This window comes from Pseudomonas sp. VA159-2 (assembly GCF_024126635.1).
Classification (GTDB): Bacteria; Pseudomonadota; Gammaproteobacteria; order Pseudomonadales; family Pseudomonadaceae; genus Aquipseudomonas; species Aquipseudomonas muyukensis.
The window spans coordinates 172,587-226,891 of sequence record NZ_JAMYBV010000001.1 but is presented as its reverse complement, the minus strand read 5'-3'; the positions used below and the strand labels follow the sequence as shown (position 1 = coordinate 226,891).

54 protein-coding genes and 2 tRNA genes (2 of these 56 cut by a window edge) are annotated in these 54,305 nt (G+C 65.9%); 29 read left to right on the top strand and 27 right to left on the bottom strand.

Annotation, left to right across the window (positions count from 1 at the left end; all coding sequences use genetic code 11):
* Positions 1-79: the 3' portion of a DUF6482 family protein gene (locus NJG22_RS00990; RefSeq protein ID WP_253091820.1), read on the top strand. 227 nt of this gene lie to the left of the window's left edge; the window shows 79 of its 306 coding nt (coding positions 228-306); its start codon lies off the left edge, out of view; its stop codon occupies positions 77-79.
* 86 nt (positions 80-165) lie between these two features.
* Complete coding sequence (locus tag NJG22_RS00985; RefSeq protein ID WP_253091818.1) at positions 166-783, top strand: FKBP-type peptidyl-prolyl cis-trans isomerase; 618 nt, start codon at positions 166-168, stop codon at positions 781-783.
* A 76-nt stretch (positions 784-859) separates the two neighbouring features.
* On the opposite strand, the gene NJG22_RS00980 is transcribed toward NJG22_RS00985, so the two are convergent.
* The 3 genes from NJG22_RS00980 to NJG22_RS00970 form a co-directional block, all read right to left on the bottom strand.
* The gene (locus tag NJG22_RS00980; protein ID WP_038707330.1) at positions 860-1,105 is read right to left on the bottom strand and encodes a hypothetical protein; all 246 of its coding nucleotides are present in this window, start codon (positions 1,103-1,105) and stop codon (positions 860-862) included.
* Positions 1,106-1,256: 151 nt separating this feature from the next.
* Positions 1,257-1,598, bottom strand: coding sequence for a zinc ribbon domain-containing protein YjdM (locus NJG22_RS00975; protein WP_134693613.1), 342 nt, complete (start codon positions 1,596-1,598; stop codon positions 1,257-1,259).
* Positions 1,599-1,783: 185 nt separating this feature from the next.
* Positions 1,784-2,752 carry a polyprenyl synthetase family protein gene (locus NJG22_RS00970; RefSeq protein ID WP_217850312.1) on the bottom strand — a complete coding sequence of 323 codons (969 nt, stop codon included), beginning with the start codon at positions 2,750-2,752 and terminating at the stop codon, positions 1,784-1,786.
* Between the two features lie 245 nt (positions 2,753-2,997).
* On the opposite strand from NJG22_RS00970, the gene rplU reads away from it, so the two are divergent.
* The 5 genes from rplU (at position 2,998) to NJG22_RS00945 (ending at position 6,867) form a co-directional block, all read left to right on the top strand.
* On the top strand, positions 2,998-3,312 hold the full coding sequence (gene rplU / locus NJG22_RS00965; RefSeq protein ID WP_003247466.1) for a 50S ribosomal protein L21: 315 nt from the start codon (positions 2,998-3,000) through the stop codon (positions 3,310-3,312).
* Between the two features lie 37 nt (positions 3,313-3,349).
* The gene (gene rpmA, locus NJG22_RS00960) at positions 3,350-3,607 is read left to right on the top strand and encodes a 50S ribosomal protein L27 (RefSeq protein ID WP_003247464.1); all 258 of its coding nucleotides are present in this window, start codon (positions 3,350-3,352) and stop codon (positions 3,605-3,607) included.
* Between the two features lie 188 nt (positions 3,608-3,795).
* On the top strand, positions 3,796-5,019 hold the full coding sequence (gene cgtA, locus NJG22_RS00955) for an Obg family GTPase CgtA (RefSeq protein WP_253091816.1): 1,224 nt from the start codon (positions 3,796-3,798) through the stop codon (positions 5,017-5,019).
* A gap of 262 nt (positions 5,020-5,281) precedes the next feature.
* A complete protein-coding gene (gene proB, locus NJG22_RS00950) occupies positions 5,282-6,400 on the top strand; it encodes a glutamate 5-kinase (protein WP_253091814.1) in 1,119 nt (372 codons plus the stop codon).
* A gap of 5 nt (positions 6,401-6,405) precedes the next feature.
* A complete protein-coding gene (locus NJG22_RS00945) occupies positions 6,406-6,867 on the top strand; it encodes a CreA family protein (protein ID WP_253091812.1) in 462 nt (153 codons plus the stop codon).
* Between the two features lie 135 nt (positions 6,868-7,002).
* On the opposite strand, the gene mksF is transcribed toward NJG22_RS00945, so the two are convergent.
* From mksF to mksB, 3 genes are read right to left on the bottom strand one after another with little or no spacing between them, the layout of a single operon-like run.
* Positions 7,003-9,834 carry an Mks condensin complex protein MksF gene (gene mksF, locus NJG22_RS00940; protein WP_253091810.1) on the bottom strand — a complete coding sequence of 944 codons (2,832 nt, stop codon included), beginning with the start codon at positions 9,832-9,834 and terminating at the stop codon, positions 7,003-7,005.
* Positions 9,831-10,538, bottom strand: a complete 708-nt coding sequence (gene mksE, locus NJG22_RS00935; RefSeq protein ID WP_217850305.1) for an Mks condensin complex protein MksE — start codon at positions 10,536-10,538, stop codon at positions 9,831-9,833. The genes mksF and mksE overlap by 4 nt, the downstream gene beginning before the upstream one ends.
* A complete protein-coding gene (mksB, locus tag NJG22_RS00930) occupies positions 10,528-11,817 on the bottom strand; it encodes an Mks condensin complex protein MksB (protein ID WP_217850297.1) in 1,290 nt (429 codons plus the stop codon). The genes mksE and mksB overlap by 11 nt, the downstream gene beginning before the upstream one ends.
* 233 nt (positions 11,818-12,050) lie before the next feature.
* On the opposite strand from mksB, the gene NJG22_RS00925 reads away from it, so the two are divergent.
* The gene (locus NJG22_RS00925) at positions 12,051-12,842 is read left to right on the top strand and encodes an energy transducer TonB (protein WP_253091808.1); all 792 of its coding nucleotides are present in this window, start codon (positions 12,051-12,053) and stop codon (positions 12,840-12,842) included.
* Entirely contained in the window at positions 12,839-13,294 is a 456-nt protein-coding gene (gene rimI / locus NJG22_RS00920; RefSeq protein ID WP_253091806.1) for a ribosomal protein S18-alanine N-acetyltransferase, read from the top strand. The genes NJG22_RS00925 and rimI overlap by 4 nt, the downstream gene beginning before the upstream one ends.
* A 216-nt stretch (positions 13,295-13,510) precedes the next feature.
* Here rimI and NJG22_RS00915 read toward each other — a convergent pair whose 3' ends face one another.
* Positions 13,511-14,674, bottom strand: coding sequence for a hypothetical protein (locus NJG22_RS00915; protein WP_253091804.1), 1,164 nt, complete (start codon positions 14,672-14,674; stop codon positions 13,511-13,513).
* A 67-nt stretch (positions 14,675-14,741) separates the two neighbouring features.
* Between NJG22_RS00915 and NJG22_RS00910 the strand changes: the two genes are divergently transcribed.
* Complete coding sequence (locus NJG22_RS00910) at positions 14,742-15,326, top strand: D-Ala-D-Ala carboxypeptidase family metallohydrolase (protein ID WP_253091802.1); 585 nt, start codon at positions 14,742-14,744, stop codon at positions 15,324-15,326.
* Here NJG22_RS00910 and NJG22_RS00905 read toward each other — a convergent pair.
* Complete coding sequence (locus NJG22_RS00905; RefSeq protein WP_253091800.1) at positions 15,266-16,171, bottom strand: LysR substrate-binding domain-containing protein; 906 nt, start codon at positions 16,169-16,171, stop codon at positions 15,266-15,268. The two genes, NJG22_RS00910 and NJG22_RS00905, sit on opposite strands and share 61 nt — an antisense overlap.
* 134 nt (positions 16,172-16,305) lie before the next feature.
* Here NJG22_RS00905 and NJG22_RS00900 point away from each other — a divergent pair, with 134 nt between their 5' ends.
* Entirely contained in the window at positions 16,306-16,920 is a 615-nt protein-coding gene (locus NJG22_RS00900; protein WP_253091798.1) for a LysE family transporter, read from the top strand.
* 54 nt (positions 16,921-16,974) lie between these two features.
* Here NJG22_RS00900 and NJG22_RS00895 read toward each other — a convergent pair.
* Both NJG22_RS00895 and NJG22_RS00890 read right to left on the bottom strand, forming a co-directional pair.
* A tRNA-Met gene (locus tag NJG22_RS00895) sits at positions 16,975-17,051 on the bottom strand.
* A 97-nt stretch (positions 17,052-17,148) separates the two neighbouring features.
* On the bottom strand, positions 17,149-18,081 hold the full coding sequence (locus NJG22_RS00890; RefSeq protein WP_253091796.1) for a FecR domain-containing protein: 933 nt from the start codon (positions 18,079-18,081) through the stop codon (positions 17,149-17,151).
* 244 nt (positions 18,082-18,325) lie between these two features.
* On the opposite strand from NJG22_RS00890, the gene NJG22_RS00885 reads away from it, so the two are divergent.
* From NJG22_RS00885 to NJG22_RS00865, 5 genes are all read left to right on the top strand, one after another.
* Positions 18,326-19,531: an MFS transporter gene (locus NJG22_RS00885; protein WP_253091794.1), complete on the top strand. Its 1,206-nt coding sequence runs from the start codon at positions 18,326-18,328 to the stop codon at positions 19,529-19,531.
* 398 nt (positions 19,532-19,929) lie between these two features.
* The gene (locus NJG22_RS00880) at positions 19,930-21,087 is read left to right on the top strand and encodes an MFS transporter (protein WP_217850282.1); all 1,158 of its coding nucleotides are present in this window, start codon (positions 19,930-19,932) and stop codon (positions 21,085-21,087) included.
* Between the two features lie 85 nt (positions 21,088-21,172).
* Positions 21,173-21,799 carry a DNA-3-methyladenine glycosylase gene (locus NJG22_RS00875; protein WP_253091792.1) on the top strand — a complete coding sequence of 209 codons (627 nt, stop codon included), beginning with the start codon at positions 21,173-21,175 and terminating at the stop codon, positions 21,797-21,799.
* A 185-nt stretch (positions 21,800-21,984) separates the two neighbouring features.
* Positions 21,985-23,040 carry a bifunctional DNA-binding transcriptional regulator/O6-methylguanine-DNA methyltransferase Ada gene (gene ada, locus NJG22_RS00870; protein ID WP_253091790.1) on the top strand — a complete coding sequence of 352 codons (1,056 nt, stop codon included), beginning with the start codon at positions 21,985-21,987 and terminating at the stop codon, positions 23,038-23,040.
* A gap of 54 nt (positions 23,041-23,094) precedes the next feature.
* Complete coding sequence (locus NJG22_RS00865; protein WP_253091788.1) at positions 23,095-25,497, top strand: DUF3772 domain-containing protein; 2,403 nt, start codon at positions 23,095-23,097, stop codon at positions 25,495-25,497.
* A gap of 211 nt (positions 25,498-25,708) precedes the next feature.
* Here the strand turns inward: NJG22_RS00865 and NJG22_RS00860 are convergent, their stop codons facing one another.
* The gene (locus NJG22_RS00860) at positions 25,709-27,139 is read right to left on the bottom strand and encodes an aldehyde dehydrogenase family protein (RefSeq protein ID WP_253091786.1); all 1,431 of its coding nucleotides are present in this window, start codon (positions 27,137-27,139) and stop codon (positions 25,709-25,711) included.
* Between the two features lie 401 nt (positions 27,140-27,540).
* Here NJG22_RS00860 and NJG22_RS00855 point away from each other — a divergent pair, with 401 nt between their 5' ends.
* From NJG22_RS00855 to NJG22_RS00830, 6 genes are read left to right on the top strand one after another with little or no spacing between them, the layout of a single operon-like run.
* A complete protein-coding gene (locus NJG22_RS00855) occupies positions 27,541-28,230 on the top strand; it encodes a hydrolase (protein WP_253091784.1) in 690 nt (229 codons plus the stop codon).
* 34 nt (positions 28,231-28,264) lie between these two features.
* Positions 28,265-28,885, top strand: coding sequence for an isochorismate family cysteine hydrolase YcaC (gene ycaC, locus NJG22_RS00850; protein ID WP_253091782.1), 621 nt, complete (start codon positions 28,265-28,267; stop codon positions 28,883-28,885).
* Positions 28,886-28,943: 58 nt separating this feature from the next.
* Positions 28,944-31,100, top strand: a complete 2,157-nt coding sequence (locus NJG22_RS00845; RefSeq protein WP_253091781.1) for an FUSC family protein — start codon at positions 28,944-28,946, stop codon at positions 31,098-31,100.
* The gene (locus NJG22_RS00840) at positions 31,090-31,296 is read left to right on the top strand and encodes a DUF1656 domain-containing protein (RefSeq protein WP_253091778.1); all 207 of its coding nucleotides are present in this window, start codon (positions 31,090-31,092) and stop codon (positions 31,294-31,296) included. The genes NJG22_RS00845 and NJG22_RS00840 overlap by 11 nt, the downstream gene beginning before the upstream one ends.
* Before the next feature lie 9 nt (positions 31,297-31,305).
* Positions 31,306-32,244: an HlyD family secretion protein gene (locus NJG22_RS00835; protein WP_253092066.1), complete on the top strand. Its 939-nt coding sequence runs from the start codon at positions 31,306-31,308 to the stop codon at positions 32,242-32,244.
* Positions 32,245-32,282: 38 nt separating this feature from the next.
* Positions 32,283-33,209, top strand: coding sequence for a LysR substrate-binding domain-containing protein (locus NJG22_RS00830; protein WP_253092064.1), 927 nt, complete (start codon positions 32,283-32,285; stop codon positions 33,207-33,209).
* A 46-nt stretch (positions 33,210-33,255) separates the two neighbouring features.
* Here the strand turns inward: NJG22_RS00830 and NJG22_RS24535 are convergent, their stop codons facing one another.
* The 9 genes from NJG22_RS24535 to NJG22_RS00790 form a co-directional block, all read right to left on the bottom strand.
* Positions 33,256-33,384 carry a hypothetical protein gene (locus NJG22_RS24535; protein WP_290444478.1) on the bottom strand — a complete coding sequence of 43 codons (129 nt, stop codon included), beginning with the start codon at positions 33,382-33,384 and terminating at the stop codon, positions 33,256-33,258.
* Positions 33,385-33,653: 269 nt separating this feature from the next.
* Positions 33,654-34,754, bottom strand: coding sequence for a redox-regulated ATPase YchF (ychF, locus tag NJG22_RS00825; protein ID WP_134694008.1), 1,101 nt, complete (start codon positions 34,752-34,754; stop codon positions 33,654-33,656).
* A 22-nt stretch (positions 34,755-34,776) separates the two neighbouring features.
* Entirely contained in the window at positions 34,777-35,361 is a 585-nt protein-coding gene (pth, locus tag NJG22_RS00820) for an aminoacyl-tRNA hydrolase (protein ID WP_134694009.1), read from the bottom strand.
* Between the two features lie 79 nt (positions 35,362-35,440).
* Complete coding sequence (locus NJG22_RS00815) at positions 35,441-36,037, bottom strand: 50S ribosomal protein L25/general stress protein Ctc (protein WP_253091776.1); 597 nt, start codon at positions 36,035-36,037, stop codon at positions 35,441-35,443.
* Between the two features lie 121 nt (positions 36,038-36,158).
* Entirely contained in the window at positions 36,159-37,100 is a 942-nt protein-coding gene (locus NJG22_RS00810) for a ribose-phosphate pyrophosphokinase (RefSeq protein ID WP_016391678.1), read from the bottom strand.
* A 45-nt stretch (positions 37,101-37,145) separates the two neighbouring features.
* Positions 37,146-37,220 (bottom strand) — tRNA-Gln (locus NJG22_RS00805).
* 20 nt (positions 37,221-37,240) lie between these two features.
* The gene (gene ispE / locus NJG22_RS00800; RefSeq protein ID WP_253091774.1) at positions 37,241-38,101 is read right to left on the bottom strand and encodes a 4-(cytidine 5'-diphospho)-2-C-methyl-D-erythritol kinase; all 861 of its coding nucleotides are present in this window, start codon (positions 38,099-38,101) and stop codon (positions 37,241-37,243) included.
* Between the two features lie 4 nt (positions 38,102-38,105).
* Positions 38,106-38,723, bottom strand: a complete 618-nt coding sequence (gene lolB / locus NJG22_RS00795; RefSeq protein ID WP_253091772.1) for a lipoprotein insertase outer membrane protein LolB — start codon at positions 38,721-38,723, stop codon at positions 38,106-38,108.
* Positions 38,724-38,726: 3 nt separating this feature from the next.
* Positions 38,727-40,448, bottom strand: a complete 1,722-nt coding sequence (locus NJG22_RS00790; protein WP_253091770.1) for a tetratricopeptide repeat protein — start codon at positions 40,446-40,448, stop codon at positions 38,727-38,729.
* A 469-nt stretch (positions 40,449-40,917) separates the two neighbouring features.
* Between NJG22_RS00790 and hemA the strand changes: the two genes are divergently transcribed.
* From hemA to murI, 5 genes are read left to right on the top strand one after another with little or no spacing between them, the layout of a single operon-like run.
* Complete coding sequence (gene hemA / locus NJG22_RS00785; protein ID WP_134690091.1) at positions 40,918-42,195, top strand: glutamyl-tRNA reductase; 1,278 nt, start codon at positions 40,918-40,920, stop codon at positions 42,193-42,195.
* Positions 42,192-43,274: a peptide chain release factor 1 gene (gene prfA, locus NJG22_RS00780; protein ID WP_253091768.1), complete on the top strand. Its 1,083-nt coding sequence runs from the start codon at positions 42,192-42,194 to the stop codon at positions 43,272-43,274. The genes hemA and prfA overlap by 4 nt, the downstream gene beginning before the upstream one ends.
* Before the next feature lies 1 nt (position 43,275).
* Positions 43,276-44,106: a peptide chain release factor N(5)-glutamine methyltransferase gene (gene prmC, locus NJG22_RS00775; protein WP_253091766.1), complete on the top strand. Its 831-nt coding sequence runs from the start codon at positions 43,276-43,278 to the stop codon at positions 44,104-44,106.
* On the top strand, positions 44,100-44,855 hold the full coding sequence (locus NJG22_RS00770; protein WP_253091764.1) for a molybdopterin-synthase adenylyltransferase MoeB: 756 nt from the start codon (positions 44,100-44,102) through the stop codon (positions 44,853-44,855). Before prmC ends, NJG22_RS00770 begins: the two co-directional genes overlap by 7 nt.
* Complete coding sequence (murI, locus tag NJG22_RS00765) at positions 44,848-45,645, top strand: glutamate racemase (protein WP_253091762.1); 798 nt, start codon at positions 44,848-44,850, stop codon at positions 45,643-45,645. Before NJG22_RS00770 ends, murI begins: the two co-directional genes overlap by 8 nt.
* 133 nt (positions 45,646-45,778) lie before the next feature.
* Here murI and NJG22_RS00760 read toward each other — a convergent pair whose 3' ends face one another.
* The 5 genes from NJG22_RS00760 to NJG22_RS00740 all read right to left on the bottom strand — a co-directional run bounded on the left by NJG22_RS00760 (position 45,779) and on the right by NJG22_RS00740 (position 50,854).
* Positions 45,779-46,471: an SDR family oxidoreductase gene (locus NJG22_RS00760; RefSeq protein ID WP_253091760.1), complete on the bottom strand. Its 693-nt coding sequence runs from the start codon at positions 46,469-46,471 to the stop codon at positions 45,779-45,781.
* Entirely contained in the window at positions 46,468-47,910 is a 1,443-nt protein-coding gene (gene phrB / locus NJG22_RS00755) for a deoxyribodipyrimidine photo-lyase (protein WP_253091758.1), read from the bottom strand. The genes NJG22_RS00760 and phrB overlap by 4 nt, the downstream gene beginning before the upstream one ends.
* 22 nt (positions 47,911-47,932) lie before the next feature.
* Positions 47,933-48,802, bottom strand: a complete 870-nt coding sequence (locus tag NJG22_RS00750) for a MerR family transcriptional regulator (protein ID WP_253091757.1) — start codon at positions 48,800-48,802, stop codon at positions 47,933-47,935.
* Complete coding sequence (locus NJG22_RS00745) at positions 48,792-49,760, bottom strand: DUF523 and DUF1722 domain-containing protein (protein WP_253091755.1); 969 nt, start codon at positions 49,758-49,760, stop codon at positions 48,792-48,794. Before NJG22_RS00745 ends, NJG22_RS00750 begins: the two co-directional genes overlap by 11 nt.
* Before the next feature lie 107 nt (positions 49,761-49,867).
* Positions 49,868-50,854, bottom strand: a complete 987-nt coding sequence (locus NJG22_RS00740) for an NAD(P)/FAD-dependent oxidoreductase (RefSeq protein WP_253091753.1) — start codon at positions 50,852-50,854, stop codon at positions 49,868-49,870.
* A gap of 188 nt (positions 50,855-51,042) precedes the next feature.
* On the opposite strand from NJG22_RS00740, the gene NJG22_RS00735 reads away from it, so the two are divergent.
* On the top strand, positions 51,043-51,948 hold the full coding sequence (locus tag NJG22_RS00735; RefSeq protein WP_253091751.1) for a TIGR01777 family oxidoreductase: 906 nt from the start codon (positions 51,043-51,045) through the stop codon (positions 51,946-51,948).
* A gap of 13 nt (positions 51,949-51,961) precedes the next feature.
* The gene (gene hemH, locus NJG22_RS00730) at positions 51,962-52,975 is read left to right on the top strand and encodes a ferrochelatase (RefSeq protein WP_253091749.1); all 1,014 of its coding nucleotides are present in this window, start codon (positions 51,962-51,964) and stop codon (positions 52,973-52,975) included.
* A gap of 52 nt (positions 52,976-53,027) precedes the next feature.
* Here hemH and NJG22_RS00725 read toward each other — a convergent pair whose 3' ends face one another.
* Positions 53,028-54,302, bottom strand: coding sequence for a uracil-xanthine permease family protein (locus tag NJG22_RS00725; protein ID WP_253091748.1), 1,275 nt, complete (start codon positions 54,300-54,302; stop codon positions 53,028-53,030).
* Positions 54,303-54,304: 2 nt separating this feature from the next.
* On the bottom strand, position 54,305 holds a 1-nt sliver of the coding sequence (upp, locus tag NJG22_RS00720) for a uracil phosphoribosyltransferase (RefSeq protein WP_217850223.1). The gene runs 638 nt beyond the window's last position; only 1 of the gene's 639 nt is visible here; its start codon lies beyond the right edge, outside the window; the stop codon is cut by the window's right edge — 1 of its three bases falls inside, at position 54,305.

Sequence of the window (54,305 nt, the reverse complement as noted above, 5' to 3'; positions counted from 1 at the left end):
GCAGGACGAGATGTGCGGCCTTGGCGTGCACCCGGAAGAAGACCTCAAGCTCCCGATTTCCCAGCGTTCGGCCTGGTAGCTGCTTCGCGCGGCGCCAGTGTGCTAGGCTGCTCGCCCTTTTCAACAAGGGCGCGGATGCAGTGCGCCCTTACGTGGAGCAAGCCAATGTCCGAACTCACCCTGTCCACCGACGAATCCCGCGTCAGCTACGGCATCGGCCGCCAGCTGGGCGGCCAGCTGCGTGACAACCCGCCACCGGGCGTCAACCTGAACGCCATCGTTGCCGGCCTGACCGACGCCTTCAATGGCGCCGACAGCCGCGTCAGCGAAGAAGACCTGTCGGCCGCCTTCAAGGTGATCCGCGAAGTGATGCAGGCCGAAGCCGCTGCCAAGGCCGAAGCCGCCGCTGCCGCCGGCAAGGAATTCCTGGTCGAGAACGCCAAGCGCGAAGGCATCGTCACCCTGGCCTCGGGCCTGCAGTACGAAGTGCTGAGCGCAGGCGAAGGCGCCAAGCCGTCCCGCGAAGACAACGTGCGGACCCACTACCACGGCACCCTGATCGACGGCACCGTGTTCGACAGCTCCTACGAGCGCGGCCAGCCTGCCGAATTCCCGGTCGGCGGCGTGATCGCCGGTTGGACCGAGGCCCTGCAGCTGATGAACGCCGGCAGCAAGTGGCGCCTGTACGTGCCGAGCGAGCTGGCCTACGGCGCCCAGGGCGTTGGTAGCATCCCGCCGCACAGCACCCTGGTGTTCGACGTCGAGCTGCTCGACGTTCTGTAATGCCCGTTCGCCGGCAAGCCGGCTCCTGCAGATCGCCCATGCGTCCCGTAGGAGCCGGCTTGCCGGCGAAGCTTCTTCAGTTCCAATCGGTTCCCCCCGGGCGCAATGCCCGCGCATAGCAGAACAGAAACAGATTGCGCACCAGCTCCTTGAGCACCCCCGGTTCACTGGAGTTGAGCCCCATCAGGTCCAGGTCGCCCTGGTCGCGCAGTTCGTCGAGCGCGTCTTCCTCGAGCACGGCACAGACCTCGCCGGTCTCGCGGTGCAGGATGCGCAGGTAGGGGTGGGGGCGGTCGAGCCAGGCGTCGATCAGATAAGTCATGGCTACTCTCCTTGGATAACGTTTCCAATGAGAATAATTCTTATTATCAAAATAGCAAGAGACTATTGGAAGATTTCTTCCCAAGGGTGCAGCCGATCCTGTTGCAGGATCTGTCAGGGCCGCCCGCTGGGCAGCCCCGAGGGGCAGGGGATCAGACCTTGCGCACGAATTCCGACTTCAGCTTCATCGCGCCGATGCCGTCGATCTTGCAGTCGATGTCGTGGTCGCCATCGCACAGGCGGATGTTCTTGACCTTGGTGCCGACCTTGACCACCAGGGACGAGCCCTTGACCTTGAGGTCCTTGATCACGGTGACGGTGTCGCCGTCCTGGAGGATGTTGCCGACCGAATCCTTCTTCACCACGTCGTCGCTGGCGGCTTCGGCTTCGCCGTTGGCCGACCACTCGTGGGCGCATTCGGGGCAGATCAGCTGGGTGCCATCCTCATAGGTGTATTCGGAGTTGCATTTGGGGCAGGGTGGCAGAGTGCTCACGGCTTTTCCTTTCAAGTACAGACGAACAAAGGCGCACATTGTATAAGGTTTTGCCTGGGAAATGTGCTTTGCCTGTGCAAAAGCATTCGCGGGTAAACCTGCTCCTACAGGCAGACCATGCTTTCAACAGCAGTGGAGTACCTGTAGGAGCGGGTTTACCCGCGAAGAAGGCGGCGCGATTCGTTCTAGTGCGTGCGTGCTACGGCAAATTCGCTCAGCTCGACCAGCGCATCCCGGTACTCGCTGGCCGGCAGCACTTCCAGGCAGGCGATGGCGCGGGCGACGTAGTCGCGGGCCATTTGCGCGGTGTAGTCCAGGGCGCCGGAGGCCTCGACGGCGACGCGGATCTGCTCGAGGTCCTCGAGGCCGCCTTTCTGGATGGCCTGGCGTACCAGCGCGGCTTGCTCGGCGGTGCCTTCGCGCATGGTGTAGATCAGCGGCAGGGTCGGCTTGCCTTCGGCCAGGTCGTCGCCGACGTTCTTGCCCAGGGTCTCGGAGTCGCCCTTGTAGTCCAGCAGGTCGTCGACCAGCTGGAAGGCCACGCCCAGGTGGTCGCCGAAGGTGCGCAGGGCCTCGCGCTGCTCGTCGCTGGCGCCGGCCAGCGCCGCGGCGCTGTGGGTCGAGGCCTCGAACAGCATCGCGGTCTTGCCGCGGATGACGTCCATGTACACCTCTTCGGTGGTGCTGGCGTCGCGTACCCGCGACAGCTGCAGCACTTCGCCCTCGGCGATCACCCGGGTGGCCTTGGAAAGGATCTGCATGACCGGCATCGAGCCCAGCTCGACCATCATCTCGAACGAGCGCGAGTACAGGAAGTCGCCCACCAGCACGCTCGGCGCGTTGCCCCACAGGGCGTTGGCGGTGGAGCGGCCACGGCGCATGCCGGACATGTCGACCACGTCGTCATGCAGCAGGGTGGCGGTGTGCAGGAACTCGATGGTCGCCGCCAGCAGGCGCAGGTCGTCGCCTTCGCGACCCAGGGCCTTGCCGCACAGCAGCACCAGCAGCGGGCGCAGGCGCTTGCCGCCGGCGGACGTGATATAGTCGCCGATCTTCGATACCAGCGGCACGCGCGAGGTCAGCTGCTTCTTGATGATCTCGTCGACGGCGCTGAAATCGTCAGCTACCGCGCGGTAGAAAGATTGGGGTTGCATCGGCTGCTCCATTGAGGTTGCGCGGCATGCTAGGTCGCGGGTACCGGTGTGTCAAGGCGCGCTGGCCGTGGCCCGGGGCCGGCACTTGCAAGCATTTCTTGGGTTGCGTACAATCGCGCACCCTAACTTTCCTGGGCAGCACCTGCCTTACGCAATTGCACCGGGCCGTTCCAGCCTTGTGCAGCCATGCCAGCCAATACTCATCATATAAAGCGCTGGGTGAGCAGGATTATCGGAGATTCAAAATGTCTTACGCAGTAATCGTTACCGGCGGCAAGCAGTACAAAGTCGCTGAAGGTGAATTCCTCAAGATCGAAAAACTGGAAGTCGCCACTGGCGAATCCGTGACCTTCGATCGCGTTCTGCTGGTCGCCAACGGTGAAGAAGTCACCATCGGTGCTCCAGTGGTTGCTGGCGCTAAAGTAGTGGCCGAAGTCGTTTCCCAAGGCCGCCACGACAAGGTTCGCATCATCAAGTTCCGTCGTCGTAAGCACCACATGAAGCGCATGGGCCACCGCCAGTGGTTCACCGAAATCAAAATCACCGGTATCCAGGCTTAATCGCCCCGATCCCCTGAATTTATTGGAGAATTGAACCATGGCTCACAAGAAGGCTGGTGGTAGTACTCGTAACGGTCGCGACTCAGAATCGAAACGCCTTGGCGTGAAGATGTATGGCGGCCAGGTTATCAAGCCAGGCAACATCATCGTCCGCCAGCGCGGCACCGAATTCCACGCCGGCTACGGTGTTGGCATGGGCAAGGACCACACCTTGTTCGCCAAGATCGAAGGCGTGATCAAGTTCGAGAAGAAAGGCGAGTTCATGCGCCGTTACGTGAGCATCGTCGCCGCTTAATCGCGACGTCGCTCCAGAAGCCCCGTCATGCGACGGGGCTTTTTCGTTTGTGGTGAGCCTCTTGCAAAGCTGTTTGAATGGGCTGCCGGCGTTGGTTTCTGGTTCGTACGGGGCCGCCGCGCTCATCTTTGCAAGAGCCTCAGGTTTTTCTGGTTTTCGACTCGTCACCCGACGAGAGGCGGTTTTGAATGAAGTTTGTAGACGAAGTATCGATCCGGGTAAAAGCCGGTGATGGCGGCAACGGTTGCATGAGCTTCCGCCGCGAGAAATTCATCGAGAACGGCGGCCCCAACGGCGGCGACGGTGGCGATGGCGGCTCGGTGTACATGGTGGCCGACGAGAACCTCAACACCCTCGTCGACTATCGCTACACCCGCCACCACGAAGCCCAGCGCGGCCAGAACGGCGGCAGCACCGACTGCACCGGCAAGAAGGGCGAGGACCTGTTCCTGCGCGTGCCGGTCGGCACCACCGTGATCGACGCCTCGACCCAGGAAGTCATCGGTGACCTGATCACCCCTGGCCAGAAGCTGATGGTCGCCCAGGGCGGCTGGCACGGCCTGGGCAACACCCGTTTCAAGTCGAGCACCAACCGTGCGCCGCGCCAGACCACCCCAGGCAAGCCGGGTGACCAGCGCGACCTGAAGATGGAAATGAAGGTCCTGGCCGACGTCGGCCTGCTGGGCCTGCCGAACGCCGGCAAGAGCACCTTCATTCGCTCGGTTTCTGCCGCCAAGCCGAAAGTCGCCGACTACCCGTTCACCACCCTGGTGCCGAACCTGGGCGTGGTCAGCGTCGACCGCTGGAAGAGCTTCGTCATCGCCGACATCCCCGGCCTGATCGAAGGCGCCTCCGAAGGCGCCGGCCTGGGTATCCGCTTCCTCAAGCACCTGGCCCGTACCCGCGTGCTGCTGCACCTGGTCGACCTGGCGCCGCTAGACGGCAGCAGCCCGGCCGATGCCGCCGAGATCATCATCAACGAGCTGGCGCAGTTCAGCCCGGCGCTGGTCGATCGTGAGCGCTGGCTGGTGCTGAACAAAGCCGACATGATCATGGACGACGAGAAGGACGCGCGCGTCAAGGAAGTGGTCGAGCGCCTGAACTGGGAAGGCCCGGTGTACGTGATCTCGGCCATCGCCAAGCAGGGCACCGAGCAGCTCAGCCACGACCTGATGCGTTACCTCGAGGACCGCGCCGACCGCCTGGCCAACGACCCGGCCTACGCCGCCGAGCTGGCCGAGCTGGACCAGCGCATCGAGGACGAGGCCCGTGCCCAGCTGCAGGCCCTGGACGACGCCCGCACCCTGCGCCGCACCGGCGTCAAGAGCGTGCACGACATCGGCGACGATGACGACTGGGATGATTTCGAGGACGACGAAGACGGCCCGGAAATCATTTACGTGCGCGACTGATCGGTTGCAGTACACTAAACGCCGCTCGTTCGGACGTTATGCACTTCACTTGATTTACCGGTGATGCTGCTGGGGCTGCCTTGCAGCCCTTTCGCGACACAAGGCCGCTCCCACTCTCTGACCTGTGGGAGCGGCCTTGTGTCGCGAAAGGGGCGCAAAGCGCCCCCAGTCGACCCACTGATTCCAAGTGAGCATAACGTCCGAACGAGCGGCGTTTTTGTATCCAAGGTATCTACAGATTCGACATAGGTTGGAAGAGAAGATGCGAAGCAAGGTGACGGGCGCCAAGCGCTGGGTCGTGAAGATCGGCAGCGCGCTGCTGACCGCCGATGGCAAGGGCCTCGACCGCGGCGCGATGGCGGTCTGGGTCGAGCAGATGGTGGCCCTGCGTGAAGCGGGCGTGGAACTGGTGCTGGTCTCCTCCGGGGCCGTCGCGGCGGGCATGAGCCAGCTGGGCTGGACCTCGCGACCGAGTGCGATGAACGAGCTGCAGGCCGCGGCCTCGATCGGCCAGATGCGCCTGGTGCAGGCCTGGGAGTCGAGCTTCGGCGAGCACGGCAAGCACACCGCGCAGATCCTCCTGACCCATGACGACCTCTCCGACCGCAAGCGCTACCTCAACGCCCGCAGCACCTTGCGCACCCTGGTCGACCTGGGCGTGGTGCCGGTGATCAACGAGAACGACACGGTAGTCACCGACGAGATCCGCTTCGGCGACAACGATACCCTGGCGGCGCTGGTGGCCAACCTGGTGGAGGCCGACCTGCTGGTGATCCTCACCGACCGCGACGGCATGTTCGACGCCGACCCGCGCAACAACCCCGAAGCCCAGCTGATCTACGAGGCCCGCGCCGACGACCCGGCGCTGGATGCCGTGGCCGGTGGCACCGGTGGCGCCCTGGGCCGTGGTGGCATGCAGACCAAGCTGCGCGCCGCGCGCCTGGCCGCCCGTTCCGGTGCCCACACCATCATCATCGGCGGACGCATCGAGCGCGTGCTGGATCGCCTGAAGGCTGGCGAGCGCCTGGGCACCCTGCTGTCGCCCGAGCGCGGCATGCTCGCCGCGCGCAAGCAGTGGCTGGCCGGGCACCTGCAAACCCGTGGCACCCTGGTGCTCGACGACGGCGCCGTGAAGGCGCTGCGCGAATCGCACAAGAGCCTGCTGCCGGTGGGCGTGAAAACCGTGCAGGGCAGCTTCCGTCGTGGCGAGATGGTGGTCTGCGTCGGCCCCGACGGCCTGGAAGTGGCCCGCGGCCTGGCCAACTACAGCGCCCTGGAGGCGCAGAAGATCATCGGCCAGCCGTCCGACGCCATCGAGGGCCTGCTGGGCTACAGCGCCGAGCCTGAGCTGGTGCACCGCGACAACCTGGTGTTGGTCTGAAGGAGATGCAAGTGTTTAAAGGATTGATTGCCGCCGCCGCGCTGGCGCTGCCGATGCTGGCCGGGGCCGAGGAGATCGGCCAGGTGTCCACCGTGTTCAAGTTCGTCGGGCCGAATGACCGTATCGTCGTCGAGGCGTTCGACGACCCGAAGGTCGATGGCGTGACCTGCTACCTGTCGCGGGCCAAGACCGGTGGCTTGAAAGGGGGCTTGGGCTTGGCCGAGGACCGTGCCGAGGCGTCGATCGCCTGCCGTCAGGTCGGGCCGATCCACTTCAAGGGTGAGCTCAAGGATGGCGAGGAGGTGTTCAAGGAGCGCACCTCGCTGGTGTTCAAGACCATGCAGGTGGTGCGTTTTCTCGACAAGAAGCGCAATACCCTGGTGTATCTGGTGTATAGCGACCGCATGATCGAAGGCAGCCCGCAGAATGCGGTGACTGCGATTCCGATCCTGCCATGGGCTCACTGATAGCCTGGTAGATCGCCGGGAGGCCTTTGGCCTCCTTTCGCGACACAAGGCCGCTCCTACAAGGGGTACGCATAAACCCTGTAGGAGCGGCCTTGTGTCGCGATAGGGCCGCAACGCGGCCCCAGTACACAGGTGTCAGGCCAGTTCCTCGGCCTCATCCTCGCGCACGATGGCTTTGACCTCGTCGCGACGGCTGATGTACTTCCAGTCCGCCTCGTCGATGTAGATGCCGTTCGGCCCGCTACCGCCTTCCAGGTCAATCGCCACCCGTGCCGACACCTGCGGCTTCACGCTCGCCAGAATCGGCACGAAGCCCAGCTGCTGGCTGGTCTCGAGCAACGCGGCCTGGTTGCGTTCGTCGATGTCCGCCGCCTCGTCCAGGTAGTAAGGCAGGCGAATGCGCCCGGCCAGGTCGCGGTCCATCAGGTGCAGCAACAGGTACATGTTGGTCAGCGCCTTGATGGTCATGGTGGTGCCGTTGGACGCCGCGCCGTCGATGTCGGCATGGATCACCGGCTGGCCGTTGATCTTGGTGATCTCGAAGGCCAGTTCGAACAGGTCCTTCAGGCCCAGCTGGTTGTGGTTGGCCGCCACCAGCCGCGCCAGGTACTCCTTGGCCTCTTCGTTCTTGTGATCCTGCTCGGCGCTTTGCGTGAGGTCGAACACCGAAAGCGTTTCGCCTTCCTCGTACTGGCCGGCGCTGTGGATGATCTGGTCGATGTGCTTGAGCGCTTCCTTGTTCGGCGCCAGCACCACGCGGAAGCTCTCCAGGTTGGACACCTGGCGCTTGTTGATCTCGCGGTTGAACAGGGCCAGCTGGTGCTCGAGGCTGTCGTAGTCGCTGCGGATGTTGCGCAGGGTCCGGGCGATGTCGGTGACCGCCGCGCGGCGGGCCTTGGCCAGGGTCAGCGCTTCCTCGGTGCGGTGCGAGTAGGCGTTGATCAGCAGTTGCAGGCGGCGCTCCATGTCGTCTTCGCTGTCGAACTTGGCCACGCCTTTCAGGCGCACCTGGGCGTACAGCGCCTCGATCTGGTTGTCCACGCGCTGCAAGGCCTGCCAGCTGTCCTGGTAGTCGTTGAGCAGGGGCAGCAGGTTGTCCATGGAGTCATCGATGGCTTCCATGAACGGCGTGCCGAACGGCAGGTCGGCCGGCAGCAGCTGGCGACGACGCAGGGCGTCTTCCAGGGTGCGCTGCTTGGCTTCCAGGTCGGCGATTTGCCGGCCCACCAGTTGCAGCTTGGCCGACAGCTGCTGGACGCGCTCGGTGAAGGCGTCGCTGGAGCGCTTGAGCTCGTCCTGGGCGGCTTCCAGCTGGCCCAGTTGCTCCAGCTTCTCCGGCTCTTCGGCGCTGAGGGTCTCGGTGCGGCGGTAGTCTTCCAGGGCCTTCTGCGCATCCAGCACCTGCTGGTACAGGGCTTCGGTCTGGGCCTTGCTGGCGGCGCGGTCGAGGGCCACGGCCTGCTGGGTCTTGAGCTGCTTGAGCTCCTTTTCCAGGCGCTCTTTCTGGTCGCGCAGGGCGGCGCGGTCAGCCAGCGCCTGCAGTGCGGGCGGGTCGATGTGCGAGATGTCGATGGACAGGCCCGGCACTTCGAAGCGTTCGCCCTTGAAGCGATCGAGCACGCCTTCGAGGGTTTTCACCCAGACATCGCTGTCGTCCAGCTCGATGCCGCGCTCACCCAGCGGCAGGCTGAACAGCGCGCCGTTGAACAGGCGCATCAGGCGGTCGACGTCCTGCTGCGAGAACTCCTCGCGCAGGCGCGCATAGCTGTTGTTGTCGGCGTGGTCGAGCTGCTGCTTGACCGCCTTGACGCGTTTCTCGAGGTCGCGCACGCGCTCGTCGAGGTCTTCTGCCGAGAACTGCCGCGACTGGGCCAGGGCGCCGGCCAGTTCGTCGTGGGCGTCCTTGGCCGCCAGCAGCTGCTGCTCCAGGACCTTGACGTCGTCGACCAGGGCGAAGCGGTGCTTGAGCACTGACAGCTCGCCCAGCCAGCGCTGGATGCCGGTGATTTCCCGCTCCAGGCGCATCAGCTCCTGGGTGCCGCCGCGCTGGTCGTTCTGCAGGCGGTCCTGCTCGCCACGGTAGTGCTCGGCCTGGATGGTCAGTTCTTCCTTGCGCGCCATGGCGTATTCCTGCCAAGTGCCCAGCAGGTTGTCGAGCAATGGCGAGATGCGGTGCAGCTTGCCGCGCAGGATGTCGCGCTGGGCCACGCCGCCGGCCAGGGCCTCGACCAGCGGGCCTGCGGCCACCAGGGCGTTGTAGTCGCCCTCCATGCGGCGCACGTCGCGGAAGGCCTCTTCACAGGCGGCGATGTAGTCGACGCTGCCCGAGCGCAGGCTGTGCTCGAAGGCGTCGAGGAACAGCTGCTTGAGCTTGGCGGCGGTGATCTCGCGCATGTGCAGCAGGTTGATGAACAGCGCGCGGAAGGTCTTCAGGCTCTGCTCGCTGGTCGAGCGCAGCGGGATCAGGGTCAGGTCCAGCGGCACCGAGGTGTGGCCACCGACCAGCAGCCGGCGCAGTTCGTCCGGCTTGAGCTCGTAGGCTTTAAGGCCATGACGCTCGAGGTTGGTGAACAGCTCCTTCTGGCGCAGGCAGGTGTCGTCTTTTTGGTAGTGGGCCAGGTCCAGCTCGCCTTGGTAGGCGAAGAACTGGTGGCCGAAGCCGCCACCTGGGCCGCGGCCGACCACGCCGATCACGTGGGGGCCGTGGGGCAGGTTCAGTTCGCAGAGGATGTAGCTGGTGTCGCTGGCGAAGTAGAAGCGCCGCGACTGCTCCAGGCTGTACTTGCCGAAGCTCATGTCGGACATGCGCGCCAGGATCGGGAACTGCAGGGCGTTGATCGACGCCGATTTACCCAGGTTGTTGGCGCCATAGACCGACAGCGGGTGTTCCAGGGGGAACAGGCCCAGGCTGTAGCCGGCGGTGTTGAGCAGTGCGAAGCGGCGGATGCCGTAGCGTTCCTGGCTCATGCGTCAATCTCCTGTTGCTCTTCGCGGATCGCCCGGGCCAGGGCATCCTCTTCGCTTTCCTCACCAGCAAACGGCGTGAGGTCGAGCGGGTCGTCGGTGCGGTTGAGTTCTTCGGGCGTCTCTTCCACCACCAGCACCGGCACCGGCAGCGGCAGGTCGCTGTGCAGGGTGGCGGCCAGGTCGCGGTCCTGCTGCACCGACAGGCACACGTCGAGGAAACGGTGCATCGGTGGCAGGAAGCGGTAGATGCCGCCTTCCTCGTGGGCGAAGCCGAGCTGGGTCATGCGTCGCAGGATCTTTTCTTCCAGCTCCTCGACGGTCTGCACCTCGGCCTGCAGGAACAGGTCGCGGTACTTGTCCAGCAGCGAAGGCAGCTCGTCGCGGCCGATGCTGCCGCCATCGAGCACCACCATCGGGTCGCGGCCCTGGTCGGCAAGGTGCTCGACCAGGATGAAGGTGAACAGCGACAGGCGCTGGGCGGTCTTGTTCACCTGCGCGGCGGCCTGCTCGGGGACGAAGTAGTAGAAGCCGCGGGTGTCGCACACCAGCTCGAAGCCCAGGGCCTTGAACAGGGTGCGGTACTGGTCCTGGAAGTTCGACAGCTGGGCGTATAGCTCCGGGTCGCGGCGGCTGACGTGGAAGCCCTTGAACAGCTCGCGGAAGATCGGCGCGAGCTGGGACAGTTCGGAAAGATCAAGATGCATGGGTGGGGCTCGCGGTGGATTCGGTCGTGGTGGCCGGCGGGTTTGCGCGGCTGGACGTCAGGGCGAAGGAGCGCAGGCTGACCAGGTGTTCGCGGGTGGTGTATTGCTGGCGGTCGAGGCGCTGGCGGCTGAAGCGCTTTTCTCGCGACAGGCGCGAGAACCAGTACAGCAGCTCGTCGGTGGCGCCCTCGGGCTCCTGCTCCAGCAGCCAGACCATCAGGTCCGGCAGCGGCAGGGCGTCTTCGCAGCGCTCGAGCATTTCCTTGACCGTGCGCGGCGCGCGCGGGATCGGGCCCTTGTGGGTCTTGTGCGCCTTGGGGAAGCGCGCCGGCTTGGGCTCGAAGCGGGCCAGGGCGTAGACGTAGGCCTCGACCTGGCTGGCGCTGCCGAGGAAGGTGCTTTGTGGGCGGGTGAACATCGGCATGGCCGCTTGCGGCACGGCGTCGATGCCTTTCTTGCGAATCACCGACAGGGCCAGCGCGGCGCCGCGGGTCACCGCGTTGTGCCGGCGGGCTTCCTCGCGCAGCGGCAGCAGCAGCTCGCGGGCATGGCGCAGGGTCAGCTGGGCGCTGGTCTGCATTTCGAGGATCCGCGCGTGGGTACGCAGCAGCATGTCGTCGTCGACCAGGTGGCCCAGGCGCGCCTGCTCGCCCAGCAGGCGCAGCAGCACGGTCTCGACCTTGCGCACGCCCTGTTCGAACGCACCGTCGGCGTTGACCAGCTGGATCATCGGTTCGACGTATTCGTCCCAGGTCGCCAAAACCTCGGCGTAGCGCTGGCGCAGGGGGATCTGCCGGTTGCTGGTCTTGGCCCGCTCGGCCACGGCCTGCAGGGCCTGCTCGTCGTTGTCGAGCTTCTTCAGCACGTCGCGCACGCGCATGTCGAGCAGGCGCAGCTGGCGCGCCAGGTCGTCGCTGTCGCGGTTGTCGAAGGCATCCTGGATATGCCCGGCCAGGCGTTCCAGGTGGCGCAGGTAGGCCTCGATCTCCAGGCACAGGCCCAGGCGGTGCTCACGGCGCAGGTAGGCGAGGAAGTCGTGGATCTGCGCGTTGAGCTCGAAGCGGTTCGGGCTCTTGGCCACCGGGACCAGGATGTCCAGGCGGATCCATACGTCGAGCAGCTGGGTGATGTCCTGCGGGGTGCTTTCCACCTGCTGGCGGGCCAGCTGCTGGCGCAGCTCGACCAGGCTCAGGGTGCCCTGGTCGAAGCGCTCGCACAGCGGCTCGATCAAGGCCCAGTGTTCGGCTAGGGCGCGCAGGACGCGCTTGGGTTCGATCATTGGCGGGTCGACTCGTTGCCAAATAAAAGGGGCGATTGTACTGCATCCAGGGGGGAGGATTTCACCCCTTGGTCTGTTATGGGGATAACCCTGAGGCTTCAGGGGGGATTCACTGGCTGGTCACGGGGCCGTGGGAGCGGGCTTGCCCCGCGATGGCCGACAATCTGTTGCGGCGCATCCTGGGCAACGGCGTTAGAATGCCCGCCTGATTTCGTCCACCGGATACCCGTGCCTTGCTGATCGAGTCCCGCCGCCGCGCCTACCTGTCCGCCATGCAAGTGGTGCACTGGCTGCCGCGCGCCGAACTGCCGTTCGCCGCCCCGTCGCGGCCGGAGCTGCTGTTGCCGGTGGCGCCGGTCGAGGGCGTCGACTTCGAGGTGCGCCCGGCCGCTCCCGCGCCTGCGCCGAGCGCCACCCCGGCGGCCCCTCAGGCGCGTGCCGAGCGGCCGAAGATCGAGATCCCGCGCCCGGGCAGCGCGCCGAAACCGGCCGCCAAGCCGGTCGAGGCCGAGCAGGAGGCCCCCGCGCCACGCCCGGCGCCGGTACCGCCACCACGCTTCGCCCTGCAGTTACTGCGGGCCGGCAGTTGCCTGCTGCTGGTCGAGCTGGCCACCGGCCAGCCGTTCCAGAGCCGCGACCCGTCCTACCTGCTGCTCAAGGACATGCTGCGCGCCGCCGGCCTGCCGGACGCGCCGCAGATCATCGGCGAGCCGGTGCGCTGGCCACTGCTGGTGCGCGGCAACATGGACCAGGGGCCCGAGGCCGCCCGCGATTTCGTCCAGGGCTTTATCGCCGCGCGCCTGGAGGAAGCCCCCTGCACCTGCCTGTGGCTGATCGGCCTGCCGGCCATGCGCTACGCCGGCCAGGCCGAGGCCGAGGCCTATTACCAAGAACTCAAGGTCGAGCTGCTCGGCGATGCCTGGGCCTTGCCCGGCCTTGAACTGTTGATGGACGAGCCGCAGCGCAAGGCGGACGTCTGGAAAGCCATGCGCCAGCTGATGGCGCGCTGGAAGCGCGTTGAATGAGTGACTCGATCAGTTTCCGCCCGGCGACCGAGGCGGATCTGGATGCCCTGCTTAAAATCGAATACGCCGCGTTCAGTCATCCCTGGACCCGCGGTATCTTCCAGGACGCCTTGAAGTCCTACGAAGTGTGGTTGATGTTCGACGGCCAGCAGCAGGTTGGCCATGGCGTGATCAACGTGATCATCGACGAGGCGCACCTGCTCAATATCACCGTCAAGCCTGAGAACCAGGGGCGCGGGCTGGGCTTGCGGCTGCTCGAGCACCTGATGGCGCGGGCCTACCAGCTCAATGGCCGGGAGTGCTTCCTCGAAGTGCGGGCCAGCAACCAGTCGGCTTATCGCCTGTACGAGCGCTATGGCTTCAACGAGATTGGCCGGCGCCGCGACTACTACCCGCTGGCGGGTGGGCGCGAGGATGCGCTGGTGATGGCCTGCACGTTGCTCGAAGACTGAGCAGCGTTCTCTGTATTTGAAGGGCTCTTTCCCGCCGTGGCATCACCGTGCCACGGTGGGAGCGGCCTTGTGTCGCGAAAGGGCTGCGTAGCGGCCCCAGGATTTCAGTGTTCGCATAAAGATCGCCGGGGCCGCTTTGCGGCCCTTTCGCGACACAAGGCCGCTCCCACAAGGGGCGCGCAAGGTTTGAGATTGGTGGCCCCTCGCGCAACCGGCTCAGATCTGCGGGTGTTCCACTTCGATCGGCTTGCGCAAATCCCGCAGGCTGCGCGTCACCGGCCCGCTGTTGCACTTGGCCGCGGCCTGCTCTGGCGTCATCTCGCGGATGGTGCGGTAGAACAATTCGCAGGTTTGCTTCTTCTGAGTTACCTGCCACTTGCTGGTGCAGGCATCCAGGGTGAGCTTGGCGTCGGCCTGCCGGTTGCGCCCCATGCCGGCCTGCCAGCAGGCGGCGGTCAGGTCCTGGCCCATCATCTTCAGGCCCGCGGCGTCGGCCTTGTCCTGGTCGCCGTCGTAGCTTTTCGGGTCGGCGGCGTACCAGATCGCGCTGGGGTGGTTGGCGCCGAGCACCGGCACCTTGGCACTGGCGGGCTCGGGGCTGATGCTCACCAGCCCCAGCACGTTGACCTTCGGCCCATACTGCTGCTCGATCCAGGCACGCACCGGCGCGCCGAAGGCGACCATCGGCAGGGCCGCCTTGCCGTCGTGGCTGAGGGCGACCTCCTTGACCATGCGCACCTGATACTCGTTGAAGTAGCTGTAGACCCCTTCCAGGTCCTTGCCGGCGCTGGCCGGGGCGGCGATCGGCGCGATGTCGACGATGGTCTGGTAGGCCGGGGTCTGGGTAGTTTCGACGCCGTTGAAGGTCAGCAACTGCGCCCAGCGGTCGGTGGTGTTGGACTTCAGGTAGTCCTGGTAGCGGGTCAGCGAATAATCCGGCGGAAAGTGCAGCAGCTCGATGCTGCGGCGGTTCTCCAGGGCCATGCCCAGGGGCAGGAACAGGTACCAGCTGTAGTCCCAGCCGCCTTTCTGGTTGAGCTGGGTCGCGCCCTGGTAGGCCAGCTCGCCGCTGTCGAGCAGCTTGCGCAGGGGCTCGGTGTAGCTGGCCGGGACGCCGCTGATGCTGGCGTGCAGCTGGTCATGCTCGCGGCTCACCTTGACCTTTGCGTTGGCGTAGCCGTCGCGCTGCACGCTTTGGCTCAGGTAGTGCTCGACGGTCTGTTCCAGGGTCCAGTCGCGGTAGCAGATGACGTTGCAGTTGTTGGGGTAGGCGAACAGTCGGGTCACGCGCTGGGCGTCGCCCAGGTCGATCTGCGCGTCGGCCATGGCCAGGCCGCTGAAGGTGAGGGCGGCCAGGCCCGATACAGCCATCTTGTGCATGCTTAACTCCTTGTCAGTGGCCGCCAGGAGGGCGGGCGCGACACATGGTGGATGAAGAGGTGGGGGCATGAAAAGCGCCAAGTGCTGGCTACTGGCTATCGCGCTGTCCGGCCCGGGCATGGCCCAGGCTGACGAGCGCGACCTGTGGATGTTCGCCCAGTGGGCGGGGGATCATGAAAACCGTAGCTTTCGTGAAATGCTGGTGGACGCACGGCTGTATGGGGTGGTGCCGATCCACCAGTTGCTGCGCTCGGCCTCGGATTGGCGGTTGTGCAAGGCTGCGCCGTTCGCGGTACCACCGGCCAGCCATTGGCCGGCGGTGCGCTCGACCCTGGTGCTGATCAAGCTGCTGGGTGAGCAGGGTGCCCTGCGCCAGTTCGAAGTGGTGTCGGCCTACCGCGATCCGCGCTTGAACGCCTGTGCCGGTGGCGCGCCAAGCAGCGCGCACATGCGCGCCTTCGCCGTCGACCTGTTGTTGCCGGCCTGGGCCGACCCCAACCCGCTGTGCCGCTTCTGGCAGCAGCATGGCCAGGCCTGGAACATGGGGCTGGGGCGCTATCCGTCGGGGCGCATCCACCTCGACACGGCGGGCTATCGCACCTGGGGCGGCGATGGCAGCGCCGGCTCGTCGTTCTGCAGCAAGCCCAGCTGAGCCAAGCAGGCCTGGCATTCGCTGCGGACCCAGTCGGCGAAACGTTGGCGCTTGCTGCCATCGTCCAGCGCCTGCGGGCTGAGCAGGTGATAGCCGGAGCCTTCCTTGAGGAAGCCGAACGGCGCCTGTAGCTGGCCGCTGTGCAGTTCGTCGCGGACCATCAGCGCCGAGGCCATGGCCAGGCCCAGGCCGGCGCTGGCGGCCTGGATCGACAGGTAGAAGTGCTCGAAGTCGCTGCGCTCGCCCTGGCCGATGGCCTGGCCGCCCAGGCGCTGCCAGGTGGCCCAGGCGTCGGGGCGGGTAGCGCTGTGCAGCAGGCGCCGGCCTGGATGGCCGGGGGCGCACACCGGGCCGATCCATTCGTCGCAGATCTTCAGGCTGTGCAGTTGGCGATCCCACTGGAAATCGTCGCGGCGCAAGGCCAGGTCAATGCCGCCGCGGGCGAAGTCCACCGGGCCGCCGGCGGCCACCAGGTGCAGTTGCAGGTCGGGGTGGGCGGCCTGCCAGCGCGGCAGGCGCGGGATCAGCCAGCGCATGGCGATGGTCGGTTCGCAGGACACCACCAGCACGGTGTCCGCCGGCTGTTGTTGCAGGCGTTGCACGGTGGCTTCGAGTTGGCCGAAGAGCGCCTGGGTGGTGTCGTGCAGTTCGCGGCCAGCGGCGGTGAGGAACACGGCCCGGTTGCGCCGCTCGAACAGCGCCACCCCGAGGCTTTCCTCGAGCAGGCGCACTTGGCGGCTGACGGCGCCGTGGGTCACGTGCAGCTGTTCGGCGGCGCGCACGAAGCTCTCGCCGCGGGCGGCAATGTCGAAGTAGTGGAAGGCGTTGAGGGGCGGCAGTTTCATGTGCTGGGCTGTTCCGGCGGTCTCGCGGGTGTGTCAGGAAAACTAGCAGATTAGCTTCACTATAAATCGATTTTTACCCGTTCCAGGCATCGGGATAATCCCATCTTCAGTGAATTTTCATCGAGGATACCTGTTTGAACGAACTCATCGCCGTCGCCCTGTTCACCCTTCTGGCCGTCATCAGCCCTGGCGCCGACTTCGCCATGGTCACCCGCAGCAGTTATGCCCAGGGCCGCACGGCCGGCCTGGCCGCAGCGATGGGGATTGCCCTGGGGGTGCAGGTGCATGTGCTGTATACCGTGCTCGGGATCGCCGTGATCATCAGCCAGAGCCCGATGTTGTTCCTGGCCATGAAAGTGCTTGGCGCCGGGTACCTGATCTACCTCGGCTACAAGTCGCTGACCAATACCACGCGTATAAGCCTCGACGGCTTGGCGCACGGCGAGACAAATGTGGCGAGCGCCTTGCGCACGGGCTTTCTGACCAACGCGCTGAACCCCAAGACCATGCTCTTCGTGGTCAGTGCCTACACCCAAGTGGTGCAGCCCGGCAGCCCGCTGGCGCTGGACTTCGCCTATGGCGCGTTCATGTCGTTCGCCCATTGGGTGTGGTTCAGCCTGGTGGCGGTGTTTTTTTCCAACCACTTGCTGCGTCGGGCGATGATCGAGCGCCAGGTGGTGGTCGACCGGGTCATCGGCGTGGCGTTGATCGGCCTGGGGCTGGCCGTGGTGGTGGCAGGCGTGAAGTAGCTTTTTCGCAGGCAAAGAAAAAGGGCTTATCTTTCGATAAGCCCTTTTAAAAGGTGGTGGCTACACAGGGACTTGAACCCCGGACCCCAGCATTATGAATGCTATGCTCTAACCAACTGAGCTATGTAGCCAACTTGGCGCGCATTATTAGCGTGAATCGTCATCCTGTCAACAACGTTTTCAAAAAAAATTTCCCAACCTTTCAAAAACTTAGCGGGAATACCCGGCTCAGCGCGCGATCAGCCAGTGGCCGAGTACGCTGTGCAGGCGCAACTGCTGTTGGTCGGCCAGCCTGGCAAGGCTCTGGGCCGGGTGATCCAGGTCGAAATCGGCACTGACGCGGCGATACCCGGCCTGCTCGTTCAGTAACCACAGGCGCTGGCCTTGATACCCGGCCAGACGTTCCAGCACTTGCGTCAACGGCAAGTCCCTGGCTTTCAGTTGGCCGTTGCGCCAGGCATCGACGGTTTGCGTGTCGACCTTGGCCACCGGCTCGATATGCGCGGCGTTGAAGGTCACGCGCTCGCCCGCGTTGACCATGCGCAGGTCACCGCCCTGGATCAGCGCGGCCTTGCCCTTGATCACCACCAGCTCGTCATGATCGCCGTGGCGGGCGATCTGCAGACGGCTGCCGAACACCTGGATGCGGGTGTCGTCGACCTGCACCTCCAGGGCCCGGCCATCGAGCATCACTTCCAGGTACACCTGGCCCTGAACCAGCTGCAACTGGCGGGTGCGGCCGCGCAGGTCGACGTTCATCGCGCTGGCGCTGTCCAGGTGCAGGGTCGAGCCGTCGGCCAGGCGCACGCTGCGCCGCTCGCCGACGTCGGTGTGCAGTTCGCTGCCCAGGCGTTGCAGCATGGGCCAATAGAGCCAGGCCAGCAGCGCCAGCAGCATCAGGAACAACAGCCCCAGCAGCAGGCCCATGCGGCTTTGACGCAGCTTGAGGATCCGCGGCCGTGGCCGCGCCGCGGGTACCTGCAACTGTTGCCAGTAGGTTTCCAGCGCGGCGTAGGCTTGGGCGTTGAATGGCTCCTGGCACCACGCCGCGAAGGCCTGGCGCAGGCGTTCGTCACAGCCGGGCTGGCGCAGGCGGGTGAACCATTCCAGGGCTTCGTGTTCAGGATCGGCTGGCGGCTGCAGGGCGGGCATCGGGCTCATGGGATCGGTCTGCTCGCGGGGGAGGGCGGGTGGCCCAGTGTTTACGGGGGAATAATGATGCCAAGGATGCTAATTATATTGAGAATTATTTGCAAGTACGTGAGATAAAGAACGATTGCGTAGACACCGCCTTGCTGGTGAAACCTGCGCCGCGTTCAGGCAACCGGCGAGCGAATAAAAAGCTAGCTTCGTATCTATTTGTTTCACGATAATCGGATCCCACCCTGTGCTCGGATATCAGCCCATGGCCACCAGCAGTACCCAGCCCCCTCCCGTGAGCAACCCGGCCAACCCGCTGGTGATGCGCATCATCGGCTTCTGTGCCCTGGCCCACCTGATCAACGACCTGATCCAGTCGGTGCTGCCGGCGATCTACCCGATGCTCAAGGCCAACTACGACCTCAGCTTTGCCCAGATCGGCCTGATCACCCTGACCTTCCAGATCACCGCCTCGCTGCTGCAGCCATGGGTTGGCTTTTTCACCGACAAGCACCCGACCCCCAACCTGTTGCCCATGGGCACCCTGTGCACCCTGGTGGGGATCGTGATGCTGGCCTTCGTCGGCAGCTTCCCGATGATCCTGCTGGCCTCGGCGCTGGTGGGGATCGGCTCCTCGACCTTCCACCCGGAAACCTCGCGTATCGCCCGGCTGGCCTCGGGCGGGCGCTTCGGCCTGGCCCAGTCGACCTTCCAGGTCGGTGGCAACGCCGGATCCGCCCTCGGCCCCTTGCTGGCGGCGGCGATCGTCATTCCGTTTGGCCAGGGCCATGTGGCTTGGTTCGGCGTGGCGGGGCTGTTCTTCCTGGCGGTGACCCTGATGCTGCGCCGCTGGTACAAGGAGCACCTCGACCAGGCCAAGGCACGCAAGGCGCTGCAAGCCAAGCATGGCATCTCGCGCCAGCGGGTGATGCTGGCATTGCTGGTGCTGGGCTTGCTGGTGTTCTCCAAGTACTTCTACATGGCCAGCTTCACCAGCTACTTCACCTTCTACCTGATCGAGAAGTTCCAGCTGTCGGTGGCCAGTTCGCAGTTGCACCTGTTCCTGTTCCTTGGCGCCGTGGCGGCCGGGACCTTCTTCGGCGGGCCGATTGGCGATCGCATCGGGCGCAAGGCGGTAATCTGGTTCTCGATCCTGGGCGTGGCGCCGTTCACCCTGGCGCTGCCGTATGCCGACCTGTTCTGGACCACCGTGCTCAGCGTGGTGATCGGCTTCATCCTGGCCTCGGCCTTCTCGGCCATCGTGGTGTATGCCCAGGAGCTGGTGCCGGGTAACGTGGGGATGATCGCCGGGATCTTCTTCGGCCTGATGTTCGGCTTCGGCGGCATCGGCGCGGCGTTGCTGGGGTATGTGGCCGACCTGCGGGGTATCGAGTACGTATATGGGCTGTGCTCGTTCCTGCCGCTGTTCGGCTTGCTGGCGGTGTTCTTGCCATCCACCGGTAAACGTTGAAGGACTCGCGGGGCAAGCCGCTCCCACGAACCTGCGTGGGAGTGGGCTTGCCCCGCGATTGACGTAACGCCCCCCCTGGCCTAGAGTGCCGCCTTCATTCTTTGACCTGCGTAGTTCAAGCGATGCGCCGTACCGATGTCTTCTGCTCGCCCCGCCCGTCTGTCGCCCCGACAGCGCGCCGCGCGTGGCCGAGCGACACGGTGCTCAAGCGTCGGCGCAGCGTGCTGTTCGCCTTCACCTTCTCGCCACACCTTGCCCTGAACTGATCCGCGCCCCTGTGTCCTGCGCCATCCCGGCGTGACTGCGGGCGCCTGCGTTCGAACATCTTTCAGCGGAATTTCCAGTCGACCAGGGCCAGCGCCAGCGCCCCCTGCGCGTCGGCTTGCAAGGAGTGGTACATGAACATGCGTTTGCTGGCGGGCCTGTTGTTCGCCGTGTCGGTGGTCGGTTTCAGCCTCGGGGCGAGCCTGCCGTTGGTGTCGTTGCGTTTACATCAAGCGGGGGCGGGGACGCTGGAGATCGGTGTCATCTCGGCGATCCCGGCGGCGGGCATGATGCTCTCGGCCTTCATGGTCGATGCCTGTTGCAAGCACCTGACCCGGCGGGTCATCTACCTGCTCAGCTTCAGCCTGTGCACCCTGAGCATCGCCTTGCTGGAATGGGCATTCGACTCGATGCTGTGGCTGGCGCTGCTACGCCTGGGGCTGGGCCTTGGCATGGGCATCGCGATCATCCTCGGCGAGTCGTGGGTCAACGAGCTGTGCCCGGAGCACAACCGCGGCAAGATCATGGCCTTGTACGCCACCAGTTTCACCGGCTTCCAGGTGCTCGGCCCGGCGCTACTGGCGCTGCTCGGCGCCGACAGCCCGTGGCTGACCGGGGTAGTCACCCTGTGCTACGGCCTGGCCCTGCTGTGCATCCTGTTCACCGTGCCCAACGACCACGTCGAGCATGCCGAGGACGCCAAGAGTTTCGGCCTGGCCGGCTTCTTCCGCGTGGCCCCGGCGTTGTGCGTGGCGGTGCTGTTCTTCTCGTTCTTCGACGCGGTGGTGCTGTCGCTGTTGCCGGTGTATGCCACCAGCCACGGTTTTGCCGTGGGCGTGGCGGCGCTGATGGTGACCGTAGTGTTTGCCGGCGACATGATCTTCCAGCTGCCGCTGGGCTGGCTCGCCGACCGGGTCGAACGCACCGGGCTGCACCTGGTGTGCGGGCTGGCGGCGATGGCGATCGGCATCGCCTTGCCTTGGCTGCTGCAACTGACCTGGCTGCTGTGGCCATTGCTGGTGGTTTTGGGGGCGGTGGCCGGTGGGATCTATACCTTGGCGCTGGTGCTGATCGGCCAGCGCTTCAAGGGGCAGGACCTGGTGACCGCCAACGCCAGCGTCGGCTTGCTGTGGGGCGTGGGCAGTCTGGTCGGGCCGCTGGTCAGCGGCGCGGCGATGGACGTCGCGCCCCATGGCTTGCCGATGGCCCTGGCGCTGATGGCCGGGTTGTTCGTGTGCTTTGCCCGCCAGGCCTATCGGCGGGCCGGCAAGCTGCAGGCGGCGGTGGATTGAGCCGCGAGTCACTGCGCAAGATCCGGCGTTTCGGTACTGGACGGCTGGGCTAGGCTGCAGGTTTGTTCCAGGCCGGATACCACCGATGATCCTTGCAGACCTTTCGCCCCACGCTGTCATGCAGGCCACACAGACCCTCGCGGGGCTGGATGCAGACTGGGCGCGGCATATCGCTACCGTCGGGCCCTGCTTGCACCGCGCCACGCCTGGGCGCGAGCCGTACGAGGCGCTAGTCCGGGCAATTGCCTACCAGCAGTTGCATGCGCGGGCGGCGCAGGCGATTCTCGGGCGGTTGCTGGCGCTGTTTGCTGAAACGGCATTTCCCACGCCTGCGCAATTGCTGGCATTGACGCCTCAGACCATGCGCGCCTGCGGCTTTTCCGCGAGCAAGACGGCAACCTTGCACGGTATTGCCCAGGCCAGCCTGGACGGGACAGTGCCGAGCCGGGCGCAGGCCCTGGTGCTGGAAGACGAAGCCTTGATCGAACGGTTGGTGGCCCTGCGCGGGGTGGGACGCTGGACGGTGGAGATGCTGTTGATCTACAGCCTCGAGCGTTCGGATATCCTGCCAGTGGATGATTTTGGCGTGCGCGAAGGCTATCGGCGCCTCAAAGGGCTGGAGAAGGCCCCGACACCCGCGCAGATGCGCGGGCTGGGAATGGCCTGGCGCCCGTATCGCACGGTGGCGGCGTGGTATCTGTGGCGAGCATGATGGCCCAGTCGTGGCGCAGACGCTCCTCCTGTAGCCAGCTTGCTGGCGAACCAGGCAACGCAGTGGATGGCACCGGCTGTGCCGGTGTTGGCGGGCGATCAGACCGCTGAAAACAACGCAAGATTCGGAGTTACGCGCAACGCCGGCCCTGCCAGGCTGACGGCATCGAACTCCAGGAGAGGCCCATGAAACCCGCCCAGACCTACGCCACCGACGCCGAGCGCTGGCACGCCGTGCAGGCCCGCGACAGCGGCGCCACGGGCCACTTCGTCTACGCCGTGCGCACCACCGGAATCTACTGCCAACCGGCCTGCACCTCGCGCCTGGCCAAGCGCGAGAACGTCGAGTTCTTTGCCGACGCCGGCCAGGCCGAGGCTGCCGGCTACCGTGCCTGCAAGCGCTGCAAGGCCGGCCTTGGCAGCCGCCGCAGCGAACGGGTGGCCCGCGCCTGCCGGCTGATCGAGGCCAGCGACACGGCGCCGAACCTCGATCAGCTCGGCGCCGAACTGAATGTCAGCCCGTTCCACCTGCACCGCCTGTTCAAGGCCGAAACCGGGCTCACGCCCAAGGCCTATGCCTCGGCCTTTCGCGCGCGGCGCCTGCGCGAGCAGCTGGATAGCGGCACCAGCGTCACCGAGGCGATCTACGAGGCGGGCTACAACTCCAATAGCCGCTTCTACGAAAGCGCCGACGCACGCCTGGGCATGCGCCCACGGCAGTACCGCGCCGGCGGCCAGGGCACCACCATCCGTTTCGCCCTGGCCCAGTGCTCGCTGGGGGCGATCCTGGTGGCGCAGAGCGAGCGGGGGATCTGCGCGATCCTGCTGGGTGACGAGCCAGAGCCCTTGTTGCAGGATTTGCAGGACAAATTCCCCAAGGCCACCCTGATCGGCGGCGACCAGGCCTTCGAGCGCTTGGTCGCCGAGGTGATCGGCTTTGTCGAGGCCCCGGCGCTGGGCCTGGCGTTGCCACTGGATGTGCAGGGCACGGCGTTCCAGGAGCGGGTCTGGCAGGCGCTGCGCGAAGTGCCGGCGGGTACCCAGGTCAGCTATACCGAGATCGCCGCGCGCATCGGCGCGCCCAAGGCCGTGCGGGCGGTGGCCCAGGCCTGCGCGGCCAACACCCTCGCCGTGGCCATCCCCTGTCACCGGGTGGTGCGCCGCGACGGCGACCTCAGCGGCTACCGCTGGGGCGTGGAGCGCAAACGCCAGTTGCTGGCCCGAGAAACGGCACACTCCTGAGCCTGCGGAACGCGTAGAATTTGCGCCCTGTCGAGTTGTATAGAGGAACATTCGATGAGGCGTGTCAGCCTTGACCGATTTTACCCAGGCGTTCTCGCCCTGCTGCTGTGGCTGGCGCTCCCCGCCTGGGCTGCCCCGGCCACGCCGGTGTCGCGCCTGGCCGTGGCCGAGCAGCAGGTGCTGGACGAAGACGCAAGCCTTGAGCAACTGAGCGAGCACCTCGACCAGATCCGCCAGGGCGTCAGCGCCAATGCCAACGACGACCTGCTGTCGCAGTTGCGCCAGCAGGCCCTGCAGGTGCAGCGCCAGGCCGATGTGCTGGCGACCCAGCGTACCGCCGACGTCGAACGCCTCGACGACCAGCTCAATGTGTTCGGCCCGCCACAGCCAGAGGAGGCCGAGAGCCTGACCCGCCAGCGCCAGCAACTGGCTGCGGAAAAGAACGCAGTACTGGCCGAGCAGAAGGAAGCGACGCAGCTGACCCAGTCGGCCCGCGACCTCTCCACGCAGATCGTCAACCTGCGCCGCAGCCTGTTCAACTCGCAGGTCACCAGCCGCGCGGCCAGCCCCTTGAGCCCGGCGTTCTGGTCGAGCCTGATCCGCCCCACCGACGAAGACCTGGCGCGCCTGCGCGACTTGCGCGGCGAAGCGGCCGATGCCCTGGCCAGTGCCACCAGCGCCCAGCACCGTTGGTTGTTTTTCAGCACCCTGATTGCCGCCGTGCTGGTCTGGACCTGGGTGCGGCGGATGCTCGAGCGCCTGCTGGCCGACGCCATGGTGCGCTGGCTGCCTGAAGGCCGGCTGCGCCGCAGCGCCCTGGCCCTGAGCGTGAGCCTGGCGACCCTGGGCACCATCGCCGGCTCGGTGTCGCTGCTGCGCTGGGGCCTGGAAAGCAGTGCCGAACTGGGCACCGATATCGCCAGCCTGACCAACCATGTGCTCACCCTGGTGGTGTTCAGCGCGTTCATTTCCGGCCTGGGCCGCGCCATGCTGATGCTGCAGCGGCCCTCCTGGCGCCTGCCGCCGATCCCCGACGAGGTCGCCAGCGCCCTGGGCTGGTTCCCCAAGGTCCTGGCCCTGGTGCTGATGGTGATGTTGACCCAGGAGCGCATCAACAGCGTGATCGGCACCAGCCTGGCGCTGACCCTGGCCACCAACGGCCTGACCGCGCTGGTGGTGTCGCTGGTATTCGTCTTTGCCCTGGTGCGCTACCGGCGGACCTTGCGCAAGCACGCGCTGCCGCGCCCGACCGGCCTGGCCGGGCTGATTCCGGCGGTGATCGTGGTGTGGGTGGGCTTGATCCTGCTGACCCTGCTCGCCGGCTACCTCACCTTGGCGTTCTACCTGACCGGCAAGCTGCTGTGGGTCAGCGTGGTCACCACCTGTGCCTACCTGTTGATCACGGTGTTCGGCGACCTGTGCGAAACCCTGCTGTCGCCGCGCCAGCCCGGTGGCCTGGCCCTGGCCTCGGCGCTGGGCTTGCAGCAACGCCACCAGGCCCAGGCCAGCACCATCCTCGCCGGTATCGGCCGCACCCTGTTGCTGTTCGCCGCGGCACTGCTGGTGTTCATGCCCTCGGGCACCAGCACGAGCGAATTGCTGCTGAGCCTGGCCGACTGGGACGGTAGCGGCGGCAAGGTGCTCGGCAACCTGAAGATCGTGCCCCAGGACATCCTCCTGGCCGTGGCCATCTTCATTGGCGGCTGGTTCGCCATCCGCGTGGTCAAGCGCTGGCTGAGCGAGCGCCTGCTGCCGGAGACCGACATGGATGCCGGCATGCGCGCCTCGCTGGTGACCCTGGTCGGCTACCTGGGCTTCCTGTTCCTGGCGATGCTGGTGATGTCCACCTTGCACATCAACCTGACCAGCCTGACCTGGGTGGTCAGTGCCTTGTCGGTGGGTATCGGTTTCGGCCTGCAGCAGATCGTGCAGAACTTCATTTCCGGCCTGATCCTGCTCACCGAGCGCCCGGTGAAGGTGGGCGACTGGGTCAGCCTGGCGGGCGTGGAAGGGGATATTCGGCGGATCAACGTGCGCGCCACCGAGATCCAGATGTCCGACCGCTCGACGGTGATCGTGCCCAACTCGCAGTTCATTTCGCAGAACGTGCGCAACGTGACCATGGCCAATGCCCTGGGCGTGGTCGGCGTGACCCTGACCTTGCCGCTGGAGACCGACGCGGGCCAGGTGCGTGAGTTGCTGCTGGCGGCGTACAAGGAGCATGACGCGATCCTCGACGCACCGGCGACCTCGGTGACGTTCAAGGACCTGACCAGCAGTGGCATGGTGATCGCGGTGAGCGGCTACGTCGGCTCGCCGCGCCAGGTGTCGAGCACGCGCAGCGACCTGTTGTTCACCATTCTCGCGCGCCTGCGCGAGGCAGGCATCGCCTTGTCGTCGCCGCAGAGCATGGTGCTGGTGCAGGAGAATGGGCGAGCGGCCGACGAGCCCGCTTGATGCCATCGCGCGGCCGGTCGCATCGGCGCGCTCGCGCGCCCCTGTAGGAGCGGCCTCGTGTCGCGAAAGGGCTGCGCAGCAGCCCCGGGATACAGCGGCGGTACAAAGATCCTGGGGCCGCTACGCGGCCCTTTCGCGACACAAGGCCGCTCCTGCAGGGATCGTGCAAGCCAGTCGCTGTGGGGCAGCGCGCGCGGGCATCGCGAGCTTTCTACCCCAGGCACCGTGTCACATGCTTCACCGACTGATACCCCGCCAACCCCCAGGGCCCAAGCTCGCGGCCGATGCCGCTGGCCTTGGTCCCGCCCCACGATGTCTCGACGAACACCGCCTGCACCGAGTTGATCCACACATGGCCCACCTCCAGCGCGTCAGCCACGCGCTCGGCGCGGTCCAGGTCGGCGCTGCAGACGGTGGCCACCAGCCCGAAGCGGCTGTCGTTGGCCTGGGCGATGGCCTCGGCTTCGCTGGCGAAGCGCCGCGCGCACAGCACCGGCCCGAAGATCTCCTCGCGCCACAGGCGGCTGTCTTCAGGCACATCCACATACAAGGTCGGGCTGACGAACCAGCCCTCGCGATCCAGCACCGTGCCGCCGGTCAGGCACTCAAGCCCTTCTTCCCGGGCCGTGGCGAAGTAGCCAGCCACCTTCAGCCATTGCGCCTGGCTGGTCAGCGGGCCCATGTCGACTTCCTGCTCCAGCGGGTTGCCCACCCGCAACGCCGCCAGTGCCTGGCGAAGGCGCGGCAGCAAGGCCTCGGCGATGCCGTCCTGCACCAGCAGGCGCGAGGTGGCCGAGCACATCTGCCCGGCGTTCCAGGTAATACCGGCGATAATCCAGTCCAGCGCCTGGTCGACCTGGCAATCGTCGAACACCACGATCGCCGACTTGCCGCCCAGCTCCAGCGTGACGGGCCGGCATTGCGCGGCGGCGGCGCGCATCACCTGGCTGCCGACGCCATTGCTGCCGGTGAACGACAGCTTGTCCAGGCCGTTGTGGCCGCTCAGCGCGGCGCCGGTCTCGGCCTTGCCATTGATGATGTTCAGCACGCCGGCCGGCAGGCCTAGCGTCTCGGCGATCTGGCCGTAGGCGAGTTCGACCAGCGGGGTGACTTCCGAGGGCTTGAGCACCACGGTACAACCGGCGGCCAGGGCCGGGGCGAGCTTCCAGGCGCTGGTCACCAGCGGGAAGTTCCAGGGCACGATCAGGCCGACCACCCCCACGGGCTCCAGGCGGGTGCGGGCGCTGAAGCCCGGGGCGGCCAGGGGCACATCGCGGTTCTTCGCCGGCAGCTGCTCGGCAAGGTCGGCGTAGTAGGCGAAGGTGGCGATGGCATCGTCCAGGTCGATCTGGGCTTCGTGGCGCGGTTTGCCGTTGTTGCGCATCTGCAGGGCGATCAGCGCGTCGCGGCGCAGGCCCAGTTGCTCGGCGAAACCGCGCAGGTAGGCGGCGCGCTCGGCGGCGCTGACGGTTTTCCAGGATGCCAGGGCGCGACGTGCGCCAGCCACGGCCTGGTCGACCTGTGCGCTGCTGGCGGCCAGCAGTTCGGCGAACGGCTGGGCGTCGGATGGGTCATGGACAACGAGGCAGTCGCTGCCCTGGCCTTCGACCCAGTGGCCGTCGATGTAGTGAGAGGGGGTCATGGTGTGTACCGGCGCGATTATTGTGATTATGGCGAAGCGATTCTGCTGGCGGCAGGCAGGGCGTCAAATCGCTGTGGGCAAATAATCAGTTCAGGGATTTGTGAACCAATGGGGGCCGTCGAGGCCCTTGCAGCGCCTGACACCGGGTGATTCATCGTTCCCCCAGCGCAACGCTGAGGGTGCACCGATGGGCCTACCGGCCTGCGTCCGGGCTCTCTACCGTTAGCCCTGTCGCCCGGCTGGCCACAGGCCGCACGGGCATCTGCCCGGGCCCGCCGACTGACGGTCGTTTCGCTCAGCCAGCGTTGCCTACTCTGATAATCCCCACCGCGGATTTGTGTGGGGCGCGGTTCGCCCGCCAAGGCCAGGACGGCCGGTTCTCGATACGAGAGGAGAGAACGATGAGCCCATTCTCGCAAGCTGCCAATTTCCAAGGCCAGGTACCGCGCATCGACCCCGACCACGCCGCCATGCTGTTGATCGACCACCAGAGCGGCCTGTTCCAGACGGTCAAGGACATGCCCATGACCGAGTTGCGGGCCAACGCCATCACCCTGGCCAAGGTCGCCCGCCTGGCGCAGATTCCGCTTATCACCACCGCCTCGGTGCCCCAGGGCCCCAACGGCCCGTTGATTCCGGAAATCCACGAGGCCGCGCCGCACGCGCAATACGTGGCGCGCAAGGGCGAGATCAATGCCTGGGACAATCCCGAGTTCGTCGCCGCGGTAAAGGCCACCGGGCGCAAGCAGTTGATCATCGCCGGCACCATCACCAGCGTGTGCATGGCCTTCCCCAGCATCAGCGCAGTGGCCGCCGGCTACCAGGTATTCGCTGTCATCGATGCGTCAGGCACCTACTCCAAGATGGCCCAGGAAGTCACCCTGGCGCGGGTGGTCCAGGCCGGCGTGGTGCCGATGGACACCGCTGCCGTGTGCTCCGAGGTGCAGCGCACCTGGAACCGTCCGGATGCCGCCGAGTGGGCCGAGGCCTACAGCGCGGTGTTCCCGCACTACCAGTTGCTGATCGAGAGCTACGCCAAGGCCCAGGCCGTGGTCACCGAACATGAACAGCTCGACTCGCAACGCAGCTGAGCCATCCTTTTCAATCCACGCAAGGAGATCCACCATGGCATTCCAATACAAGCGTCTGGACAAGAACGACGCGGCCGTCCTGCTGGTCGACCACCAGACCGGGCTGCTGTCACTGGTGCGCGACATCGACCCGGATCGGTTCAAGAACAACGTGCTGGCGCTGTCCGACCTGGCCAAGTACTTCAAGCTGCCGACCATCCTCACCACCAGCTTCGAGAACGGCCCCAACGGCCCGCTGGTACCCGAGCTCAAGGAGCAGTTCGCCGACGCGCCGTACATCGCCCGCCCCGGCAACATCAATGCCTGGGACAACGAGGACTTCGTCAAGGCGGTGAAGGCCACCGGCAAGAAGCAACTGATCATCGCCGGCGTGGTCACCGAGGTGTGCGTGGCCTTCCCAGCCTTGTCGGCGCTGGAGGAAGGCTTCGATGTGTTCGTCGTCACCGATGCCTCCGGCACCTTCAACGAACTGACCCGCGACTCGGCCTGGCGCCGCATGGAAGCGGCCGGGGCGCAACTGATGACCTGGTTCGGCGTGGCCTGCGAGCTGCACCGCGACTGGCGCAACGACATTGAAGGGCTCGGCACGTTGTTCTCCAACCACATCCCGGATTACCGTAACCTGATGACCAGCTTCGACAAGCTGAACAAGTGACCGCCTGCCCGGGCTCGTGCGCGGGCCCGGGCGCGTCACCCCGGTTACGAGGTAATGGATGGCCCCACTGATTGCCTATTTCAGGCTGGCGCTCAAGCCCGGTCGCGATGTGCTGCTGTTCGCGCTGCGCACCGTGGTGGCCGGCCTGCTGTGTCTTTACCTGGCGTTCGTGTTCGACCTGGAACAACCCAAGTGGGCGCTGATGACGGTGATCATCATCAGCCTGCCGCTGGCCGGCATGACCCTCAAGCGCAGCCTGGCCCAGGTGCTGGGCACGGTGGTCGGCGCGGCGGTGGCGGTGCTGCTGATGGCCTTGTTCGCCCAGATGCCCTACACCCTGGTGGTCGCCCTGGCCCTGTGGCTGGGGCTGTGCACCGCCGGCGGCACCTTGTTGCGCTATACCGACTCCCATGCCTTCGTGCTCAGTGGCTTCACCGCCGTGGTGGTGGCCATGCTCGCCGTGCCGGAACCCGAGGGCACCTTCATGCTGGCGGTCACCCGGGTGACCGAAACCTTGCTGGCGGTGGGCTGCGTGGCGGTGGTCAGCCTGCTGACGGCACGCCCGCAGGCGGTGGCCAGCAGCTACTTCGCCAAGGTCGACAGCCTGCTCAAGCTGATCGCCCGGCATGCCGCCGAGGTGGTCCGCACCGAAGAAGACGAAGCCGCCTTCCGTCAGCGCCAGGCCCAGTTGATCGCCGAAATCAGCGCCCTGGAGGGCCTGCGCCGGCACCTGTATTTCGACGCGCCGCACCTGCGCAGTGGCGACGGGCTGGTGCAACTGTTCGCCAACCAACTGGTGTTGCTGGTGTCACGGCTGTTGGTGTTGCGCCAGCAGCGAGAGCTGGTCAAGGCGCACTGGCAGGGGCCGCTGCCCACGGATATCCAGTTGCTGCGCGACGCCGAGCTGAACAGCCTCGAGGCGCTGGCCCGGGAGGGCATGGCCCTGTCGGCGCAGCACCGGCAAACCCTGCGTACCCTGCACAAAGGCTTCGATGACGCCGCCGACCGTGCCGAGTTCCTCAACGAACCCTTGCCGGCGCAACTGCGTGCCCTGGCTTGGGCCCTGCGCTGGGAGCAGGCACGCCTGCTGCAGCAACTGGACGAGCTGATCGAGCTGAACGAGGCGATCCAGCAGGGGCGCCTGGCCAGTTGCCCGCAACCGCCCGGCCGCGCCGGCGCGCTGCACCTGGACTGGCCGCTGGCAGGGATGAACGCGGTGCGCGCCTGCCTGGCGCTGCTGTTGATCGGCGGGCTGTGGATCGAGACCGCCTGGGATGGCGCACGTTCGGCGGTGATCCTGATGGGCGTGATGTGCTCGCTGATGGCGACCCTGCCACGGCCCTTGCTGGCCAGCCAGAACTACAACCGCGGGCTGCTGGTGGGCATGGGCTTGTCGGCGTTGTATCAGTTCGCCTTGCTGCCGCTGTTCACCGATTTCGAGATGCTGGCGCTGTGTCTAGTGCCCTTGCTCTACCTGGCGGCGGTGGGCCTGGCCAATCCGATGACTGCCGGGATCGGCATGGGCATCGGCCTGATCAGCCTGTTGATGATCGGGCCGCAGAATGTCGGTGCCTACCACAACAGCGACATCCAGTGGTTCGAGTTCGCCGGGGGCTACCTGATGGCCGGGGTGCTGGCGATGATGGTGTTCGCCCTGGTCTTCCCGTTCAACCCGCAACGGCGTATCGCCCGGCTGTTCGGCCTGACCCGCGAGGATGTCTACCGGCAGGTCAGCGACCCAGGCACACTGGCCGGGCAGTTCGCCTTCGAGAGCCGCCAGCTGGATCGCTTGTCGGCCATGCTCGGCGTGCTGCCGGCGGCCACCGACAGTGCCTCGCGCGAATGCTTCGACTGCGCGCTGGTGTGCCCGGCGCTGGCCATCGCCCTGGCGCAGGCGCGTAACCTGTGCGAGAGCGAACTGGCCCTGCCGTTGCTGACCCGCCAGCGCCTGCGCGAAGGCTTGCAGGCGATGGCCGAGGTGATCGGTGGTCGCGGCCGGGTCGAGCTCGACGTACTGCTGCGGGACGTCGAGCGCCAGGGCCAGGTGCTCGATACCCTGCATGGCGCGCTGGTGCCCGGCGGGCGTGAGGCGTTGCGCCAGCTGTTCATCCTGCGGGTCGCGCTGGCGGTCGCCGGGCAACTGCTGGCGCGTTATCGCGGTGTATGGGCGGCGGATGTCCCGGCGCCACTGACGGAGGTGGCCGATGCCCATTGATTTCGAGGTGGGTGGGGTATACCTGCCACCCATCGCCCAGGCGCTGTTGCTGGCGCTGCCGTTGTTCCTGCTGGTCGATGCCCTGCTGCGCCGGGTGGGGGTGCTGGCGTTCGTCTGGCACCCGGCGCTGTTCCAGGGCGCCGTGTATGCCGCCCTGTGTGCGGCCTTGCTGTTGTGGATGGGAGTGCGTGTGTAGATGCCGTCGATCAAACCCTTGCTGTCGCGCAGTTTGACCCTGATGGTGGTGGCGCTGGCCATCGTGCTGGGTTGGTTCGCCTGGGTGCACTACACCCAGGCGCCCTGGACCCGCGACGCCCGGGTCCGCGCCGACGTGGTGACCCTGGCGGCGGAGGTCAGTGGCCCGATCGTGGCCTTGCCGGTGCAGGACAACCAGTTCGTGCACAAGGGCGACCTGCTGCTGCAGATCGACCCGGCGCGCTATGAGCTGGCGGTGCTGCACGCCCAGCGCGCGGTCGAAGTGGCCCGCGCGGCACTTGGGCAGTCGCAGGCCAACATCGTCGCCAACCAGGCGCTGCTCAAACAGCGCGGCAGCGAGGAACAGCGCCGGCGCAAGCTGCAATCGTTGTCGGCGATTTCCGCCGAGGAGTGGGAGAAGTCGCGCACCGAGGTGGCGGTGGCCCAGGCCGACCTGCTGCGCGAGCAATCCAGCCTGGGCCTGGCGCAGGCCAACGTGCAACTGGCCGAGGCGACCCTGGAACAGGCCCGCCTGGACCTGCAACGTACCCGCGTAGTGGCGCCGGTGAACGGCCATGTCACCAACCTGTTGACCCGCCAGGGCGACTTCGCCCAGCCGGGCGCGGCGCTGCTGGCGCTGGTGGACAGCGACTCGTTCCATGTCAGTGGCTATTTCGAGGAAACCAAGTTGCCGCGGATCCAGGTCGGCAGCCGGGCGAGGGTGGTGCTGATGAGCGGTGAAGCCCTGCAGGGCAGGGTGGAAAGCATCGCCTACGCCATCACCGACCGTGAGAACCAGCCCGGCAATCGCCTGCTGGCCAACGTCAACCCCAACTACACCTGGGTCAAGCTGGCCCAGCGCGTGCCGGTGCGCCTGCGCCTGGACCCGGGGCAAGGGCCGGTGCTGCGCGCCGGTACCACCGCCACCGTGACGATCCTCGAACCATGAGCGAGGATGGTGCAGTGGCCCGTGGACGTGCGTTGCCGATGTTCGACCTGAACGACCTGTACCTCTATGCCAAGGTGGTGGAGCACGGCGGTTTCGCCCCGGCCGGGCGCATCCTGGGCCTGCCCAAGTCGCGCCTGAGCCGGCGCCTGGCCAAGCTCGAGGAACGCCTGGGCGTGCGCCTGGTGCAGCGCTCGACGCGGCAGTTCCAGGTTACCGAGGTGGGGCTGGAGTACTACCGCCACTGCCTGGGCATGCTCGAGCAGGCCGTGGCGGCCGAGGACGCGGTCGAGCGCAACCGCGCCGAACCGCGCGGCATCGTGCGCCTGGCCAGCAGCACGGCGCTGCTCGATTCGCGGCTGGCACCGATGCTGGCGCGCTTCATGGCGCAATGCCCGGTGGTCGAGTTGCTGGTCAAGAGCTACAACCGCCGCGTCGATGTGATTGGCGAAGGCTTCGACCTGGTGCTCAGCGTGCGTCACCAGCCGCTGGAAAGCAGCGAGCTGATCATGCGCCGCCTGGCGCCGAGCCGGCAGTGCCTGGTGGCCGCGCCCGGCTTGCTGGCCGCGCACGGCAAGCCGCAACGGCCCGAGCAGCTGCAGGCGCTGCCCAGCCTGTGCTGGGGCGTCAACGTGCAGGATTTCACCTGGTTGCTGGAAGGCCCGCAGGGCGCCGAAGCCGCCGTGCCGTTTCGCCCACGTATCGTCTCGGATGACCTGGCGGTATTGCGCGAGGGCGCCCTGGCCGGTGTCGGCGTGGTGTTGCTGCCCGAGGAGGCGGTCGCCGCCGACCTGGCCTGCGGGCAGTTGGTGCTGGTGCTCGACGGCTGGGCGCCACGGGAAGGAGAGGTGGTGGCGCTGTTTCCTTCCCGGCGCGGGCTGATGCCCGCGGTGCGCAAGCTGATCGACTTCCTTGCCGAGGCGTTCGAGCACGAGCAGGCGGCTACGCGGCCACATCGCGCTCGCTGAACGCCGTCGAGGCCGCCGGACGCGAAGCTCAGGGAAAAGACCGTGGTCAGTTGCCCGGCGATGCCGAGCGGTACGGCCAGGCCATTGGCCAGGGACGGCAGGATGCCGACAGTGATGTTTCAGCCATGCCCGTGACGAAGGTCGCCAGGGCCAGCAGCCAGATACGCGGGGTCATGTGTTGCCTCCGATAAACAGGCCGGCCAAGGTCCGGACCCATTTGTCCCGACGGGTGACCGGCAAGGGTCAGGTCCATCGGGTTTCGAGACAGTGCTTCGGTTATCCCGGTTCAAGCAGGAACAATTGTACGGTTGCGCAAGGTGGGTGAGGTGCGGGGCGTGCAAAACCGCTGGCAGTCAGTCAGCGAAACGCTCACCTAACCCGCAAAAAAAGAAAACCCCTGGAACGCGAACGCTCAAGGGGCTTTTCCCTGCGGGGCCTGTTGGCTCAGACGTTGAAGCGGAAGTGCATCACATCGCCATCCTTGACGATGTAATCCTTGCCTTCCAGGCGCCATTTGCCGGCTTCCTTGGCGCCGCTCTCACCCTTGAACTGGATGAAATCGTCGTAGGCCACCACTTCGGCGCGGATGAAGCCTTTTTCGAAGTCGGTGTGGATCACACCGGCTGCCTGTGGCGCAGTGGCGCCCACGCGCACGGTCCAGGCGCGAACTTCCTGCACGCCGGCAGTGAAGTAGGTCTGCAGGTTGAGCAGCTCGTAACCGGCGCGGATCACGCGGTTCAGGCCTGGCTCTTCCAGGCCCAGGGCCTCGAGGAACATGTCCTTCTCCTCGCCGTCGTCCAGCTCGGCGATCTCGGCCTCGATCTTGTTGCACACCGGCACCACGACCGCGCCTTCTTCCTCGGCGATGGCCTTGACCACGTCCAGGTGCGGGTTGTTGTCGAAGCCGTCTTCGGCAACGTTGGCGATGTACATCACCGGCTTGCTGGTCAGCAGGTGGAAGCCGCGGATCAAGGCCTTCTCGTCGTCGGCCATGTGCTTCATCAGGCTGCGCGCCGGCTTGCCTTCGGTGAAGTGCGGGATCAGTTTTTCCAGGATCGCCTTTTGCGCCAGGGCGTCCTTGTCACCGCCCTTGGCGTTGCGCGCAACTTTCTGCAGTTGCTTCTCGCAGCTGTCGAGGTCGGCGAAGATCAGTTCGAGGTCGATGATCTCGATGTCGCGCTTGGGGTCGACGCTGTTGGAAACGTGGATCACGTTCTCGTCTTCGAAGCAGCGCACCACGTGGGCGATGGCGTCGGTCTCGCGGATGTTGGCGAGGAACTTGTTGCCCAGGCCTTCACCCTTGGAGGCACCGGCGACCAGGCCGGCGATGTCGACGAACTCCATGGTGGTCGGCAGGATGCGGTTGGGCTTGACGATCTCTGCCAGTGCCGCCAGGCGCGCGTCGGGCATCGGCACGATGCCGCTGTTCGGCTCGATGGTGCAGAAGGGGAAGTTCTCCGCCGCGATGCCGGACTTGGTCAGGGCGTTGAACAGGGTGGACTTGCCGACGTTGGGCAGGCCGACGATGCCGCAATTGAAACCCATGGGAATTCCCCTTTCTAAAGAGTCAGGCCTTCTGGCTGTGCAGCTCGCGCATGGCCTTGGCGAAGTCGCCGGCAAGCACGTCCGGCAGCACGCCGAGGGCAAAATCGATGCTGGCGTCGAGCTTCTCCTGCTCGGCGCGCGGCGCGCGGCCCAGGACGAAGTTGGAGACCAGTTTGGCGTCGCCCGGGTGGCCGATGCCAAGCCGCAGGCGGTGGAAGTCGTTCTGGTTGCCGAGCTGCGCGATGATGTCGCGCAGGCCGTTGTGCCCACCGTGGCCGCCGCCCTTCTTGAGCTTGGCGACGCCGGGAGGCAGGTCGAGTTCGTCATGCGCCACCAGGATCGCTTCCGGCTTGATGCGGAAGAAATTGGCCAGAGCCGCCACGGACTGGCCGCTGCGGTTCATGTAGGTGGTGGGGATCAGCAGGCGAACATCGTTGCCCTGATGGCTGAACTTAGCCGTCAGGCCGAAATATTTTTTGTCAGCGGACAGCGAAACGCGCTGGGCGCTGGCAAGGCGTTCAACGAAAAGAGCCCCTGCGTTATGCCGGGTCTGTTCGTATTCGGGGCCGGGGTTACCCAGGCCGACGATCAACTGGATGGCGGTCACGTCAGGGGCTCTTCCTTGGAGTTGGTGGGTTACCGTGCGCGCGGCACTGTAACCCGATCAACGCCGGCGTGCGAGTGGATTACTCGGCAGCGCCTTCAGCAGCGTCAGCGGCAACGCGCGGGGCGTGGACGTTGGCAACAGCTTTGTCATCACCGTGGGCCAGAGCGACGAACTCTACGCCTTTCGGAGCTTTCAGGTCCGACAGGTGGATGATGGCGCCGATTTCGGCCTTGGACAGGTCGACTTCGATGAACTCAGGCAGGTCCTTGGCTTCGCAGGACACTTCGATCTCGGAAACAACGTGCGAGATTTCGCCGCCTTTCTTGATCGGAGCTTCTTCACCAACGAAGTGAACTGGAACCTTGGCGGTCAGCTTCTGGCCAGCAACGACGCGAACGAAGTCGGCGTGCATGATGAAGCCTTTGGCCGGGTGACGCTGCATGGCCTTGACCACGACGTTCTGCTTGGCGCCATCGACGTTCAGTTCGATCACGTGGCTGAAGGCAGCTTCGTTTTCGAACAGCTTGGCGATTTCCTTGGCCACGATGGTCAGGGATTGGGCTTCTTTATCGCCACCGTAGACAACGGCAGGGATGTTGGCGGAGTGACGCAGGCGGCGGCTCGCACCTTTCCCCAGGTCAGTACGCGCTTGGGCGTTCAGGATGAAATCAGTCATTTTGTTTCTCCAAAATAGCCTCCCGCGGGCGTTTGCGACCAGCGCCAACGGGGATGGCAAAAAAGCCCCGCCCCAACAACCAGTGTCGGGGCGGGGCGCTTTTCGTCAGCGAGTGTTCCGCTTAGCGGAACATCGCGCTGATCGATTCTTCGTTGCTGATGCGGCGTACCGCTTCAGCGACGACCGGTGCGATATCCAGCTGGCGGATACGGTCACAGGCCTGAGCAGCGGCGGACAGCGGAACGGTGTTGGTCACCACCAGCTCGTCCAGTACCGACTTCTCGATGTTCTCGATCGCGCGGCCCGACAGGACAGGGTGCGTGCAGTAGGCGTAAACCTTGGCAGCACCGTGTTCTTTCAGGGCTTTGGCCGCGTGGCACAGGGTGCCGGCGGTGTCGACCATGTCGTCTACCAGGATGCAGGTGCGTCCTTCGACGTCGCCGATGATGTGCATAACCTCGGAGTGGTTAGCCTTCTCGCGGCGTTTGTCGATGATACCCAGGTCGACACCCAGGGACTTGGCGACGGCACGGGCACGTACCACGCCACCGATGTCCGGGGAGACGATCATCAGGTTCTCGAAACGCTGGTCTTCGATGTCGTCGACCAGTACGGGCGAGCCGTAGATGTTGTCGACGGGGATATCGAAGAAACCCTGGATCTGGTCAGCGTGCAGGTCGACCGTGAGTACACGGTCGATACCCACGACAGTGAGCATGTCAGCGACGACTTTGGCGCTGATGGCTACACGTGCCGAACGCGGACGGCGGTCCTGGCGGGCGTATCCGAAGTAGGGAATCACGGCGGTGATTCGCGACGCTGAGGAGCGGCGGAAGGCATCGGCCATCACTACCAGTTCCATCAGATTGTCGTTGGTTGGGGCACAGGTGGGCTGAATGATGAAGACGTCCTTACCACGAACATTTTCATTGATTTCAGCACTGATTTCGCCGTCGGAGAACTTGCCGACAGACACATCACCCAGTGGAATATGCAGCTGACGTACGACACGCCGAGCCAGATCGGGGTTGGCATTCCCCGTGAAGACCATCATCTTGGACACGCGCAGTACCTGAAGGCTGAGGGTAACCTGGATGAGTATAAGAAATGGCAGGGGCGGCTGGATTCGAACCAACGCATGGCAGGATCAAAACCTGCTGCCTTACCGCTTGGCGACGCCCCTGTATCTATTGCTGCGAGCTCTTATGAACTCGACTTCTTGAGCAGACTTTGCAGCTTGCGATGCAACATCGAAACATTGCTTCCTTTCGCCACAAACCCTGTTTGGGTCTCTGAAAGAAGGGCCAGAACTCTAACAGCTTCGGCTTTGCTTGGGAAGGCCCCAAACACACAACTTCCAGTTCCGGTCATTCGGGCTTCGGTGTATTTACCCAGTGAATTCAACGCATTGCGAACTTCTGGATACCGTTGCTCAACTACCGGTTGGCAGTCATTTCGACTGTTTCCCTCGGGAACGGGGCGCATCTTAAGGGGGAGGGAATCACGTGTCAACTCTGGATGCGAAAAAATTTCCGCTGTGCTGACAGACACTTGCGGCACCAGCACGAGGTACCAGGGTTCGCTGGGGTAGACCGGGGTCAGCTGTTCGCCGACGCCCTGGGCGAACGCGGCATGGCCACGCACGAACACCGGCACGTCGGCACCCAGGCTCAGGCCCAGAGTGGCCAGGCGATCTTCATCCCAGTCCAGCTGCCACAGGTGGGCCAGCGCCAGCAGGGTGGTCGCGGCGTCCGAGCTGCCGCCGCCAATGCCGCCACCCATGGGCAACACCTTGTGCAGCCAGATGTCGGCGCCCAGCGCGGTGCCGGATTGCGCTTGCAACTGGCGCGCCGCGCGCACGATCAGGTTGCTGTCGTGGGGCACGCCCTCGATGTCGGTCTGCAGGCGGATCTGGCCGTCGTCACGCAGCGCGAAACTCAGCTCGTCGGCGTGGTCGAGGAACTGGAACACGGTTTCCAGCTCGTGGTAACCGTCGGCGCGACGGCCAGTGATGTGCAGCCACAGGTTGAGCTTGGCCGGGGCCGGCAGGGTCAGCTTGAGCATGTTGTCAGTGCCCCAGCTGGCGCGGCTGCCAGTCCTTGACCACCAGGGTCACGTCGATGTTCTCGCCGTACAGCTTCAGGCGCTCGGGCAGCCAGTAGCCGTTCTGCTCTATATAGCTCAAGTATTCGACGCGCCAGCCGTCCTGGGTCAAGCCGGCCAGGCGGCTGTCGCCGTCCAGGGTCAGCTGGCTCTTGCTGTCGGGGGCGGGCAGGCCGCGCACCCACCACACCAGGTGCGACACCGGCAGGCGCCAACCGAGCTGTTCTTGCAGCAGCGCCTCGGGGGTCGGCGCCTCGAAACGGCCCTGGTTGGCCACCTCCAGCACCACGCCGCCTGGGCGCCCGGTCAGGCGCGCGGCGCCGCGGCCCAGCGGGCCGGCCAGGCGAATATCGTAGTAATCCTGGCGTTGCAGCCAGAACAGGGTGCCGCTGCCGGAGTCACGCGGGGCGCGGATGCCGACCTTGCCGTTGATCTGCCAGCCGTCGAGGCTGCTCAGCTGTTGCTTGTGCGCCCGCCACAGTTGCGGGCTGCCCTGGCCTTGCACGGCTTCCTTGCTGCCGAAGCCGGCGCAGCCGGCGAGCAGGGCGATGAGGGTAAAGGTGATGCAATGACGCAGGAACATGGTTTACAGGCTCTCGGATCCGGTCAGGCGCAGGAGGGTCTTGCGCAGGATAGGGCTGTCGGCCTGGGCTTCGAAGCCCTTGGCCCAGACCTGGCGGGCTTCGCGGCGCTTGCCGTTGGCCCACAGGACTTCGCCCAGGTGGGCGGCCACTTCATGGTCGGGGAAACGCTCGAAGGCCAGGCGCAATTGGCGCTCGGCTTCCTCGAGGTTGCCCATGCGATAGGCGACCCAGCCCAGGCTGTCGAGCACCGCCGGGTCGTCCGGGGTCAGCTGGTGGGCCTTGTCGATCAGGGCCTTGGCCTCGGCGTAGCGGCTGGTGCGGTCGGCCAGGGTGTAGCCCAGGGCGTTGAGGGCCATGGCGTTTTCCGGCTCGCGGGCGATGATGGCGCGCAGGTCTTTTTCCAGTTGCGCCAGGTCGTCGCGCTTTTCGGCGAGCATGGCGCGGGTGTAGAGCAGGTTGAGGTCGTCCGGGTAGCGCTTGATGGCTTGCTCCAGCACCTGCCCGGCCTGGGCTTGCTTGCCGTTGTTGCCCAGGCTCTCGGCTTCGATCAGGTACAGCTGGATGGCGTAGTCGGGCTGCGCCTCGCGGGCCTCGGCGAGCAGGCGCGAGGCTTCGGCGCTGCGGCCGTTGGCGATGAGGATATCGGCCTGGCGCAGTTGCGCCGGCAGGTAGTCGGGGCCGGGGCCGACCAGGGCGTATTCGCGCAGGGCGGCGGCCGGCTGGCTGCGCTCTTCGCGGATGCGCCCGAGGTTGAGGTGGGCGGCGTCGACGTTGGCGTCGCGTTCGACCAGTTCCTGCAGGTAGCCTTCGGCTTCGTCCCAGTGCTTGGTTTCCAGGCACACCAGGGCCAGCGAGTAGCGGATCTCGTCGTCTTCGGGGTACTGCTGCAGCATGCTCTCGAACTCGGCCTTGGCGTCGTCGATGCGGTCCTGTTCGACCAGGGTGCGCGCGTAGGTCAGGCGCAGGCGCTTGTCGTCGGGGTTGTCGCGGATGGCGCCGCGCAGCAGCGGCAGGGCTTCGGGGCCGCGGTCCAGGGCTTGCAGCAGGCGGGCACGGAGCAATACCGGGGCGATCTCGCCGTTCTGTGGCGGATGGTTTTCGAGCAGCTCGAGGGCTTGTTCGGGCTTGTCGTCCTGGTTGAGCAGCAGCGCCTTGCCGAACACCAGCTGGCCGTTGTCTGGGTATTTCACCAGCAGGCGGTCGAAGCTCTGCATCAGGCCATCGCGGGTGTGCTGGTCGGTTTCGGCGGCGGACAGGGCGAGGAAGTCGAAGTGGGTGTCGCCTTGGCCCTGGAGGACTTTTTCCATGTAGGCCATGGAGTCGTCGTAGCGCCCGGCGCGGGCCAGCTGGATGGCGGCGGCGCGTTGGGCGTCGAGGTTCTGCGGGTCGTTGCGGGCCCAGATCAGTGCGCTGTCCAGGGCCGGCTCGTCGGCGCCGAGGTACTCGGCGATGCGGTAGGCGCGTTCGGAGACGCCGGGGTCCTGGGTTTTTTCCGCCTGGTCGGCGTAGTTGGCCAGGGCGATGTCGAAGCGGTTGCGCTGGCCGGCCAGCTCCGCCACCAGCAGGCTGTAGAGCGTGTCCTGCTTGAACGAGCCGTACACCACGGGCTTTTCCGCGCGCTTGTCGGCGTCGGCGACGGGCGTCTGGGCGTCCGTCTTCGGGGCCAGGCTCTGGCAGCCTTGAAGCAGGGCGAGGGCAAGCAGCAATGCGTAGGATTTGTTCATAGAGGCTTATAAAGAGGCTAAACCGGCGGTCGGAGCATGATGACACAAGCGCGATGGCAAACCCACCTGCGAAGGTCGTGGTGTGAAGCGGGGTTTCGGAGTATAGGGACAATGCGTGGCGGTGGTGGTTCGCAAGCGGCCTTGCGACACCCCGCCGTTGCCGTTGTTTTTGCTTCTAAGCGCGGTAGCTCAGGCGCCACCAATTGTGACTTCAGGAGGCCTCACTCCGGCCTCCTGAAGTCGCGAAGGCACGGGCGGCGCCTGGGCTGGTGCAGCTGACGCTAGCGAGATGTGGCGTTAGCCTCTTGATCGACAAAGGCAAAGGCGCAAGCCGACAGAGATGCCTGGACGGGACGGGCGGCGGGGCGGCCGATAGCCTGGCCTCATCAGCACAATAGCGAACGGTGGTTGTTCTGGAACCTGCGAAGTAGGACAATTACCGGCTTCACGTCCCTATCAGCGACCTTGCATGGCCTTTCTTGCACTTGGTATCAACCATAAGACTGCCTCGGTAGACGTACGCGAGCGCGTGGCGTTTACTCCAGAACAGCTGGTCGACGCCCTGCAGCAGCTGTGCCGACTGACCGCCAGCCGCGAGGCGGCGATCCTGTCGACCTGCAACCGCAGTGAACTCTATATCGAGCAGGACCACCTTGCCGCCGACACCGTGCTGCAATGGCTGGCCGACTACCACCAGCTGAGCCTCGACGAACTGCGCGCCAGCGCCTACGTCCATGAGGACCACGACGCCGTCAAGCACATGATGCGCGTGGCCTCCGGCCTCGACTCGCTGGTGCTGGGCGAGCCGCAGATCCTCGGCCAGATGAAGTCGGCCTACGCCGTGGCTCGCGAGGCCGGCACCGTCGGCCCGCTGCTCGGGCGCCTGTTCCAGGCCACCTTCAGCGCCGCCAAGCAGGTGCGCACCGACACCGCGATCGGCGAGAACCCCGTGTCGGTGGCCTTCGCCGCCGTCAGCCTGGCCAAGCAGATCTTCTCCGACCTGGGCCGCAGCCAGGCCCTGCTGATCGGCGCCGGCGAGACCATCACCCTGGTCGCCCGCCACCTGCACGAGCAGGGCGTGCGCCGCATCGTCGTGGCCAACCGCACCCTCGAGCGCGCCAGCATCCTGGCCGAACAGTTCGGCGCCCACGCCGTGCTGCTGTCCGATATCCCCCAGGAACTGGTCAACAGCGACATCGTCATCAGCTCCACCGCCAGCCAGTTGCCGATCCTCGGCAAGGGCGCGGTGGAAAGCGCCCTGAAACAGCGCCGGCACAAACCGATCTTCATGGTCGATATCGCCGTGCCGCGGGATATCGAGCCGCAGGTCGGCGAGCTGGACGACGTCTACCTGTATACCGTCGACGACCTGCACGAAGTGGTCGCGGAAAACCTCAAGAGCCGCCAGGGCGCGGCCCAGGCGGCCGAAGAACTGGTGTCGGCCGGCGCCGACGACTTCATGGTGCGCCTGCGCGAGCTGGCCGCGGTAGACGTGCTCAGGGCCTACCGCCAACAGAGCGAGCGCCTGCGCGACGAAGAGCTGCAAAAGGCCCAGCGCCTGCTGGCCAACGGCGGCAACCCCGAGGACGTGCTGCTGCAGCTGGCCCGGGGCCTGACCAACAAGCTCCTGCATGCGCCCAGCGTGCAACTGAAAAAGCTCTCCGCCGAAGGCCGCCTCGATGCGCTGGCCATGGCCCAGGAACTCTTTGCCCTCGACGAGGGCTCGACGGATAAATCCCCGCAATGAAAGCGTCGCTGCTGAATAAACTGGACACGCTCCAGGACCGCTTCGAGGAACTCACCGCGCTGCTAGGTGACGCCGAAGTCATTTCCGACCAGACGCGCTTTCGCGCCTATTCGCGCGAGTACGCCGAGGTCGAGCCGGTGATCGGCGCCTATAAAGAGTGGCGCAAGGTGCAGGACGACCTCGAGGGCGCCCAGGCGCTGCTCAAGGACGCCGACCCCGACCTGCGCGAGATGGCCGTCGAGGAAGTGCGCGAAGCCAAGGAGCAACTGCTCGGCCTGGAGTCGCAGTTGCAGCGCATGCTGCTGCCCAAGGACCCCAACGACGGGCGCAACGTGTTCCTGGAAATCCGCGCCGGCACCGGCGGCGACGAAGCGGCGATCTTCTCCGGCGACCTGTTCCGCATGTACTCGCGCTATGCCGAGAAACGCGGCTGGCGCCTGGAAATTCTCTCCGAGAACGAGGGCGAGCACGGCGGCTACAAGGAAATCATCGCCCGCGTCGAAGGCGATAGCGTCTATGGCAAACTCAAGTTCGAGTCCGGCGCGCACCGCGTGCAGCGGGTGCCCGAGACCGAATCCCAGGGCCGTATCCACACCTCGGCGTGCACCGTGGCGGTGCTGCCCGAGCCCGACGAGCAGGTGGCGATCGAGATCAATCCGGCTGACCTGCGGGTAGACACCTACCGCGCTTCCGGCGCCGGCGGCCAGCATGTCAACAAGACCGACTCGGCCATCCGTATCACCCACTTGCCCACCGGTATCGTGGTCGAGTGCCAGGAAGAGCGTTCGCAGCACAAGAACCGTGCCCGCGCCATGTCCTGGCTGTCGGCCAAGCTCAACGACATGCAGACCAGCGCCGCGCAGAACGCCATCGCCAGCGAGCGCAAGCTGCTGGTGGGCTCGGGCGACCGCTCCGAGCGCATTCGCACCTACAACTATCCACAGGGCCGGGTGACCGACCACCGTATCAACCTCACCCTCTACTCCCTGGACGATATCCTCGCCGGGGGCGTGGAGGCCGTGATCGAGCCGTTGCTGGCCGAATACCAGGCCGATCAGCTGGCCGCCCTGGGAGACTGAGATGACCATCATCGCCAGCCTGCTGCGCAACGCGCAGTTGCCGGACTCGCCGACCGAGCGGCTGGACGCCGAACTGCTCCTGGCCGCGGCCCTGGGCAAGTCGCGCAGCTACCTGCACACCTGGCCCGAGCGGATCGTCAGCAGCGAAGCGGCCGAGACCTTTGCCGGTTACCTCGAACGCCGTCGCGGCGGCGAGCCGGTGGCCTATATCCTCGGCCAGCAGGGGTTCTGGAAGCTTGACCTGGAAGTGGCGCCGCATACCCTGATTCCACGCCCCGATACTGAACTGCTGGTGGAGGCCGCGCTCGAGCTGCTGCCCGGCACGCCGGCCCGGGTGCTCGACCTGGGCACTGGCACCGGGGCCATCGCCCTGGCCTTGGCCAATGAGTGCCCGGCCTGGCAGGTCAGCGCCGTCGACCGCGTCGACGAGGCCGTGGCCCTGGCCGAGCGCAATCGCCAGCGCCTGGGCCTGGACAATGTCCAGGTGCGCCGCAGCCACTGGTTCGAGGCCCTGGTCGATGAGCGCTTCGAGCTGATTCTCAGCAACCCGCCCTATATCCGCGCCGCCGATCCGCACCTGGTGGTCGGCGACGTGCGTTTCGAGCCCAGTAGCGCCCTGGTGGCCGGCGAGGATGGCCTGGACGACCTGCGGGTGATTGTCGCCCAGGCCCCCGCGCACCTGGTGGCCGGTGGCTGGTTGCTGCTCGAGCATGGCTACGACCAGGCCCCCGCCGTGCGCGCGTTGCTGGTCGCGGCCGGTTTCGTCGAGGTCGCCAGCCGGGTCGACCTGGGTGGCCATGAACGTATCAGCCTGGGGCGCCTGCCATGCTGAGCGACCAGGAACTGCTGCGCTACAGCCGTCAGATCCTGCTGTCGCAGGTGGATATCGACGGCCAGTTGCGCCTGAAACACGGCAAGGCCCTGGTGATCGGCCTTGGCGGGCTCGGCTCGCCGGTGGCGCTGTACCTGGCTGCCGCCGGTGTCGGCACCTTGCACCTGGCCGACTTCGACACTGTCGACCTGACCAACCTGCAGCGCCAGGTGATCCATGACAGCGACAGCGTTGGCATGAGCAAGGTTGATTCTGCGATCAAGCGCCTGCTGGCGATCAACCCAGAGATTGCCCTGGTTGCCCATCGTCGGGCGCTCGATGAGGATTCGCTGGCCGCTGCGGTGGCGGCGGTCGATGTAGTGCTGGATTGCTCCGACAACTTCGCCACCCGCGAGGCGGGGAACGCCGCTTGCGTGGCGGCCGGCAAGCCGCTGGTCAGCGGCGCGGCGATCCGCCTCGAGGGGCAGTTGTCGGTGTTCGACACCCGTCGCGACAGCAGCCCTTGCTACCACTGCCTATACGGCCATGGCAGCGAGGCCGAGCTGACCTGCAGCGAGGCTGGGGTCATCGGCCCGTTGGTCGGCCTGGTGGGCAGCCTTCAGGCCCTCGAGGCGCTTAAGCTGCTGGCCGGGTTCGGCGAGCCACTGGTGGGGCGCTTGCTACTGATCGACGCGCTGAGCACGCGCCTGCGTGAACTGCGGGTCAAGCGCGACCCGGCCTGCGCCGTGTGCGCCAACCGCCATGGCTGAGCGTTCGGCGCCGGTGGGCGTGATGGACTCGGGGGTCGGCGGCTTGTCGGTGCTCGCCGAGATCCAGCGTCTGCTGCCCAACGAATCGCTGCTGTACGTCGCCGATAGCGGCCATGTGCCCTATGGCGAGAAATCACCGGACTATATCCGCCAGCGCCTGCGCCATATCGCCGGGTTCTTCCAGGCCCAGGGCGCCAAGGCCATGGTCCTGGCCTGCAACACGGCGACCGTGGCGGCGGTGGCCGACCTGCGCGAACGGTATGCCGATTGGCCGTTGGTGGGGATGGAGCCGGCGGTCAAGCCGGCGGCAGCGGCGACCCGTTCCGGCGTGGTGGGCGTGCTGGCCACCACTGGCACGCTGCAAAGCGCCAAGTTTGCCGCCTTGCTCGACCGCTTCGCCAGCGATGTGCGGGTGGTTACCCAGCCTTGCCCAGGGTTGGTCGAGCGTATCGAGGCGGGTGACCTGAACAGTGCGCAACTGCGCCAATTGCTGCTGGGCTATGTGCAACCCTTGTTGGCGGCCGGTTGCGATACCTTGATCCTTGGCTGTACCCACTACCCCTTCCTGCGCCCGCTGTTGGCCGAGATGGTGCCCGCTGAGCTTGCCATCATCGACACCGGAGCGGCCGTGGCGCGGCAACTGCAGCGCTTGCTGGCGGCGCGCGAGCTGCTGGCCGAAGGGCCGGCGCGGGCGACCGAGTTCTGGGGCAGTGGCGAGCCCGGTGCCTTGCAGCGGGTGTTGCCGCTGCTATGGACAGGTACCGCCAGCGTGCAGCGTTTCCCGCTGTAGGAGGCCGCATGGCCGGTGCCGTGTACCGCGGCGCCTGGTTCGCCAGCAAGGCTGGCTCCTACGGGTCGGGGGTGGCCGGGATAGCGCCGTAGCGAACACCGGCATGGCCGGTGCCATCCATCGCGGCGCTTGGCTAGCGCACATGCTCCGGTAACGGCCACAAGTTGTTCATGCCCAGGGCCTCGAGCATCAGCTCGGGGTGGCGCTGCTCCAGCTCTGCAATCAGCACTGCAGCGGCGCTCTGCGCGGTCCAGGCGTCGGGCATCAGCGGCTCACTCATTGGCGGCGGCGCCACCACGGTCAGGTCGATGCCCCGGTCCAGCAACAGCTGACGCTGCTCGCGCACCCCTTTGGGAAGGCTGTTGACGCCACTGGGCGGCTGGGTCGGGTCATAGAGTTGCAAGGCCGAGTAACGGTTGAAAATCACCATCACCTGCGGCCGCGCACCTTGCATCAGCGCTGGCAGGGCGCAATTGAGCGCGCGTTCGCTGGCGCTCATGTTGCTCTGCACGATCATCTCGAACAGGTTGCCAAGGGTGGTGTTGTCCGGCAGATAGTCGCAGGCACCGGCGTTGATGATCAGGCCGTCGAGTGCCCCCCACTTGTCCAGCAGCCGCTGGCGCATGGCAACGGCCTGGCTGGCCTCGGTCAACAGGCCGGGCAGGCGCAGCAAACTGGCCCCGTGGCGTTCGCCCAAGGCGTCGAGCTGCTGGCTATCCCTGCCACTGGCGGCAACGCGATGCCCTTGATCGAGCAACTGTTCCACCATGGCCAAGCCTAGTCCGTGGCTGGCACCTGTTACCCAGAAACTGCGTCTTGTATTCAAGGCAAGGCCCCCTGATCCTGCCAGCCGGACAAGCCCTTGAAGGCCGCCAATGCCCGCTGACGACTGCTTTCGAGATCGACTATCGGGTTCGAGTAATTATTAGTAGCAAATAGATCGACAGACTTCACGGGAAAGTGAATCGATTTATCGTCCAACGCCTGCAGCTCAGGTAGCCAATGACGGATGAAACGCCCCTGCGGATCGAAGCGCTGCGACTGGGTGATCGGGTTGAAGATCCTGAAATAGGGCACCGCGTCGGTGCCGGTCGAGGCGCTCCACTGCCAGCCACCGTTGTTCGCGGCCAGGTCGCCGTCGATCAGATGGCGCATGAAATGCCGCTCGCCGTGGCGCCAGTCGATCAGCAGGTTCTTGCTGAGGAACATGGCAACGATCATGCGCAGGCGGTTGTGCATCCAGCCGGTGTGCAGCAACTGGCGCATGGCCGCATCGATGATGGCAAAGCCGGTACGGCCTTGCTGCCAGGCTTGCAGGTCGTCGGGCGCAGTGCGCCAGGGCAGGGCCTCGGTCTGCGGGCGGAAGGCGCGATGTCGCGAAACGCGCGGGTAACCCACCAGCACGTGCTTGTAGAACTCGCGCCAGAGCAGTTCATTGACCCAGGTCTGCACGCCGACATTGCCGCTGTCGAACTCGCCGCGGTTACCGGCCAGTGCGCCATGCAGGCACTGGCGCGCAGAAACCACGCCCGCCGCCAGGTAGGGCGAGAGCTGGCTGGTGCCGGCCTTGGCCGGCAGGTCGCGCAAGTGCTGGTAGTCTTCGATGCGTTCGTCGACGAAGCGGGTCAAGCGTTGCCGCGCTTGCTCTTCGCCGGCTGGCCAGTGCCGACGCAGCGCCTCGCTGGGGGCTGCGAAACCGTCGATCTGCTGGGGAATCGGGTCGCTGGCGATCGCCAGCGGCGCCTGCCGGCGCACCGGCGGGGCCAGGGCCGGCAGGTCACGGTGCAGGTGCTCCAGGCAGACGCGCTTGAACTGGCTGAACACCTGGAAGTAGTGGCCGCTGCGGGTGAGGATGCTGCCCGGTTGGAACAGCAACTGGTCGAGGTGGCCAATGCCGTCGACACCGGCTTGGCGCAGGTGTTGCTGGGTGGCCTGGTCGCGGCGGGCTTCGTTGAGGCCGTATTCATCGTTCCAGTGCACGGTTTGCACCTTGTGTTGCCGGCAGACCTCCAGCACGCACTGCGGCACCGTCGCCCAGGTGTCGGCGTGGCGAATCAGCAGCGGAATGTTCAGGGCTTCGAGGGCCTGGCGCAGCTGGCGCAGGTTGCGCAGCCAGAAGTCGACCTTGCACGGCGCATCGTCGTGGGCTTGCCACTGGCCCGGGCTGGCGATCCACAGGGCCAGGGTCGGCCCACGTTGACAGACGGCCGCCAGGGCGGTGTTGTCGTCGATGCGCAAGTCGTTGCGCAGCCAGATCAGTTGCATGCAGGGAGCGCCTCGTGAACGGTCATGATTGCTGGAGCGCGCGGAACGCGGCCGGTGGTGTGTCGAACAGCTGCAGGCCAGGCAGGGCCAGGGCCTTGAGCGCGGTCTCATGGACAAGGACCGCGGCGCCACCCAGGAGTTTGGGTACGCTGACGCCGTGCAAGGCGCGGGCGAGCCCTGCCAGGTCCGGGTGGCGCCCCAGGTGTAGCACCAAGGCGCGGGGTTGCAAGTGTTCGATGGCGTGGCGCAACTGGCGCGGTTCCACCGCCCACTCGAGGATCTCCAGGGCCTGACCACTGCTGCTCAACAGCCAGGCGCTGAGCCAGAACTCGGCATCAAAGGGCGTATCGTCGGTGCGGGCAAGCAGCACGCAGGGCCCGGCCAGGGAATGGTTGTCGTGGTACACCCTGGCGCCCAGCTTGCTGCGCAGCCAGGTATGGAAGAACACTTGCTCCAGGCGGGCATCGAAGTGGGTCTGCCAGCGCAGGTGCAAGGCATCGAGCAGGGGCAGGAGCAGGCGTTCGCAGACGGTCACTGCCGGATACAGCGCCATTGCCTGGTTCAGCAGCTGGTCCAGCGGGCGTTGGGCCAGGCGGGCGATGGCTTCGATCAGCTGTTCGATGCGCGTGCCCCATTCCCCCTGGATCGGCGCTGGCGCTTCGGCGGCATGGTCCAACAGCTCGCGCACCTGGCTGACCGCGGCGCCGCGGTCCAGCCAGCGCAGCACGTCGTGAACCCGCTGGACCTGGTCCTGCGGATAAAGCCGATGGCCCTTGGGCGTGCGTTGCGGCTTGATCAGCCCGTAGCGGCGCTCCCAGGCGCGCAGGGTGACGGGGTTGACCCCGGTCAGACGGGCGACCTCGCCAATGGGCAACAGGGGGTCAGATCGCATTGCGCAGGCCCAGCTCGACAGGGTGGGGTTGCAGGTAGGCCTGTTGCAACAGGTACGGGTCAGGGTGCTTGCGCAGGTGGTGGCGCAGCAGGGTCAGAGGCACCACCAGGGGCACCATGCCCTGCTGGTACTGGCCGATGATCTGCTGCAGCTCCGCCTTGTCGGCCTGGCCAAGGTCGTTGCGCAGGTAACCGCTCAGGTGCTGCAGCACATTGCCGTGGGTGCCGCGGCTGGCGCAGCGGCGCAGGGCCTGCATCAGTTGGCTGAAGTAGCGTGGGCCGACCAGCGCCGGGTCGTCGGCGCGGCGCAGGCTGCCGAGCAAGCGGCCCAGGCGGCGGTAGGCTTCAGGGTTGTGGGCCATCAGCAGGTACTTGTAGCGCGAGTGAAACGCAATCAGCGCGCCGCGGCTCAGGCCCTGGCCCAACAACTGCTGCCAGTCGGCGTAGGCGTAGACCCGGGCGATGAAGTTCTCCCGCAGGACCGGGTCGTGCAGGCGGCCTTCTTCCTCGACCGGCAAGTCCGGGCGGCGTGCGCAGAATGCCGCCGCGTAGGCACCGCGACCGCCCTGGTGGGGCGGGCGGCCGTCGTCCTGGTAGACCTTGACCCGCTCCAGGCCACAGGACGGTGATTTCTGCATGAAGATGTAGCCGCAGATGTCGTCGATTTCCTCGGCGATCTGCTCGGCATAGGCGCGCAAGGGCCCGGCCAGGTCGGTGCCGCCATTGCGCGTGCCGACCACGGCAGGGTGTTCGGGGTCACCCACCAGGCGAATCGGTTCGCGCGGGGTGCCCAGGCCGATCGCCACTTCCGGGCACAGCGCCACCCAATCGAAATGCTCGCCGAGCAGCTCGAGGCACAGGCTGGAAGCTTTGTGGCCGGCGTTGTAGCGTACCGGTTGGCCAGTCAGGCAGGCGCTGATGGCCAGGCGTGGCTTGAGGGTGAGCGGCGGCGCGTGCATCGCGGTCTCCGGAATAACTTGTACAGGATGTGAGTGTTGTACAAGTTAATTCCAGCACAAATGCAAACTTATACAAAGCATCTTTTTTGTATAAGTGCGCCGGGCCGCTATTCCAGATGCTCCAGCAAGCGCTTCGCCGCTTCCTGGCCGCTGAGCCAGGCGCCTTCGACCCGCCCCGACAGGCACCAGTCACCGCAGGCATACAGGCCCAGATCGGCGTCGGCCAGTGTGCCCCATTCGTGGTTGCCCGCCGGCCGTGCGTACAGCCAGCGGTGGGCGAGGGCGAACGTGGGGGCTGGCACCACGCAGCCGACCAGTTCGGCGAACTCGCCCCACAGCTGTTCGATCACCTCTTCCTTGGGCAGGTCGATATGTTGCTTGCTCCAGCTGGAGGTGGCATGCAGCACCCAGGTATCGAGCTGTTCGTCACGCCCCGGCTTGCTGCGGTTGCGTGCCAGCCAGTCGAGTGGATTGTCCTGCACGAAGCAGCCTTGCATGGGCGTGTCGAGCGGGGTCTCGAAGCCCAGGGCGATGGCCCAGGTCGGTTCCATCTGCACGCCGGCGGCGACCGCGGCGAGCTTCGGCGCGGCGGCCAGCAGCGGTGTGGCCTGGGGAGCGGGCACGGCGATCACCACGCGGCTGAACGGCCCGTGGCTGCAGCCCTCGGTGTCCTGCAGGTGCCAGTATTGCTTGCCGCGAAACACTTCGGCGATGCGGCAGCCGAAGTTGACCGTGACATCCTTGAGCAGGCCGCGGGTGATGGCGCTCATGCGCGGCACGCCGACCCAGCGCACCTGCTCGTCGGGGGATGGGGTCAGTTCGCCTGCGCGGTAGTTGTACAGCTGGGGCTTCCACTGCGCCGCCCAGCCGGCATTCACCCACTGGTGCACCTGCTCGACGAAGCGCCGGTCGCGGGCGGTGAAGTACTGAGCGCCGAGGTCCAGCGCGCCGGCATCGCTGCGCTTGCTGGCCATGCGGCCGCCGCTGCCATGGCCCTTGTCGAACAGGTGGACGGTCTGCCCGGCCTTTTGCAGGGCCTGGGCGGCGGACAGGCCGGCGATACCGGCACCGATGATGGCAATAGGTACTGTCATGATGGCCTCTTCGAACCTAGCTGTATGCAGCCTACGCTGCCAGGCAAACCTGTACAATGCACAATCTTTGTATAAGGTTATTCCGCTCGAGTAGGGCAGGTTGGCCTATGTTTATCCGAGAGCGTTCGGTCAAAAAAGTGCCTTGATCTTAAAAATAGACCACGGCCGCGAAGTGTGAGGACACAGCCATGCATATATTGCTGACCGGCGGTACCGGCCTGATCGGCCAACACCTTTGCCAGCTGTGGCGGGGGCAGGGGCATCGCCTGACCGTATGGAGCCGCCGCCCCGACCAGGTGGCGAAAATCTGTGGCCGCGATGTCCGCGGGGTCGCCCGGCTCGAGGAAATCGCCAGCGATGACCGGGTGGATGTGGTGATCAACCTGGCCGGTGCGCCGATTGCCGACCGGCCCTGGACAGCGGCCCGACGCACCTTGTTGTGGGCCAGCCGGGTGACCTTGACCGAGCAGTTGCTGGCCTGGCTGGCCAGCCGCGAGCAGCGGCCGCAGGTGCTGGTGTCGGGCTCGGCGGTGGGCTGGTATGGCGATGGCGGCGAACGGGAGCTGAGCGAAGCCTCGCCGCCGGTGAAGGAGGACTTCGCCAGCCAGCTGTGCATCGCCTGGGAGGAAACCGCGCAGCGCGCCGAGGCCCTCGGCATGCGTGTGGTGCTGGTGCGCACGGGGCTGGTGCTGGCCGCCGATGGCGGCTTTTTGTCGCGCCTGCGCCTGCCTTATAAACTGGGCCTGGGCGGCCCGTTGGGCGATGGTCGGCAGTGGATGCCGTGGATCCATATAGACGACCAGATCGCCTTGATTGATTTTCTTGTGCAGCATAACGATGCCAGCGGTCCTTATAATGCCTGCGCGCCAGAGCCGGTGCGCAACCGCGCGTTCGCCAAGTGCCTGGGCCGCGCCCTGCACCGCCCGGCATTCATGCCGATGCCGGCATTGCTGCTCAAGGCCGGGCTCGGCGAGCTGTCGACGCTGTTGCTCGGTGGCCAGCGTGCCCGCCCGGTACGCTTGCTGGCGGCGGGTTTCACGTTCCGCTTCAACGATCTGCAATCGGCCCTGGACGACCTGTCCAGCCGCCTCTGACATAGGACGCTGCATGACCGATCATGCCCTGCTGCTGGTCAACCTGGGTTCGCCGGCCTCAACTTCGGTGGCCGATGTGCGCCGTTACCTCAACCAGTTCCTGATGGACCCGTACGTGATCGACCTGCCTTGGCCGGTGCGTCGGCTGCTGGTATCGCTGATCTTGATCAAGCGCCCGGAGCAGTCGGCCCACGCCTACGCCTCGATCTGGTGGGACGAGGGCTCGCCGCTGGTGGTGCTGACCCGGCGCCTGCAACAGGCGATGACGGCCCACTGGCCCCACGGCCCGGTGGAAATCGCCATGCGCTATGGCCAGCCGGCGCTGCCCGAGGTGCTGGAACGCCTGGCAGCCCAAGGCGTGCGCAAGGTGACCCTGGCGCCGCTTTATCCACAGTTCGCCGACAGCACGGTGACCACGGTGGTCGAGTTGGCCAGGCAGACCATCGCCGAGCGCAAGCTGCCCCTGCAAACCCGCCTCTTGCAGCCGTTCTACGAGCACCCTGACTACATCGAGGCGTTGGCTGCCAGTGCCCAGCCCTACCTGGAGCAGGACTACGATCACCTGCTGCTGAGCTTCCATGGCTTGCCCGAGCGGCACCTGAAGAAGCTCGACCCCACCGGCCAGCACGACTTCCAGGCCGCCGACTGCTGCAAGGACGCCAGCGCCGAGATGCGCGCGGTGTGTTATCGCGGCCAGTGCCTGGCCACGGCCAGGGCGTTCGCCCAGAAGGTGGGTATCCCGGATGGCAAGTGGTCGGTGTCATTCCAGTCGCGTCTGGGCCGGGCCAAGTGGATCGAGCCCTACACCGAAACGCGTCTGGATGAACTGGGCAAGGCGGGGGTGAAGAAGTTGCTGGTGATGTGCCCAGCCTTTGTTGCCGACTGCATCGAGACGCTGGAAGAGATCGGCATGCGCGGCAGTGAGCAGTTTGTCGAGGCCGGTGGCAAGGAGCTGGTGCTGGTGCCGTGCCTGAACGATCACCCGGAGTGGGTGAGGGTGCTGGCGGGAATGTGCGAGAGGGCCTGACCAAGTAATCGTGGGAGCAGGCTAACCCGCTCCCACGAACGCAGCGGTCCGATCAGGGCAACTGATCATCTAGCTTCTTGTTCTTCCAGCCATCATTGCCCGGCAGGATCAGGTTCAGGGCAATGGCCACCACCGCGCACAGCGCGATGCCTTTCAGGCCCCAATCATCCGGGCCGTCACCGCTGCCGATGAGCACGCCACCGATACCGAACACCAGGGTCACCGAGACGATCACCAGGTTGCGCGCTTCGGCCAGGTCGATCTTGTGGCGGATCATGGTGTTCATGCCCACCGCCGCGATCGAACCGAACAACAGGCACAGGATGCCGCCCATCACCGGGACCGGGATGCTCTGCAGCAGCGCGCCGAACTTGCCGATGAAGGCCAGGGTAATGGCGAAGATCGCCGCCCAGGTCATGATCTTCGGGTTGTAGTTCTTGGTCAGCATCACCGCGCCGGTCACTTCGGCGTAGGTGGTGTTGGGTGGCCCGCCGAACAGGCCGGCGGCCGTGGTCGCCAGGCCGTCGCCCAGCAGGGTGCGGTGCAGGCCCGGCTTCTTCAGGTAGTCGCGGCCGGTCACGCTGCCCACCGCGATCACCCCGCCGATATGCTCGATCGCTGGCGCCAGGGCGACCGGGACGATGAACAGGATGGCCTGCCAGTTGAACGCTGGCGCGGTGAAGTTGGGCACCTCGAGCCAGGGCGCGGCGGCGATCTTGGCGGTGTCGACCACGCCGAAGGCGAACGACAGGGCGAAGCCCACCAGCACGCCGGCGATGATCGGCACCAGGCGGAAGATGCCCTTGCCGAACACGGCGACGATCAGCGTGGTCAGCAGCGCTGGCATGGAGATCAGCATGGCGGTCTTGTAGGGCATCAGCGCGGCGCCGTCGCCGCCCTTGCCCATCGCCATGTTGGCGGCGATCGGCGCCATGGCCAGGCCGATGGAAATGATCACCGGGCCGATCACCACCGGCGGCAGCATGCGGTCGATGAAACCGGTGCCCTTGACCTTCACCATCAGGCCCATGAAGGTGTACACGAAGCCCGCCGCCATCACGCCGCCCATGGTCTCGGCCAGGCCGAACTGGCCCTTGGCAAGGATGATCGGGGTGATGAAGGCAAAGCTGGAGGCCAGGAATACCGGGACCTGACGGCCCGTGACCAGCTGGAACAGCAGGGTGCCGATGCCCGCGGTGAACAGCGCCACGTTAGGGTCCAGGCCGGTGATCAGCGGCATCAGCACCAGCGCGCCGAATGCCACGAAGAGCATCTGCGCGCCCGAAACGACCTGGCGCCAGAGCGGGTCGTTGAAGCCGTCCTGCATGGT

What these genes read in the sequence shown, in the direction of transcription:
- prmC (WP_253091766.1), top strand. Translation starts at nt 43,276, where the DNA reads ATGACCATCATCGCCAGCCTGCTGCGCAACGCGCAGTTGCCGGACTCG.
- NJG22_RS00735 (WP_253091751.1), top strand. Translation starts at nt 51,043, where the DNA reads ATGCATATATTGCTGACCGGCGGTACCGGCCTGATCGGCCAACACCTT.
- murI (WP_253091762.1), top strand. Translation starts at nt 44,848, where the DNA reads ATGGCTGAGCGTTCGGCGCCGGTGGGCGTGATGGACTCGGGGGTCGGC.
- NJG22_RS00725 (WP_253091748.1), bottom strand. Translation starts at nt 54,302, where the DNA reads ATGCAGGACGGCTTCAACGACCCGCTCTGGCGCCAGGTCGTTTCGGGC.
- NJG22_RS00830 (WP_253092064.1), top strand. Translation starts at nt 32,283, where the DNA reads ATGTTCGACCTGAACGACCTGTACCTCTATGCCAAGGTGGTGGAGCAC.
- ycaC (WP_253091782.1), top strand. Translation starts at nt 28,265, where the DNA reads ATGGCATTCCAATACAAGCGTCTGGACAAGAACGACGCGGCCGTCCTG.
- NJG22_RS00945 (WP_253091812.1), top strand. Translation starts at nt 6,406, where the DNA reads ATGCAAGTGTTTAAAGGATTGATTGCCGCCGCCGCGCTGGCGCTGCCG.
- NJG22_RS00750 (WP_253091757.1), bottom strand. Translation starts at nt 48,802, where the DNA reads ATGCGATCTGACCCCCTGTTGCCCATTGGCGAGGTCGCCCGTCTGACC.
- NJG22_RS00770 (WP_253091764.1), top strand. Translation starts at nt 44,100, where the DNA reads ATGCTGAGCGACCAGGAACTGCTGCGCTACAGCCGTCAGATCCTGCTG.
- NJG22_RS00875 (WP_253091792.1), top strand. Translation starts at nt 21,173, where the DNA reads ATGATCCTTGCAGACCTTTCGCCCCACGCTGTCATGCAGGCCACACAG.
- mksB (WP_217850297.1), bottom strand. Translation starts at nt 11,817, where the DNA reads ATGATCGAACCCAAGCGCGTCCTGCGCGCCCTAGCCGAACACTGGGCC.
- NJG22_RS00865 (WP_253091788.1), top strand. Translation starts at nt 23,095, where the DNA reads ATGAGGCGTGTCAGCCTTGACCGATTTTACCCAGGCGTTCTCGCCCTG.
- NJG22_RS00885 (WP_253091794.1), top strand. Translation starts at nt 18,326, where the DNA reads ATGGCCACCAGCAGTACCCAGCCCCCTCCCGTGAGCAACCCGGCCAAC.
- rimI (WP_253091806.1), top strand. Translation starts at nt 12,839, where the DNA reads ATGAGTGACTCGATCAGTTTCCGCCCGGCGACCGAGGCGGATCTGGAT.
- NJG22_RS00790 (WP_253091770.1), bottom strand. Translation starts at nt 40,448, where the DNA reads ATGAACAAATCCTACGCATTGCTGCTTGCCCTCGCCCTGCTTCAAGGC.
- NJG22_RS00905 (WP_253091800.1), bottom strand. Translation starts at nt 16,171, where the DNA reads ATGAAACTGCCGCCCCTCAACGCCTTCCACTACTTCGACATTGCCGCC.
- mksE (WP_217850305.1), bottom strand. Translation starts at nt 10,538, where the DNA reads ATGCATCTTGATCTTTCCGAACTGTCCCAGCTCGCGCCGATCTTCCGC.
- NJG22_RS00815 (WP_253091776.1), bottom strand. Translation starts at nt 36,037, where the DNA reads ATGACTGATTTCATCCTGAACGCCCAAGCGCGTACTGACCTGGGGAAA.
- prfA (WP_253091768.1), top strand. Translation starts at nt 42,192, where the DNA reads ATGAAAGCGTCGCTGCTGAATAAACTGGACACGCTCCAGGACCGCTTC.
- hemH (WP_253091749.1), top strand. Translation starts at nt 51,962, where the DNA reads ATGACCGATCATGCCCTGCTGCTGGTCAACCTGGGTTCGCCGGCCTCA.
- phrB (WP_253091758.1), bottom strand. Translation starts at nt 47,910, where the DNA reads ATGCAACTGATCTGGCTGCGCAACGACTTGCGCATCGACGACAACACC.
- NJG22_RS00915 (WP_253091804.1), bottom strand. Translation starts at nt 14,674, where the DNA reads ATGCACAAGATGGCTGTATCGGGCCTGGCCGCCCTCACCTTCAGCGGC.
- rplU (WP_003247466.1), top strand. Translation starts at nt 2,998, where the DNA reads ATGTCTTACGCAGTAATCGTTACCGGCGGCAAGCAGTACAAAGTCGCT.
- NJG22_RS00970 (WP_217850312.1), bottom strand. Translation starts at nt 2,752, where the DNA reads ATGCAACCCCAATCTTTCTACCGCGCGGTAGCTGACGATTTCAGCGCC.
- NJG22_RS00980 (WP_038707330.1), bottom strand. Translation starts at nt 1,105, where the DNA reads ATGACTTATCTGATCGACGCCTGGCTCGACCGCCCCCACCCCTACCTG.
- NJG22_RS00860 (WP_253091786.1), bottom strand. Translation starts at nt 27,139, where the DNA reads ATGACCCCCTCTCACTACATCGACGGCCACTGGGTCGAAGGCCAGGGC.
- NJG22_RS00890 (WP_253091796.1), bottom strand. Translation starts at nt 18,081, where the DNA reads ATGAGCCCGATGCCCGCCCTGCAGCCGCCAGCCGATCCTGAACACGAA.
- lolB (WP_253091772.1), bottom strand. Translation starts at nt 38,723, where the DNA reads ATGTTCCTGCGTCATTGCATCACCTTTACCCTCATCGCCCTGCTCGCC.
- proB (WP_253091814.1), top strand. Translation starts at nt 5,282, where the DNA reads ATGCGAAGCAAGGTGACGGGCGCCAAGCGCTGGGTCGTGAAGATCGGC.
- NJG22_RS00910 (WP_253091802.1), top strand. Translation starts at nt 14,742, where the DNA reads ATGAAAAGCGCCAAGTGCTGGCTACTGGCTATCGCGCTGTCCGGCCCG.
- NJG22_RS00855 (WP_253091784.1), top strand. Translation starts at nt 27,541, where the DNA reads ATGAGCCCATTCTCGCAAGCTGCCAATTTCCAAGGCCAGGTACCGCGC.
- ispE (WP_253091774.1), bottom strand. Translation starts at nt 38,101, where the DNA reads ATGCTCAAGCTGACCCTGCCGGCCCCGGCCAAGCTCAACCTGTGGCTG.
- NJG22_RS00745 (WP_253091755.1), bottom strand. Translation starts at nt 49,760, where the DNA reads ATGCACGCGCCGCCGCTCACCCTCAAGCCACGCCTGGCCATCAGCGCC.
- NJG22_RS00840 (WP_253091778.1), top strand. Translation starts at nt 31,090, where the DNA reads ATGCCCATTGATTTCGAGGTGGGTGGGGTATACCTGCCACCCATCGCC.
- NJG22_RS00985 (WP_253091818.1), top strand. Translation starts at nt 166, where the DNA reads ATGTCCGAACTCACCCTGTCCACCGACGAATCCCGCGTCAGCTACGGC.
- NJG22_RS24535 (WP_290444478.1), bottom strand. Translation starts at nt 33,384, where the DNA reads ATGACCCCGCGTATCTGGCTGCTGGCCCTGGCGACCTTCGTCACGGGC.
- cgtA (WP_253091816.1), top strand. Translation starts at nt 3,796, where the DNA reads ATGAAGTTTGTAGACGAAGTATCGATCCGGGTAAAAGCCGGTGATGGC.
- ychF (WP_134694008.1), bottom strand. Translation starts at nt 34,754, where the DNA reads ATGGGTTTCAATTGCGGCATCGTCGGCCTGCCCAACGTCGGCAAGTCC.
- mksF (WP_253091810.1), bottom strand. Translation starts at nt 9,834, where the DNA reads ATGAGCCAGGAACGCTACGGCATCCGCCGCTTCGCACTGCTCAACACC.
- hemA (WP_134690091.1), top strand. Translation starts at nt 40,918, where the DNA reads ATGGCCTTTCTTGCACTTGGTATCAACCATAAGACTGCCTCGGTAGAC.
- NJG22_RS00740 (WP_253091753.1), bottom strand. Translation starts at nt 50,854, where the DNA reads ATGACAGTACCTATTGCCATCATCGGTGCCGGTATCGCCGGCCTGTCC.
- NJG22_RS00845 (WP_253091781.1), top strand. Translation starts at nt 28,944, where the DNA reads ATGGCCCCACTGATTGCCTATTTCAGGCTGGCGCTCAAGCCCGGTCGC.
- NJG22_RS00880 (WP_217850282.1), top strand. Translation starts at nt 19,930, where the DNA reads ATGAACATGCGTTTGCTGGCGGGCCTGTTGTTCGCCGTGTCGGTGGTC.
- ada (WP_253091790.1), top strand. Translation starts at nt 21,985, where the DNA reads ATGAAACCCGCCCAGACCTACGCCACCGACGCCGAGCGCTGGCACGCC.
- rpmA (WP_003247464.1), top strand. Translation starts at nt 3,350, where the DNA reads ATGGCTCACAAGAAGGCTGGTGGTAGTACTCGTAACGGTCGCGACTCA.